Raw genomic sequence first — 57,671 nt, 5'->3', positions numbered from 1 at the left:
GCGAGATGGAACCGCTGAAGCACAGGTCGAGGTCCTCATGGCCGTGGTGCGCGCCGTGCGGTCGCTTCGGGCCGACCTGGGTCTGGCGCCGGCCGCGGCCGTCGCTCCTTTGCTCGAGGCCGGCGAGGACGCGCGCCCGCTACTCGAGGCGCACCGCGAGTACCTGTCCTGGTTGATGCGGGCCCCGGGCCTGAGGATCGTGGGGGATGAGGGCGGGAGTCCTGCCCGGGGCGCGGTGGGCACGGTGGCGGCCAGGGTGAGGGTTACCCTTGAGGTCGCCGAGTCCGACCGGATCAGGGCGCGGCACCGCCTGCAGGCCGACCTCGCATCCGTGCGGGCGGATCTCGACCGCATCACGCGCAAACTGGCCGATGCTTCGTTCGTGGCAAAGGCACCGGCCGAGGTGGTGGAGGAAGAGCGGCGGCGCGAGCGCGAGATCCGCGGTCGCCAGCAGGCCCTCGAAGGATACGTGAGGGATCTGGGCTAGGCGCTATTTCCGCTTGTTGCCGGAGGAGTTTGGAGGACCCTGCCGAAAAGCCGATCTGTGCGGGCAAACACATTCCTGGTCGGCCTGGTGATCGTCGTCCTCTTCGTCGGCTCGCTGATCGTCGGCTACTTCGTAGGGGAGAGGTACATCAAGCCGCGGTCGGGGGCACCTGGAACCGAACGCGCAGCCCCGGCTCCGCCGCCGGTCCATCTGCCCGGGCCTGCGCAGCCGCCGGCCCCGCCGTCAGTACCTGAGATCCCGCCCCCGCCTACTGTGCCGCCTGCGCCATCTGCACTGCCGCGGCAGCCCGGCATCGCTACACCGGGCCTTCCAGCGCCAACCCCGGCTGCCACGCCGCAAGCCGAGGAGGCGCCGCCGCCCGCGGCTGGCCCGGCTACCCCGAGGCCCGAGGCATCTCCGGTGCGCCCTTCTCCAGCGCGTCCTGCTGCAGGGGTAGAGGCCACGCCGGCTGCGGCCCTGTACAGGGTCCAGGTCGGCGCATTTGCCAGCCGCGCGAACGCTGAGGCGCGCGTCGAGGCGCTGCGCGCATCTGGTTTCAGTCCTTACATCGTCCAGGAGAGCGGCCTTTTCAAGGTCAGGGTGGGGGCGTTCCGCGACCGGACCCTGGCCGAGCAACTGGCCGAGCGGCTCCGCGCAGCAGGCTACGACGTAGCAATCATCCGCTAGCACCTTCACAGAATCCAGGAGGCGGTACGATGGCCTACAGCAACATCCTCGTAGATCAATTCGATGCCGTGGCGGTGATCACGTTGAACCGCCCCAAGGTGCTCAACGCGCTCAACCGGGAAACGATGGACGATCTGGCCGCTGCGCTGGATGCCATCGAAACAGACGATAATGTGCGATGCGTGGTCCTGACCGGAGGCGAGCGGGCGTTTGCCGCCGGCGCCGACGTGAACGAGTTCGCCTCGGCCACGCCTGCGGAGATGCTTGCCGGCTACAGGTTCGAGCAGTGGGAGCGAGTCCGCAAGTTCAGCAAACCCATCATCGCTGCAGTGCGCGGGTTCGCCCTCGGCGGTGGTTGCGAGCTGGCGATGGCCTGCGACATGATCATCGCAGGGGATGGGGCCCGGTTCGGCCAGCCCGAGATCAACATCGGGATCATCCCCGGCGCCGGCGGCACGCAGCGCCTGACGCGCGCCGCCGGAAAGGCACGGGCCATGGATCTGATACTGACCGGCCGTCCAATCTCCGCGACCGATGCCCAGGCCATCGGCCTGGTCACGCGCGTCGTGCCCGACGAGGCGGTCCTGGACGAGGCCAGGGCCCTGGCAGTTCAGATCGCCTCCAAGCCGCCGGTTGCGGTCCGCATGGCCAAGGACGCGATCCTGAAGGCGTTCGACACCACGCTCGAGGGCGGGCTCGACTACGAACGCAAGGCGTTCTACCTGCTGTTCGCCACAGAGGACAAGACCGAGGGCATCCGCGCGTTCCTGGAGAAACGAGCGCCAAACTGGAAGGGGCGCTGATTCGGAGGGATCCCCTGCAACTCCCTGCGCACGATACACTGGCTCTGTCGTTTGACGATGGCGCGCTCACGGTGACGCTGAACCGGCCGGGCTCATTGAACGCGATCAACGAGCAGATGGCTACCGATGTGAACGACGTCGTCGGGTTTGCTGGGCGAACGGCCGAGGTGAGGTGTGTTGTCCTGATCGGGGCGGGGAGGGGGTTCTGCTCAGGGCAGGACCTTCGCGATCGGGCCGGAACCGCGGGGATTTCCTACGGCGAACTCGTCCGGGCGCGACTGAACCCGATCATCCTCGGGCTGCGGACGCTGGAGAAGCCGGTGATTGCCGCGATCAACGGCGTCGCTGCCGGTGCCGGGTGCAGCCTGGCACTCGCAGCAGACCTGCGGATCGCGTCAGACCGTGCATCGTTCGCCCTGGGCTTCTCCCGGATCGGCTTGATCCCCGACGGGGGAGCCACATTCCTGCTGCCGCGTCTGGTGGGGACGGGCCGCTCCCTGGAGATAGCCTTCAGCGATGAGCCGATAGGGGCGGCAGAGGCCCTGCGGCTGGGCCTGGTGAACCGCGTGGTACCCCATGATGATCTGCCCGCGGCGACATCCCAACTCGCGCTGCGGCTTGCCCAGGGCCCAACACGCGCCTTTGGGCTTGCCAAGCACGCCATCAATGCCGGCCTGTGCGCATCACTCGAAACCGCACTCGAAAACGAAGCGCTTCTCCAGGAGACCGCCGGCCAAACCTCCGACCACAGAGAAGGCCTGGCTGCGTTTCTCGAGAAGCGGCAGCCGCGGTTCGAGGGGCGGTAAGGAAGAAACCTCGCACGAGCAGGGAGAGGTACCGGTTCATCACGCCCTCCTTCCTTGCGGGATTTGCTTACTTAACATAAGAGACATTATGCGAAGCACTCGAAAGGCCCCCCTCGAACCCGAACGCATGTTTGCATACAGCCCATGGTCTGCTATCATTCCCTTGGAGGCCTCCCGGCCTGGGAGGTCTTTCTAGGAGGCGACCATGGCATCCGGGCTCACGCGGCGACAGCAAGAGATCCTTGCCTTCGTGACGCGCTTCATAGAATCGCGCGGATACCCGCCCTCGGTACGCGAGATCGGCCAGGCGATGGGGTTGACCAGCAGCTCGACCGTGCACAGTCACCTGGAGGCGCTCGAGCGCAAGGGTTGCCTGCGCCGCGATCCCAGCAAGCCGCGTGCGCTTGAGCTGCTGCGTGGCGCCCCCGGAGCGGGCAGGCAGTATCTGGGCGTCGCGCTGCCGCTGATCGGACGCGTCGCCGCCGGCACCCCGATTCTCGCCGACCAGAACATCGAGGACTATGTGCCGGTGCCCTCCGGCTGGACAGACGGGGCCGAGGCGTTCGTGCTGCGGGTGCACGGTGATAGCATGATCGAGGCAGGCATCCTCGACCGCGACCTGCTGGTTGTGCGACGCCAGCAGACCGCCCGCAACGGCGACATTGTGGTGGCGCGACTCGAGGACGAGGTTACTGTCAAGCAGTTCTTCCGCGAGCGCGGGCGGGTCCGTCTGCAGCCTGCCAACGCGGCCATGGAGCCGACCTACGCCGACGAGATCGTTGTCGAGGGCAAGGCAGTAGCGGTGCTTCGCCGCCTGGACTGACCCCTTTGCCCGGGCCGGCGCGCCAGCGCCGGGGTCTTAAGCGCCCGCAGTTGCACCGCGAGCGGTCCAGGGACCTCGGCCTCAATCCAGACCCCCTCCTCCCCGTACCGCTGTGCCATCACCCTGCCCTGGTCATGGATCTGCGCCACGAGCCTGGCATCGCTGTAGGGCACGTGCAGGCGAAGCCGTACCCACGGCTCAGGCAGCCTGCGCCCGATTGCGTCAAGCAGTCCGGGAAGCCCTTCGCTTCGCGCCGCCGACACGGCCACGGCCTCCGGGTTTGCCGCGATCAACCGCCGCACCCGTTCTGGGGTCAACGCATCGGTCTTGTTAAGGACAAGGAGCGTGGGATGACTGCCTGCTCCCAGTGAGGCCAGCACTTCTGTCACGACGCGAACCTGCTCGGGCCAATCAGGATGGCTGGCGTCGGCCACGTGGAGCAGCAGGTCGGCGTGCACTACCTCTTCGAGCGTGGCGCGAAACGCCGCAATGAGCTGCGTGGGCAGCCGCCGGATGAACCCGACCGTGTCCGCCAGCACGATCGGCCGCCGGTCCGGCAGCACCAGGCGTCGTACCGTTGGGTCCAGCGTGGCAAACAACTTGTCCTCCACGAATACCCCGGCTCCGGTCAGGGCGTTGAGCAGCGTGGACTTGCCCGTGTTCGTGTAACCCACAAGCGCGACCTGGGGTAGAGCGGCATCCTGCCGGGGCCGCCGTTGCCGTCCCCGGTGCCGCTGGACCGCGTTGATCTCGCGCTGCAGTTCAGTGATTCTGGAGCGGATACGCCTGCGGTCAACCTCCAGCTTCGTCTCGCCGGGCCCGCGCGTACCGATCCCGCCTCCCAGCCTTGAGAGCAGCACCCCGCGGCCGGTGAGGCGGGGCAGCAGGTAGTTGAGCTGGGCGAGTTCGACCTGCAGCCGGCCCTCCCGGCTCCTGGCGCGCTGAGCGAAGATGTCGAGCACGAGCGCGGTGCGGTCCAGAACCTTGACGCCGAGGTCGCTCTCCAGCACCCGCTGCTGCACAGGCGTAAGTTCGTCGTCAACCAGGACCAGATCGGCTGTGGACGCCTCGGTGGTACGCAGGACCTCGTCCACCTTGCCCTTTCCCAGGTAGCGAGCAGGGTCAGGCCGGGTGCGGCGCTGAATCACTGTGGCGACCGGGTCTGCCCCGGCCGTCCGGGCCAGGCTCGAGAGTTCGGCCAGCGATGGGCCCGCATCCCCGGAGCGGTCCAGGGCGACCATTACCGCGCGCTCCGGCCGGCCCATGGTGGTGGCTCGCGCGCCGGCCCGCCGCCGAGCGGCGTCGGCCATGCGCGTGAGCGGCTGGAGGTCCAGATCATCGAGCACTGCGAGCGCGTGCGGTCCTTCCACGGCCGTCCTGGTGCCGTCTCCCGCAGCCCTGGTCTGGGTCTGTTCCAACAACCAGAATCCCGTGGGGCGGCCGCGGCTGGTGCCCACGGTGATCACCAGGTCCAGGTCGAGCCGTTCGAGCACCCGGGAGTCGCCGTCGTCGGGCCGGCCGTCGGCGTGGGGATGTGCTTCGATGTATCGCAGCATGGAACCGCGTCCCCCCACCCGCCGTCCCATCTCGTCAGCAAGGGACTGCCAGCGCCGGCTCACTATCACGTGGGCGACCGTGCCGTTGCGGTCGAGGAGCACGCCCACCTCGCGCTTGAGCGCGTGGGCGAGGTGGGCGAGAATCTCGATCAGGTCTACGCCTGCAATGCGGTTCGCCGGCGCCTTCCGCCGCTCAAGGGTCTCCAGCATCCGGCGGTGGGTCGGCGCTACGGTGCGGGGTAGCCCCCAGATCGTGCCGATTACGGCACCCCCCTTCCCTGGCCGCGCCTACGCATAGGCCTTCCGGATGCGATCCAGCGCCTCGTCGAGCCGCGCGTCCGGGGTGGTGAGCGACAGGCGTACGTATCCCTCACCGTGGGTACCGTAGCCGATCCCGGGCGTGATGACCACGCCGGTGCGCTCCAGGACCTCGGCGGCAAACGCCACCGAAGAGGCGCCGCCCGGGGTGGGCATCCATACGTACAGCGTCGCCCTCGGCACCGGCGGGGACCACCCGACCGAGCGCAGGGCTGAGACAAGCCGATCCCGACGGGAGCGGTAGGTCGCGAGCGTGGGCGTGATAACATCCTGGGGACCGGTGAGCGCGGCCACCGCCGCGTGCTGTACCGCCCGGAAGACGCCGGAGTCCACATTGGTCTTGAGCGCGCCCAACGCGCCTACGGCCTCGGCGCATCCTGCGGCAAACCCAACCCGCCATCCGGTCATGTTGAACGCCTTGGAAAGCGAGTGAAGTTCTATCGCCACCTCCCGGGCGCCGTCCACCTCGAGGATGCTCGGGGGGCGGTAGCCGTCGTAGGCGATCTCGCAGTAGGAGTTGTCATGCGCGACCAGCAGATTGTGGCGTCGTGCGAACTCCACCGCGCGCGCGAAGAACTCCAGATCGGCGGTGGCACCGGTGGGGTTGTTGGGGTAGTTGAGAAAGACCAGCCGCGCGCGCCGCAGAACCTCCGTGGGAATGCGGTCGAAATCCGGCAGGAAGCCGCGGTCGGCCTCCAGCGGCATCGCCACCACTTCGCCCTCGGCCATTATCGTTGAGGACCGGTAGACCGGGTAACCTGGATCGGGCACGAGCGCGACCTCGGAGGGGTTCAACACGGCCCAGGGCAGGTGTGCCAGGCCTTCCTTTGAGCCGATGAGCGCCAGCACCTCTTGCTCAGGATCCACGCGCACGCCGAACCGGCTCAGAATCCAATCCGCGGCCGCCCGCAGGAACGCCTCGGTTCCCCGGTAGGGCGGATACCGGTGCGTGCGCGGGTCCTGGGCGCCTTCCTCAAGGGCACGTACGATGTGCGGCGGCGTCGGCAGGTCGGGATCCCCTACCCCAAGGTTGATCACATCCACCCCACGAGCTTCCAGCACGGCCTGCTTGCGGTCGAGGTCGGCAAACATGTAAGCGCCGATTCTGCGAAGTCGCTGTGACTGCATCACGCCTCCACTTGTCTGAACAGCATCGAGTTCATGATAGCATGCACGCGATCGATCGCGCTTCCCTGCGTCAGATCGGTTGCATCCACCCACCGGATCCGTGCATCGCGCCTGAACCAAGTAAGCTGCCGTTTCGCGTAGCGGCGCGTGTTGCGCTTCAGGCGCCGGACGGCCTCGACGGCGTCGTAGGCACCCGTCAACCATCCGGCCATCTCCTTGTATCCGAGCGCCTGCATTATCGGGGCGGTCAGAGGAATGCCTTGATGCAGCAGGCGCCGGGTTTCTTCCGCGAGCCCGGAGGCCAACTGTGCCTCGACGCGCGCGTCAATGCGCCGGTAGAGGTGCGCCCGCTCCATCGTGAGCCCCACCATCGTCACGGTACCGACTACACTCCCGATGCCCTGGTTCTGCTGCGCCGATATGGGGCGCCCGGTCCGCAGGACAACCTCCATCGCGCGGATCACCCGGCGCAGGTTGTGTGGGTGGATGCGGGCCGCCGCGCCCGGATCGAGGCCGGCAAGTCGCGCGTGCAGGTGTCCGGGCCCGTGGCTTCGCTCTTCTGCCTCAAGGGCGGCGCGCAGCGCAGGGTCCGGAGACACAGGCGGAAGGGCGAGATCGTCCACGACCGCGCGGATGTAGAGGCCTGTCCCTCCCACCAGCAGCGGCAGCCGGGCCCGCGCGCGTATGTCGGCCAGCGCCTGCCGGGCCAGCCGTTGGTAGTCGGCCAGGGTGAACGCCTCGTCTGGATCGGCCACGTCGAGCAGGTGGTGCCGCACGCGGCGGCGCTCGTCAGGGGTCGGCTTGGCCGTCCCGACATCCGCGCCGCGGTAGACCGAGCGGGAGTCGGCCGCGACGATCTCAGCGCCCATGCGCTCAGCCAGCGCGACGGCCACCGCGGTCTTGCCCACCGCGGTCGGGCCGCACAGCACGGCAAGGCGGTCGGCTGCGGCTATCCTCTCAGGAACCATCGTTCGATCTGTTCGCGGGAAACGGCGATGATCGTGGGGCGGCCGTGGAAGCACGTGAACGGATCCTCGGCCGCGTTCAGGTCGGCCAGCAACGCCGAGACCGAATCGGGACTCAGCCTGTCTCCGGCGCGTATCGCTGTGTGGCAGGCGGTCGCGATGGCAATCCGCTCCAGGGGGTCCTCCTCCCCATCCCCCTGAAGACTGCCTATCGCGCGCAGCAGGAGGTCCGCGCCCGGAACGCCTGGGACCGTCGCCGGCACCGCGCGCAAGATGGCGGTGCCAGCGCCAAACGGCTCAACCTCGAAGCCCATCTGCGCGAGGTGGTCGCCGTGGCCGATCAGCATCGCCATATGCGAGGGCACGAGCTCCACGGCCAGAGGAATCGCCAGGCCCTGGCTCGTGAGGCTTCCTCTGCGGCGGGACGCGATGAGACGCTCGTAGAGGACGCGCTCGTGCGCGGCATGCTGGTCAACGAGATAGAGACCATCCGGGCCCTCGGCCAGGATATACGTGTCGAGGAGCTGGCCGATCGGGCGGAGCACTGGCATGCGCTTGGCAGGCGGAGCCGCATAGGCCGCTCCGGCCTCGCGCGCAGCGGCCTCCCCGACTCCCCGTAGCAACGAAAGCATCTCTCCCTGGGCAGGCATCCCCAGGACCTTGGGGCCCGCCGAGCCCGCCGCCTGACGGATGAGCGGGCTCGACAGCAGCGCCTCCCTCACGCCGTGGGCCACGGCGCCGAACAGCCGGGATTCCTCCCGGAACCGCACCTCCATTTTGCGCGGGTGGACGTTGACATCGAGTGCGGCCGGATCCACCTCTACGAAGAGCGCAAAGACCGGGAATCGTCCCACGGGCATCAATTGCGCATAGCCCTGCTCCGCTGCTCTACGGAGGAGCGCGCTCTGGACAGGACGGTGGTTGACGAAGAGGTGCGCTCCGGAGCGGTTGGGCCGGCCGCGCTCCGGGCGCCCGAGCCAGCCGTGGAAGGCGCCGGCAGGCACCGTGCCCCACACTGGAATCAGGTCCTGGGCTGTCCCTGCCCCTAGCAGCTCAGCCATACGTTGACCCGGCTCTGTTCGGGGCCACCACCCGGCTTCGCGGCCGTCTGTGATCAACCGAAAGGCAACCTCGGGATGCGCCATCGCCGCGCGTTGCAGCGCCTCGGCAAGCAGTGCCTGCTCACGGGCCGGGGATCTCAGGAACTTCAGGCGTGCGGGAGTGTTGTAGAAGAGCGCGCTCACCTCCACGGTAGTCCCAGGGGGGGCACCGTGGGCACCCGAGGCCCGAGGCACGCCGCCGACCACGACAACCCGCACCGCGCTGAGAGCGTCCTGCGTCCGGGTCGTGAGCGTCACCCGGGCGACCGCAGCGATGCTGGGTAGGGCCTCACCCCTGAAACCGTAGCTCGTAACCCGCTCCAGATCTTCGACGCAGGCAATCTTGCTGGTGGCAAAGCGCTCGAAGGCCAGGCCGACCTGGTCGGGCGGGATGCCTTCGCCGTCGTCGGTCACCCGGATCAGACGGAGGCCCGCGCCCTCGGCCTCGACGGTGATCGCGCGGGCACCGGCATCCAGGCCGTTCTCCACCAGTTCCTTGACCACCGAGGCCGGGCGCTCGATCACCTCGCCGGCGGCGATGCGCTCGGCGACCGACCGTTCCAGCACATGGATCGGCGTCATTGCAGCCGCCTGTCCTTGCGTTCAGGGGCGCCGGCCCGCCTTACGCGCGCGCGTTCGCGCAGCTCCGCGAGAACCCGCAGAGCTTCCAGCGGGGTCATCGTCTCGATGGCCATGCCCAGCAGCTCCTCTTCAAGCGGTGACGCAAGTTCGAGCGCCAGTGGCAGTTGCCTGGGCCTGCGCGCCCGGGAGGGCACGGGTTCGGCATCGGCTTCGCCGGGCCGAGCCGCGGCTGCCTCGAGCTGCTGGAGGATACGGCCGGCCAGCGCGATCACCTCTCCTGGAATGCCCGCCAGCCGCGCCACGTGGATGCCGTACGACCGGTCCGCGCGGCCATCGGCCACGGTGTGCAGGAACACGATCTGCTCGCCCTGCTCCTGTACCTGCATGGCTATGTTGTGGACGCGGGGCAGCACCTCTGCCAGCTCGGTGAGTTCATGGAAGTGCGTCGCAAACAGCGTGCGCGCACCGATGTGGTTGTGCAGGTACTCGACCACCGCCCATGCCAGGCTCATCCCATCGTAGGTGCTGGTGCCGCGTCCGACCTCGTCCAGTAGAATCAGGCTGCGCTCGGTGGCGCCGTGCAGGATGCGCGAAACCTCCTGCATCTCTACCAGGAAGGTGCTCCGGCCCGAGGCGATCTCGTCCGTGGCCCCCACCCGCGTGAAGATGCGGTCGGTGATGCCCACGCACGCCCAGGCCGCCGGCACGAACGAGCCCATCTGCGCCATTACGGCTATCAGTGCTGCCTGGCGCAGCAGCGTGCTCTTGCCCGCCATGTTGGGGCCGGTGACGATCAGCAGAGCGCGGTCGCGCACGTCCAGCCGGAGTGAGTTGGGAACGAATCGCTCGCCTTCCAGGAGACGCTCCACCACCGGATGACGGCCGTCGCGTATCTCGAGGACCGGCTCGGCCGCGATCTCGGGCCTGACGTAGTCCCCCCTCTCCGCTGCCACGGCCAGGGACAGCAGCACGTCGGTTTCGGCCAGCGCCCGCGCCACCTCCTGCAGGGAAGACGCCCTCGCGGCCACCGCATCGCGAAGCGCCGAGAACAGCTCCAACTCCAGCGCGGCTATGCGCTCCTCGGCGCCCAGGATGGCGTCCTCGCGCTCCTTCATCTCGGGCATGATGTACCGCTCGGCGCCGGTCAGGGTCTGCTTGCGGACGTAGTCCGCGGGCACGAGGTGCTGGTTGGCGTTTGACACCTCGATGTAGTACCCAAAGACCTTGTTGAACCCCACACGCAGGGAGCGAATGCCGGTGCGCTCACGCTCGGAGGCCTCCAGGCCGGCTATCCAGGCCTTGCCGCCGGAGGCGGCCTCCCGAAGGCTGTCAAGCGCGGGGGCATAGCCCGGCCGGATCATCCCTCCGTCGCGCAGGCCAGCAGGTGGATCGTCCACCAGCGCGCGGGCTATGTGCGCGGCGATGTCACCGTGCGGATCCAGCGCCTCCGCGAGGCCGGCGAATCGCGCATCAGGCAACTGCGCAACCTGCTCGCGCAGACCCGGCAGCCGCTCGAGCCCCTCACGCAGGGCGCACAGGTCGCGGGCGGTTGCCGAACCATGGCCAATCCGTCCCACGAGACGGGCCAGGTCAGGCAGCGCGCGCAGCGTTCCGCGCACGGCTTCCCTGCGGATGCGGTCTTCCAGCGCGGCGCCCACGGCGCGGTGTCTCGCCGAGATCGCATCCACGTCGAGCAGCGGCCGAAGCAACCATTCCCTGAGCAGCCGCCCTCCCATCGCGGTCATGGTTTCATCCAGCACGCCCACCAGGGTATGGCGCGCGCTGCCGTCGCTGCGGTTGCGCAGCAGCTCGAGGTTCCGGCGCGTGATCTCATCCAGATCGAGGACCGACTCTGTCCTGTACACGCGCAGACCGCGCAGGTGCGCCAGAGGGCTCTGTTGCGTCTGCTGGAGGTACTGCACCAGAGCACCGGCCGCGGATGTGGCGAGGGCCAACGCCTCGCATCCGAAACCGTCCAGTGAGGTAACGCGGAAGTGATCGAGCAGCGCGCGCCGGGCCACACCCGGATCGAAGCGCCAGGCATCCAGGTGCGTCCAACGGCCCCCCGCGGTCTGCACTGCCCCGCCGTCCATGGCGGCAAGGCCGGCTCCTGTCTGGTTTGTGCCGGACGGAACCTCGGCCGCGGGGATCGCGATCTCGCGCGGGTCCAGGCGCGCGATCTCGTCGGCCAGCCGGCGGTCGGCGTCGGGACCCTCGATCTGGGTCGCCATGAAGTCCCCGGTCGAGAGGTCTGCCGCTGCCACGCCCCATGCGCCGGCCTCGCCTGAGACGGCCGCCAGGTAGCGATGCTCTCTGGACGGCAGCAACGCGGCATCCATCACGGTGCCCGGCGTGACCACCCGGGTCACCTCCCGGCGGACCAGCCCGCGCGCCTTGCTTGGGTCCTCGACCTGGTCACAGATCGCCACGCGGTATCCCCGGTCCACCAGCCGCGCCAGGTGGCCGGCGAGGGCATGGTGGGGCACGCCGCACATGGGCGCGCGCCGTCCCTTGCCTACCTCGCGGGAGGTCAGCACTATCTCGAGTTCCCGCGCCGCCACACGCGCGTCGTCGAAGAACAGCTCATAGAAGTCGCCCAACCGGAACATGAGCAGCGCGCCCGGATGCCGGGCCTTTAGCTCCTGGTACTGGCGCATCATGGGTGTCAGCGAGGAGTCGCGGGTCACCCCACAATGCTACCACAGCGGGCGTCATCCTGTTGATTCGCCCCGACCCCCCGCCTATCATGGGGCCAATACACCGCGCCGCGGTTTGAGAAGGAGATTGAACGTGGACACCCCCCCCACCATTGACCCCAAGCACCGCAGTAGTGAGATCACGGAAGGCGTCCAGCGCGCCCCGCACAGGGCGATGCTCCGGGCCACCGGGCTGGGCGACAACGACCTGCGCCGCCCGATTGCAGGCGTGGCCAGCACCTGGAACGAGGTCACCCCGTGCAACCTTAACCTCGACGTCCAGGCCCAGTGGGTGAAGGACGGGGTGCGTGCCTCCAACGGCACGCCTCAGGAGTTCTGCACGATCGCCGTCAGCGATGCCATCGCCATGGGCCACGAGGGAATGAAAGCCTCCCTGGTCAGCCGTGAGGTGATAGCCGACTCGATCGAGTTGATGGCGCGTGCCCAGTGTTTCGACGCGCTCGTGGCCATCGCCGGGTGCGACAAGAGCCTGCCCGGATCGGTCATGGCGCTAGCCCGACTCAACCTACCCGGGGTCTTTCTCTACGGCGGCACCATCATGCCGGGCGAGTTTGAAGGTAGAGACGTGACGATACAGGACGTCTACGAGGCAGTCGGGATGCACGCGCAGGGCCAGATGACCGCCGAGGCAGTGGACGCCCTGGAGCGCCGCGCCTGTCCAGGTGCCGGTAGCTGCGGCGGATTCTACACCGCCAACACCATGGCCGCCGCGATGGAGGCGATTGGTCTGTCGGTGCCCGGCGCGGCCTCGATCCCTGCGGTGGACCCCCGGCGTGAGCAGGCGTGCCGCGCCAGCGGGGAGGCCGCGATGAAGATGCTGCGAGACGGCATCCGGCCGCGTGACATCCTGACGCGGGAGGCGTTCGAGAACGCGATCCGCGTAGTGGTCGCCCTGGGTGGCAGCACCAACGCGGTGTTGCATCTCCTGGCAATAGCCCATGAGGCCGGCGTCGCCCTATCCCTGGAGGACTTCGACAACCTCAGCCGCGCAACGCCCCACATTGGCGACCTGCGCCCGGGCGGGCGATACGTCATGGCGGATCTCGATCGTGTCGGAGGCGTTCCCGTCGTGATGCGCGCGCTGCTCGACGCTGGCCTGCTGAGCGGAGCGGCGATGACCGTCACCGGGCGCACGGTGCGTGAGAACCTCTCCGGCGTGAAGGCGGAGGGCTGCCCGGTCGTCGTACCGGTGAGCCAGCCGCTGGAGCGCGAGGGTGGTCTGGCCGTGCTTCGGGGCAGCCTGGCGCCGGAGGGCGCCGTCATCAAAACCGCGGGCGTGACCAAGAAGACCCACCAGGGGCCGGCCCGTGTCTTCGAGCGCGAGGAGGATGCGTTCGCCGCAGTCATCAAAGGGCAGATCGGCGCCGGTGACGTGGTTGTGATCCGCCACGAGGGTCCGAAGGGCGGACCTGGGATGCGCGAGATGCTCGCGGTCACCTCGGCGCTCGTCGGCCGCGGCCTGGGCCAGGAGGTGGCGCTGATCACCGACGGCCGCTTCTCCGGCGCCACGCGCGGCGTGATGGTCGGACACGTTGCACCAGAAGCAGCCGCAGGCGGCCCGATTGCCCTGGTGCGTGAGGGCGACACGATTCTTGTTGACATCCCGAACCGGCGCCTGAACCTGGAGGTGCCCTCCGACGAGATCGAACGGCGCAGGCATGCATGGACGGCGCCGGTTCCCCGGTATGCGCGCGGGGCTCTGGCCAAGTACGCCCGGCTGGTGTCCTCGGCGGCGCGCGGTGCGGTCTGCGATACGTTCGATTAGAGAGGGAACATGATCAAGCCGCGCTGCGTAGAAGCAGAGAGAACGGAGAAGCCGAGTTATCTCGGAACCGGGAGGATGAATATGCGCACCGCGCGCGTGGGGGCTTTGATCCTAGCAGTAGCACTTCTCGTTGGGGCGACGGCCACCAGGGTCCAGGGGCAGGACATCTTCGGGATAATTAAGACGCTGGGGATCGGCTACGCCGTGCGTACCTTCGCCCCGCAGATCAACTCCTTCATCAACGACCTGCTGCAGAACCGGGGTGTCGCGGTCCGGGAGCAAACCAAGGTGGTCCCGATACTGAGCATCACGATAGGAGTGACTTCGCCGGGGGCCGCATACGTCGGGGCCGCGCAGGTATCAGGACCCGCGGCCGCGGTGGATCGCGTGCAGGCCGTGGCCGTGATCGAAGCGGACTTCCAGGCGGCGTTTCGGATAAAGGCGCTGGTGCCCGTGGACAATCTGAAACCCTGGGAATCACTACGCCGTGTGCCCGGCGTGGGAGTCTCGGCGATTGTGGATATCAGAATCTAGTGGGATTGATCCGGTTCTCCCACTCGGCCTTCCTGGGTTCCGCGCACCGGACGACGGCGCGCTTTGGCTCCCAGTCGTCGGGCGCTCCAAACAGCCGCTTGGGAAGCATCAGCAGCGTGCGTACAGGGATGCTTGTTGTCTCGAGGCCGTAGCGGTCGTCCAGGACCACCGAGCACACGCTCCAGGTGTTGTTCGTGGAGTTCCAGATGTGGATCTCATTGCCGTCGAGTCCCATGGCGACCCGCACGCCCCTGGCGTGGTCCACCGCTCGAACGATGACGGCACCGGTGGCCACGGACACCGCGACCACCATGAGAAGGAGAAGACTCTGCGTCGTGCGTGAGGATGGGAACACGCGCCTGCCTCGCTCGGTTGTGGCGGAGGGCCCTGGGAATCGAACCCAGCCTGGACCTTCCGGCCCAGCGACCGGTTTTGAAGACCGGGGCCCGCACCGGCGGACGCTGCCCTCCGCACGATGGCCGGGCCGTAGGTGCATTGTACGTCCACGCGGCGTGACCGGCAAGGCGTGGGAGTCCGTAATCTGGAATCCGGTGACCGATGGAGGGACCAGGCGGCCTCTGTCGTAGTATCGAGTAGGTGAGCGCCATGCAGACGCGATGGATCCTGGCCATGGCTGGCGCGCTGGTTCTGGCAGCGTCCGGCACCTCCCTTCTTGGTGGCCCTGCTGACTGCGCCATCGTGGACGGCACCGGCATCGGTGGCGTGCGGCTCGGCATGACGGCGCGTGCCGCTCTGGCGATCACGGGTGCACCTCTGCGCGAGCAGGCCGTGGGATCGCGGGTGACCTACGCCCTGCGCGACCCGTGGGCGCAGATGATCGCCGACTACGGATTCGTGGAGAGGATCGCGACTAGATCGGCAGCGTGCCGCACCGCGCGCGGGGTCGGCCCCGGCTCCCCTGGTGCCGCGGTGCGCACCGCCTACGCTGACGCGGCCGCCAGCATCACCACTACGCTTCCAGAAGGAGACCTCCTATCCTACCCCTTTGCTGGCGTGGCGTTCCTTCTGCGCCGCGACAGGGTCGAATCAGTGGAGGTCTTCAGGGCCGAAGTAGGCCTGCGCGCCACCCCGGCGGCGCCCAGGCAGGCAGCCCCAGGGGCCCCCAGTCCCACACGCACCGCGGCTCCCGGGGGCTGGAGCGTTCGGGCATCATCTGCCCGCGTGGAAGATACCACGCTAGTCGTCACCGGCACAGTTGAGAACCGCGGCCGGCCAATGGTGGTCTACGCGGAGGTGCGGGCGTTTGACGAGGCCGGCCGCCGCGTGGCAGAGGGATCGGCCCCGCTGTATCCCAACCCGGTCCCCAGCGGAGGGACCTCTGGCTTCGAGGTGCGCCTTCAGGTGACCGATGTGGTCCGCCGGTATACGGTCACCATCAGGCCGACCGGACAGATCACCGGTGCCCTGGCCGAGCACGCCGGTGAGATCAAAGGCCTGGCGCAGTTCGCGCAGATCATCGGGAAGCAGTTGGAGGCGTCGGTGCAGTGGGTGGGCGGCACGCAGGGGTTCGTGGTGGTCGTGAGCAACCGCAGCTCGGTGGCCGTGGCCGGCGCCAGGGTCGTGGTTCAGATCGAGGGCACATGCCGCCTGGCGCTGCCGGCTCCCAGGTTCGTCCAGGACAGCCGCACAGGGAGTGCTGCTGTCGGCGCAATCCCTCCGGGCGGATCGGCCCGGGCCGCAGTTGATCTATCCCCGGGCATATGCCAGGAGTTCACCTCCTGGTCGGCCACCACGCGCATAGCAGACGTCCGCGTGACCGACTAACCGGACGGCCACAGCGGCCGCTCGGCCAGGGGGCCCAGGATACGCCGGTCGCCCACGCGCCGAGTCGCTCTAGCGGAATCCAGGTACTCCAGAAGCGCCAGGGCGGTCCTGCGATTCGTCTGTAACCGGTCCCGCAGCGACGCCACGGTCACGTCGGTTCCCACCCGGGCCATCTCGACGACCGCCTGTCGAACACGCTCGGCGGTTGCCGCGGCCAGCCGGAGGTCGGGTGCGACCTGCACAACCAGGCCCTCGTCGGCAAGCATCTGGAAGGCCCGATCCACCGCGTCAGGAGGGCCCAGGAGCCCAATCTCCTCGGCCGGGCTGGGTATGACACCCCGGCGCTCCAGAAGCATCAGGAGGGCCTCCCGCACGCGCCTGTCGCCCTCTCGAACCTGGGGCACGTGAGAGGCCAGCGCCACTAGGCCGCGGGCCTCGGCCAACCCTCCGCTGCCCAGCAGATCCGAGACCACAGCGTCAAACAGGCGGTCCGAGGCGCCTGCCTGAACCTTGCTCTTGAGCTCCTCCCGCGGCATACCGCGGCGCCACGGCACGGCCCGGTGGTGCCTCCCGAGCGTTTCCTCTATGATCCTGCGGGCTTCGCCTACGACCGATGCCGCGTAGAGCCGGTCGCCCACGGTCTGTACCAGGCCGTCTGCCAGCGCCTTCGCGAGTGCCTCTCGGGCGGCACCCTCGGGCACGCCGGACGCCGCTGCGACCTCGGAGGATGGCATCCCGCCACGGCCGCGCGCCGCAACAGCCGCGGCGACCAGTGCACCAACCCCGCCCTGCTCCACGGCTTCCATTTCTGCCGCATCCCCTGCCCGCCTGCGGCGCTGGGGCGGCGCCGGGTTCAGGACGATGCCGCCGCCTATTGTAATGGTGGGCGAGTAGCGCCGCACTACGAACCTGTCGCCGTGGACGGCAACCACGGGCCTGTCCATCCGGAGTTGGGCCAGCCCCTCCTCCCCAGGCCCCAGCGCAGTACGGCCGATCAGCGCCACGCGGGCAATCGTCTCGCCGGCGCCGATGTGAACGTGCAGCCGGGCGGCGTGCCGGAGCGTGGGCGCGCGCGGTAGCATCCTCAGCCTGACGTCCAGCCGGTCGGTGACCCGAAACGCGCCGGGTGTTGCCAGAACGTCCCCGCGGCAGACCTCGCTCTTCTCGATCCCGGCCAGGTTGACGGCGGCGCGGCTCCCTGCCGTGGCCTCCTGAACCGGCTCGCCGTGAACCTGGACTCCGCGCACCCTGGTCTCGCGGCCCGAGGGAAGCAGCACGAGCGTGTCCCCGTACCGGACGCGCCCGCTCCAGACCGTGCCCGTCACCACGGTCCCAAACCCTTGCATGGTAAACGAGCGGTCCACAGGCATGCGCACCGGTCCGTCGGCCGATCTTGCCGGCACCCCCTCTACCATCCGTTCGAGCACAGCCACAAGGCCTGCCAGCCCATCGCCGGTCTTCGCCGAGACGCGGACGACCGGCGCCCCGTCCAGGACCGTGCCAGCAACTAGCCCTGCCAGGTCCTCCTCGACCGCAGATACCCATTCAGGATCAGGGGCCAGGTCCATCTTGTTGATGACCACGACGCCGCCCCGGGGGCAGAGAAACCGCAGAATATCCACGTGCTCCCGCGTCTGGGGCATCGCACCTTCATCTGCGGCTACCACGAGCATGACCAGGTCAATACCACCTGCGCCGGCCAGCATGTTGTGGACCAACGCCTCGTGGCCTGGGGCATCCACGATACCCACGCGTCGGCCCCCGGGCATGTCCAGGTGCGCGAAGCCCAGGTCGAGGGTCATTCCACGCCGCTGTTCCTCTGCCAGCCGATCGGGGTCCGTGCCGGTCAGCGCCCGCACCAGCGCGCTCTTGCCGTGGTCTATGTGCCCGGCGGTGCCGATTGTGACGGGATGCATCAGCGGGCGGGGGCCGCGGCCCTGACCAGGGCCGGCAGCCGCCGGTCCTCCCCGGGCAGCACTGCCAGCACGTCCAGGAGCAGGGCTCCCTCGCGGAGGACCCCGACTACCGAGGTGGATCCCATCCGCAGGCGCGACGCCCACTCCTCAGGCCGCGTTGATGACGGGCGAATCCGAACTGCCCAGGAGGGAATATCGGCGCCGGGAAGCGTTCCCCCTCCTGCCTCCCCGCAGGTATCCACGACATCCACGGAAGCCACCTCGCCGATTCCCTTCTTGATGGCCCTGGCCAGACGCAACGCCAGCCTGCGCCTGGCTTCCGGGGTGCGGGCGAGCAGGGCGAGTATGGGGATCTCACGCCAGGCCCGATCCGGCTCCAGGTACGCGCGCAGGGTCGCTGCCAGCGCGGCCAGGTCCATCTTGTCTAGGCGCGCGGCCCTGGCCAGCGGGTGGCTGCGGCAGCGATCCACGGCGGCGTGCCGTCCCACGAGCAGCCCGGCCTGCGGCCCGCCCAGGAGCTTGTCGCCGCTGAAGATGACCAGATCCGGGCCTTCGGCAACCGAGGCCTGCACCGTCGGCTCCGCCGGAAGCCCGACGCGGGCCGTCTCGACCAGGCAGCCGCTGCCGAGGTCATGAACGACCGGTACGCCGCGGCGTCGCCCCAGTTCGACAAGCTCGGGCAGCGTCGCGTCGTGCACGAAGCCGCTCTGCGCGAAGTTGCTTCGATGGACCTTCAGCAGCATCGCCGCGTCCGGGCCCAGGGCCGCGGCATAGTCGGAGAGGTAAGTCCGGTTGGTCGTGCCCACCTCCACCAGACGGGCGCCGCTGGAATGCATCACGTCGGGCAGCCGGAATCCACCGCCGATCTCCACGAGCTCGCCGCGCCCGACCAGCACCTGACGCCCCGCGGCCAGGGCCGCCAGCGCAAGGACCACTGCCGAGGCGGCGTTGTTCACCGCAAAACCTGCCTCTGCCCCGGTCAAAGCGATCAGCAGGGGTTCCACGTGAACGGCCCTGTTGCTGCGCTCGCCGCTCTCCAGGTCTATCTCCAGGGAGCTGTAGCCGGATGAAACCGCTTCCACCGCGGCCTGCGCCGCCCTCGAGAGCGGCGCGCGTCCGAGGTTGGTATGCAGGATGATCCCGCTGGCGTTGATGACGCGCCGAAGACCATCCCCGAACTGCCGCCGCAACAGGGCGGCGGCGCGATCCACGATGGCCCCTGGATCCACGACTGCCTCTGGATCCACGCCCCTCTCGCCCTCCTGGAGCGCGCGCCGCGCCTCAGCCACCGCCTGCTGGGAGGCGAGCGTGGCCACCCTCCTGGGGAACTCCTCCAGCAGCCCGCGCCTGCGCAGTTCTGCCACGACCCGATCCACTGAGGGCAGCAGGCGCAGCGGCGGGCTGGCCTCGGTCACGGCGGATCAGCGCAGCAGCGTGCCCAACGCCGCGGCCAGGGCGACCACAACCGCTGCCACCACGACCAGGCGCAGCAGGTCCGCGCGCAGCCGTGGCATGAGGATCTCGCCGGTATCCGGGACGGCAGGGCCCCCGCCGGCTGCCGCCCGAAGGCGGGTGCTGCAACGCACGCACAGGGTACGCCCTGGGGGGTTGTCCGTACCGCACTTGGGGCACCGCATAGGAATGCTCCTCTCGTCTCTACCAGATCAGTCTTAACGAATCACCCTGCGAGCAGTTGCAGCGTCGGCGGCTCGGCCTGAGGGTGCCTGCCCGCCGCGGCCTCTCGGATCGGCGCGACTATGGATTCCGGGACATACTGGCTGCCCACGGGCACGCGCGTGGCCATGACGCCGCCGTGGAAGTCCGTGCCTCCGGTCATCAGGAGGCCCAGCCCCTTGGTCATACCCCTGTAGTGCTCCACCTGAGATGGGCTGTGGTCCGGGTAGTAGACCTCGAGACCGTCCAGACCGGCCCTGGCCAGATCGCGAATCATCTCATCATCTGTTCCCCAACCGGGGTGCGCGAGCACGGCCAGACCGCCGGCAGCGCGGATGATCTCGATGGCCTGGACCGGCGTCAGCTTGAGCCGCTCGGCGTAGGCAGGCCCTCCGCGACCGATGAAGCGATCGAAGGCATCGGCGGTGTCGCGCACGTGGCCGGCTTCCACGAGTGCCCGGGCCACGTGTAGCCGGCCGATCGCGCCCCCGGCCGCCATCGTGGCGATCCGCCCGTACGCAACCGGCACCCCGAGCGCTGCCAGCCTTCCAACCATGCGCGCCGCGCGATCCGCGCGGCCTTCTCGCAGCCGGGCGAGCAGCACCTGAAACCAGTTTCGCCGGTGATCCACGAAGTACCCCAGCACGTGGACCTCGCCTGCCTCGATGTCGCAGGAGAGCTCCACGGCCGGCCAGACCTCCACGCCTGTCTTCTTCCCCGCGGAGAGGGCATCGTCCACCCCGGCGGTCGAATCGTGATCGCAGATGGCGAGGAGTCCCACGCCCCGGGATCCGGCATCCATGACCAGAGAGGCCGGGTCCATGAGCCCATCCGATGCCAGCGTGTGGGTGTGGAGGTCAATCCGCACGCGGCTCGTCCCCGCTGAGGACCTGGATGCGTTCGATGGATGTGGCACGCCCGTCGCCCTCCACGGTCACCATTACCGCGTTGAGCATGACCGGGCCGGTGGCCACCTCAAAGCGCACCGGGAGCTGCGTCATGAACCGTTCCAGTACTGCCGTGCGGGCCATGCCGATGATCCCGTCGCGCGGCCCTGTCATTCCGACATCGGTGATGTAGGCGGTGCCCTCAGGCAGAACGCGCTCATCGGCGGTCTGCACGTGCGTGTGCGTCCCGATTACCGCGCTCACGTAGCCGTCCAGGTGCCATCCCATGGCCACCTTCTCTGACGTGGCCTCGGCATGGAAATCCACCACGACCGTGGGGAGCTCCGCGCGCAACCTGCGGGCGAGGTCACGCGCGGTGCGGAACGGATCGTCCAACTCCTGCATGAACACGCGGCCTTGCAGGTTGATCACGCCGATCCTGACGCCGCCCGCGGTCGTGATGGCCGCCGCGCCCCTTCCTGGCACGCCAGGGGGGTAGTTGGCTGGCCGCAGAATGCGGGGGTCCGCATCGAGCAGTTCGTAGGCCTCCCGGTTGTTCCAGACGTGGTTGCCGGCCGTGATAACGTCCACGCCGGCGGCAAACATCTCCTCCGCCACGCGCGCGGTCAACCCCCTGCCGCCTGCGGCGTTCTCCCCGTTGGCGATCACCGCGTCGAGACCCCGGGATCGCCGTAGCGTCGGCAGGTGCTCGGCAACGAGCCGCCTGCCTGGCTTCCCGGTGATGTCACCCACGAACAGGATCCTCACCCGGTCACCGCGCGTACTCCACGACCCGGGTCTCGCGGAGAACCGTGACCTTGATCTGGCCCGGGTACTTGAGTTGCTCCTCTATCTTGCGGGCCAGGTCGCGGGCCAGGATTGTGGCCGCGGTGTCGTCAATCTCCGCCGGCTTCACGATGACACGGATCTCCCGCCCGGCCTGAATCGCGTATGCCTTCTCCACGCCTCCGAACGAGGTGGCCAGCTCCTCGAGCGCCTGAAGGCGCTTGATGTACAGTTCGACCGTCTCCTTACGGGCCCCGGGCCTGCTCGCCGAAATCGCGTCGGCGGCAGCCACGATCACCGCCTCCAAGCATGAGGCTTCCTCCTCGCCGTGGTGATAGGCGATCGCGTTCAGGACCTCGGGGGGCTCGTGGTATCGCCTGCAAAGGTCGGCGCCAAGGGTCACGTGGGTTCCCTCGGCCTCATGGGTCAGGGCCTTGCCGATATCGTGCAGGAGCCCGGCCCGGCGGGCCAACTGGGGATCGGCGCCCAGGTGCGTGGCCAGCAGTCCAGAGAGCAGCGACACCTCCACTGAGTGGCGCAGCAGGTTCTGGCCGTAGGAGTGCCGGTACTTGAGCCGTCCGAGAACCTGGACCTCCTCCGGGTGCAGGCCGTGAACGTTTGCCTCAAACGACGCCTGCTCACCGTCCGTGCGCACGCGCTCCTCAACCTCAGCACGGGCCTTCTCGATTACCTCTTCAATCCTTCCCGGGTGGATTCGGCCGTCCGTCATGAGCTTCTCGAGCGCGACCTTCGCGACCTCACGGCGCACGGGGTCAAACGATGAGATCGTAACGGCCTCGGGGGTATCGTCAATTATCAGATCTACCCCGGTCAGGCTTTCCAGGGTCCGGATGTTCCGGCCCTCCCGGCCGATGATGCGGCCCTTCATGTCCTCGTTGGGGAGGGGGACGACCGATACGGTGACCTCGGCCGTGTGCTCGGCCGCGCACCGCTGAATCGCCAGGGCAAGGATCTCCCGGGCCCGCCGGTCGCCTTCATCCCGGGCCTCGTTCTCTATGCGACGTATGATCTGGATAGCCTCGTTCCGAGTGCTGGCTTCGACCGCGGAAAGAATCTGCGCCCGTGCCTCCTCAGAGGTCAGGCCTGCGATTCGCTCTAGTTCAACCTGCTGCGCGTGCTTCAGCCGGGTGGCTTCTTCGTGCAACTGGGCAACGCGTTGTTCGCTCTCTGCCTGATGGCGCTCGCGCTTCTCAAGGCCCTCGGTCTTCCGTTCTAGGTTCTCCTCTCGCTGTACCACACGCCGCTCTTGCCGCTGGAGGTCCGCGCGCTGCTCCCGGATCTCTTTCTCCGCTTCACGCTTGAGGCGGAACGCCTCGTCCTTGGCTTCGACGATGGTCTCCCGCTGTCTGGCTTCTGCCTCCTTCCTTGCTTCCTCAAGGATCTGTCGGGCGGCCACTTCGGCCGATCTTATTCGCGCCTCGGCGATGGTCCTGCGTAGGAGGTACCCGAGGAGGAGTGAGAGCAGGGCCACGACCACGGTAACAACGTACGGGCCCATGGCTTCGATGACGGTCACCTCCTTCGGTTGTGTTGGGTCGGTTCGGCATCACCCTCCGGTCTGGAAGGATACTTGCTGCACCTTCACTAGATTGTACCGAGCGACTGAAAACAGTGTCAAGAATCGGTCTGCGATGCCGGGGGCAGCGCGTCCCCGGCCTCCTCCGGGAGGGGGACGCCACCCAGGCCTCCCAGGCGGTCGCCGAAGCGGTCCATCGCCCGGCGCAGCAGCTCGTAGTTGCCCTGGGAGTGACGGAGCTGGGTGCCGAGCCTGCCGAGCAGATCGCGAATGCGCTCCATGTCCACGGCCAGGTGGGTCAGGCCCTCCCGGATCATCGCGGCCTGCTTCTCAACCTGGAGGCCCTTCAGGCCGTAGGCAATCGCCATCAGGTAGGCGTAGAAGGTCGTGGGCGAGACGGGAATGACCTTCTTGCTCAGGGCCAGCGAGTACAGCGCGCCGGCCTCGTCGCCGCGCATCACCGCTTCGTAGTAGACGTTCTCCGCCGGCACGTACATCAGGGCGAAGTCGTATGTGCCCTCCTGTGGCTGTATGTACTTCTCGGCGATTGACTTGACGTGCACCTGAACCTGGCGGTCAAACTCACGCCTGGCCCTCGTCTTCTCCTCGTCCGAGTCCGCCCGCATGATCAAGTGGAATGCCTCGAGGGGAAACTTCGAGTCCACCGGCACCAGGCTGCCGCCCAACCTGATCACGGCGTCCACCACCGTGCCGTCAGCGAAGCGGTACTGGGTCTCGAAGACCCCCTGCGGCAGCCCGTTCCGCAGCAGGTTCTCGAGCAGCAGCTCCCCCACCCCGCCGCGCATCTTCGGCGGCTGCAGGATCTGTTGAAGCGAAGCCAGGTCCTTTCCAAGGTCGAAGATCCGTCCGGCGGCTTCCTCGACCCCCTTCAGCCGCTCGTGCACCGTCGTCACCATGCCGGTGGTCTCGGTGAACCGCTGGCCTACCATCTGGAGGTTGGCATCGAGGCGCTGGCCCAGGCTCTCGTTGGCGCGCTGCACCATCAGCGTACTCTCCGCCAGCCGCTCGCTCACGGTCCGGCCCACCTCGTCAAGCCGCTGCGTCACCTGCCCGCGCAGGGCGTCGAGTTGTTGCTGCAGCAGAAGCATCCCTCCTGCCGGGGCCTCACGCCGCCTCTGGAGGGCCAGGGACGCGAGCACAGCGAGGACGGCCGCCGCGACTGCCGTCACCACCAGACTCACGATTTCCATGCGAGCCCGCCTCCCTCACCTGCCTGGGCGCAGGCTAGTCCTCCTCTGCCGTGTACGGGCATATCGAGGCAAAGGCGCAGTACCGGCACGCCCGGTAGTAGTCCGGGGTTGCGGCGAACTCCTGGCCGCGGATGCCGGCTGCCGACCGTTCGATCGCCTCGGTCGCCGCATCGAGCTTCGCCTGGGTGGGAGCGGCGGTTCCCACGAGCACATGCCTGGGTCCCAGGAAGTGGAGCTCCAACCGGTCAGGGGTGCGGCCATAGTGATGCCGGTAGGCGAGCGCGTAGATGTCGAGCTGCAGGCTCTCCTTCGCCCTGCGGTCGGCGTCCTTTTGGGCCCGCACGTCGGTGGTCTTGAAATCAATGATGACCACCTCGTCACTACCGCCGGAATCCGGTGCGGCGCGCAGGTCAACACGGTCCCAGCGGCCCCGCACCCGGGTGCTGCCTGCCTGAACCGCGAACTTGGCTTCCACCATGGTAGGAACCGTGCCGGACGCCTGCTGGAACGCCAAGAAGGTTCGCAGGACCTCGCGTCCCTCGGCCAGTCTCTGGTCCTCGTGCTCCCGGCTGATGAACCCCTCGGCAGCCCAGGCACGCTCGAATGCCTGGATCAGGTGCTCGGGCGCGACCGACTGTCCCCGCGCGCGCCGCCGGTTGTACTCCATGGCCCCGGCGTGAACGGCCGCGCCGTACACGACCCGGTGGTCACGCAACAGCGGAACGCGCAGCACGTGCGTGTACTTGTACTTCAGAGGGCAGATCTGGTAGTCGTCCACCTGGCGGAACGACAGGTGGACCGGTGCTTCGGACGGAAGGATGCCTGGCAACGACGGGGGCGCGTCGACAGGAGGGGCGTGCCTCTGGATGGCCTCGATCGCCGAGGCCCTGAAAGCCACCTGGTCCACCGTCGGCTCATCCAGGGCCTCCAGGATGAACCGGCTGAGCTTGCGCGGCCGGGAGTTCCCGTAGTCCCGTCCGCTCGTGAGCACCAGCCGTTGCTTCGCCCGCGTCATGCCCACATAGAACAACCGCCGTTCCTCTTGAAGATGGCCGTCCCCCGAGGGCAGGACTTCCTTGTCCCTCACCAGCTCATCGGGGATCTGCAAGGGCTCGGAGCGGCCGCGCGACGGAAACCGATCGGCAACGCAGTTGACCAGGAACACGACCGGGAACTCCAATCCCTTGGCCTTGTGCACGGTCAGGACCTGCACGCCGTCGAACTCCGTATCGGGTTCCGGGGACGGAGGATCGTCGCCGGCCGAGATCAGGTCCTCCATGCGCCGCACGAACTCGGGCACGCGATCGTACACGGCAACCTCACCGTGGCGTGCCACGATGTCGAAGAGACGCGCCAGGTTCGCCACCTTCACCTCGTCGCCGGGCTGCTCGGAGGTGGCCAGGCGGCGGATGTAGCCCGTGCGCGTGACCAGGTACTCGTACAGCACGCGCCCTGTTGGGTGGTGGCGCATCAGCGCGCGCATCTCGTCTAAGTCCTCGAGGAGGCGGGCAATGGAGACCCTGCTCTCAGGGGACAGCTCGGCGCTTAGCTCGGGGACCGTATGCAGGTTCCGGAAGGTGTGCTCCAGCGACCTGTGGCGCCGGTTCGCCTGGTTGAGTGCCAGCGCCATCTCGGTGCCGTTGACCAGGTAGAGCCCTGACGTTCCCAGGTAGTACATGCTCAGGTTGTCGGCAGGGTTGGCCAGGACGCGCAGGAACGCCAGCGCCACCCTGATCTCCTCGCGGTCGTAGAGGCCGCGCGTTCCGGAGAACCACCAGGGGATCGCGCGGAGGTTCAGGGCCCGCATGAACGGATCGGCATCGCGGTTGGCCCGCACCAGAATCGCGCAGTCCTTCGCCCGCCCGCCCGCATGGATGTGCTCGGCGATGGCCTCTGCCACGGCCTCGGCCTCGCTGGTGAGGGTATCGTGGTGGAGGTGCCTGACAAGCGGGCCGTCCGGCTTGCGCGCGCTGAGCCGCTTGTCGAGCTGGTTGCGTACCTCGAGGCGATCGGGGTTGTTGTGCTGGATCAGGCGGTAGGCGGCGTCCAGCACCGTCTGGGGCGATCGGAAGTTGTCGGTGAGCACCACCTGCGCGGCGTCGGGATACGCGGCCGCAAACCCCAGGATGTTGCTGATCGCCGCGCCACGGAACTTGTAGATCGCCTGATCGTCGTCTCCAACCACCGTGAGGTTGCGGTGCGCCGCGGCCAGGAGTTTCACGAGCTCAAACTGCGCGTGGTTCGTGTCCTGGAACTCGTCCACCAGGATGTAGCGAAACCGTTCCTGATACCGCCGCAGAATCTCGGGGCGGTCGCGGAACAACCGGAGGGGGATCGAGATCAGGTCGCCGAAGTCCACCCGACCCGCCTCGCGCAGCAGGCGCTGGTATGCAGCGTAGGTCCTGGCAATCTCGAGGTGCGCTCCGGCATCCTCCCCTGGTGCGGACCCGTCGCCGCCTGCCTGGCTGTCCAGTACGAGGCGCTCAGCGAACGCCTCGTACGCTTCCGGGGATATGTCCTCGTCCTTCGCGCGGGCGATCAGGGTGAGCAGCGCGTCAACGTACCGCGTCGGATCGCCCAGAGGCCTGTATCTCTCCAGCGGCATCTCGAAGAGCCGGTCGCGGGCGAAGATGAACTGCTCGGGCCGTGACAGCACCCGGAAATCAGGCACCAGCCCGGCCTCAAGCGCCTGCTCGCGCAGCACCCTGTCGCCGAAGGCGTGGAACGTGCTGATCCACGCATCCACGTAGCCGTAGGGCACGAGCTGGTCCACGCGCGCCTCCATCTCCCCGGCCGCCTTGTCGGTGAACGTCAGCGCAAGGATCTCAGAGGGGCGCGCGCGCCGGCTGGCGATCAGCCACGCGATGCGCCGCGTGATAACCGTCGTCTTCCCAGTGCCCGCGCCGGCCACGATCAGCAGGGGGCCGTCGCCATGGGTCACCGCGGCAAGCTGGCTCGGTGTGAGACCCTCCAACGCCCGTCCGGCCGCATCGTCGCCTGCCTGCGAGTGGTCCCCGGACGCCAGGTCGAGGGAGAGCTGGCCCGGCTGCTGCTGTCCTGATTCAGTCCGAGGAGTCGTCATCGGGGCTGCCCTCGCCGGGCGGTCCTACCTTCCGAAGAGCGCGTGCGATTGTGCCGGACGAATAGCCGCGGCGCTGCAACCATCCCACCAGGCGCCTCCGTGCGACGTTTGGAGGAAGCCCCCTCAGGCGGCGCAGGCGATCCCCTGCCTGGCGCAGTGCCATGGCCTCCTCCTGTTCTGGAAGCAACTGAGCCGCCAGCGCCTCGGCAATGACCGCCGGCGCAACGCCGCGTATGGCCAGCTCCGTTCGTAACCTCCGCGCGCCGCTGGGCCGTAGGGCCAGGCGGTCGGCGATCCACGCGCGCGCGAACCGCGCATCGTCTATCCATCCTGACCGCGCGAGTTCGCCGATTGCGGCAAGTGCTTCATCCCGCGGCACTCCCCGCCGGCGCAGCGCGCTCTCCAGCTCCGCGCGGCTGCGCAGCCGCCGTTGCAGAAGGCCCAGGGCTACGGTCCTGGCCCTCTGGCGCTCCGCGGCGCTGACAAGACGGCCGACCACCTCCGGGGCAATGGCCTGGCCCTCGGCCAGGCCAAGCGCACCGACGGTCCGGGCGTCTACCTGGAACCGTCCGACGCCCTCGATCTCTACCCGGCACACCCCGGGCTCGCGCGCGGAAACCCGCAGGCGCGCCACCCGCGGGCTCATGCGTCCGGCCGCAGGGCTGCGCTCCGTCGGCTACCCTCGAGGCTTCGCCGGCACCAGGCGCGCCGCTGGCGCAGGGCGGGCGGCAGCCGGAGCGGGTCGGGCTTCCGGTTCGGCCGGCGAGGCCACCGCGGCCTCCCTTGTGCGAAGCAGTCCGCGGGACTCGCGCACGCGGCGGTCAATCTCGCCGGCTACCTCTGCGTTGCTGTCCAGGAACTCGCGCGCGTTGTCGCGCCCCTGTCCCAGACGCAGGTCGCCGTAAGTGAACCAGGCCCCCGAACGCTGGACCAGACCCGTCGCCGTGGCCACATCGAGGATGCTCGCGCTGCGCGAGATCCCGTGGCCGTAGTAGATATCAACCTCCGCATCGCGAAACGGAGGGGCGACCTTGTTCTTGACGACCTTGACGCGGGCCCGCATCCCCCGGACCTCGTCCCCGCTCTTGAGGTTCTCGATCTTGCGTATCTCCATGCGGACCGACGAGTAGAACTTGAGCGCCCTGCCCCCGGTAGTGGTCTCGGGGTTTCCGAACATCACCCCGATCTTCTCGCGGATTTGGTTTATGAAGACCACGATCGTGCGCGACCGGCTGATGGTGCCGACCAGTTTCCGGAGGGCCTGCGACATGAGGCGCGCCTGCAGCCCGACGTGGGCGTCGCCCATCTCGCCCTCCAGTTCCGCGCGCGGCACAAGGGCTGCCACGGAGTCCACGACGACGACGTCCACGGCGCCGCTGCGCACGAGGGTCTCGGCTATTTCCAAGGCCTGCTCACCGCTGTCGGGCTGGGAGAGGAGCAGGTTGTCTACGTCCATTCCCACTGCTTTTGCATACGTGGGATCGAGCGCGTGCTCCGCGTCAATGAACGCCGCGACGCCCCCTTCGCGCTGCGCCTCAGCGATGATGTGGTAGCCGAGCGTGGTCTTGCCAGACGCCTCAGGGCCGTAGATCTCGACCACGCGTCCCCTGGGAACGCCGCCGACGCCCAGCGCCAGATCGAGACCCAGGGCCCCGGTCGAGATGACCTCGACCTGGAGCCTTGCGCTGGCTTCGCCCAACTTCATGATGGAGCCCTTGCCGAACTGCTTCTCTATCTGGGAGAGGGCCAGGTCCAGAGCCCGTTGGCGCTCAGTCATCTCCTCCGACCTCCCCATAACACAGTAGCCAAAGAATACCAAACAAATGTTCGCGTGTCAATCCCGCAATCGCTCCCCGACCCGGCCGATATACCAGATTTGGGGCCTACGTACCCGTGGAGTTCAATCCGTGGCCCAGAAGGACCTTCTCCCGAGGCGTGTAGATCGGACCGTCAGGCGTCAGCCGGCTCTCCATGACGGTAACCGCCCTCACCCACTCCTGACCGACCGCGGAATCGCGGTGCGCCCGGACGGCCCGCACCAGATCCCCCCACTGGCGGTTGTCCTTTGCGCGGCCCAGGGTCAGATGGGGGCGGAATGGCTTTGGATCTGACGGCAGGCGTTCCCGGTCCAGCGCCGCCTTCACTTCCCCGGCCAGGCGCCCGAGGGCCTCAGCCCCCTCGGTGCATCCGACCCAGACCACCTGGGGCCGCTCCAAACTTGGAAAGGCACCCAGGCCGCCAATATACACCTGGAAGGGCACGATCCGGCCGGCCGCGTTGCGCGTCGCCACGACCGCGCGGGCCACCTGTGCGGCCGGGATCTCGCCCAGGAAGGACAAGGTGTAGTGCAGGTTTTCCGGCCTGACCCATCGGAGCGCAGCCCCGGCCGTACGCAGCCGTTCCTGTATCTCGGCCACCAGGCGCCGGGATTCGTCGCTCAACTCAACCGCAATGAAGGTCCTGTAGAGGGTCATCGCTCAAGCACCGAAAGCCGGATGAGGTTGAGCGCGGCCTGTGCGGCCAGGTGGCGTATTCCTGCTCTGCCGGCCTCGGCGCCGAAGCGAACCTCCTCGGTGCGCGTGCCGGCGTCCGTTGCAGTGGCGAGATACACCAGCCCGACCGGCTTGGCCGGCGTGCCGCCGTCGGGCCCGGCTATGCCCGTGACGGCCACGCCGACGCGGGCTCGCGCCCGCGCCCGGGCGCCCTCGGCCATCGCCCCGGCCACCTCGGCGCTGACAGCGCCGTGCGCGGCGATGGTCTCTGCCTCCACGCCGAGATCACGTACTTTCGCCTCGTTGCTGTAGGCCACAAACCCGGCCAGCATGAACGCCGAGCTGCCCGGGATCTCGGTCAGGCGCGAGGCCAGCACGCCTGCCGTGCACGACTCCGCGATCGCCAGGGTCAGTCCTCGCTCAATCAGGAGCCGGGCTACCGCGGCCTGCAGCGTCTCGTCGTCCACGCCGAAGACCGCATCCCCAAGTCTCTCCCTGAGCCCGGCTTCGGCCTGGTCTATCAGGGCGGATGCCGTGGCGGGCGGACCCTTGGCCGTGATCCGCAGGTGAACCTCCCCCAACTTGGCAAGCGGCGCCACCGTTGGGTTGGCGCCGTGCACGAGGTCCCGAACCCGTTCCTCGACCAGCGACTCACCCATGCCGGCGATGCGCAGCACGCGCGACCGGATGACCTGATCTCCAACGCGCTCAGCCAGCCAGGGCACCAGCCCATCGGCGACCAGCGCCTCCATCTCCGCCGGCACACCGGGAAACATGAAGACCACCTGCTGGCCGATAGGAACGAGCAGGCCCGGCGCGGTGCCTCTTCGGTTTGGAATGACCTGCGCCCCAGATGGTATCTGGGCCTGCCGAAAGACCGAGGCCACGGGCGTTCGGCCGCGCCTGGCGAAGAAGCCGGCGATACGGTCGGCGGTCTCCTCGTGGCGGACCATCGGCAGCCCTGCGGCGAGCGCCACTGCCTCGGCCGTAAGGTCGTCCTCGGTGGGCCCCAGGCCTCCTGTCGTGATCACAAGATCCGACCGTGTCAACGCGAGGCTCACGGCCGCGCGGACGCGCTCAAGGTTGTCGCCCACGGTCTGCTTCGCGAGCACGTCCACGCCATAAGATGCCAGGAGCCTCGCCAGATAGGTCGCGTTTGTGTCGGTGATCTGCCCGAGGAGCAGCTCGGTACCAACGGAGATCAACTCAGCGCGCATCGCGTCCTGACGACTCCCCGACGCCTCTCACGGAGGTGCGCCCGGCTGGAAGGTTCGATCCACAACCTCACCCGGCCGCCCGTAGGTTCCGAGTGCAGATCCGTTCACAACCAGGGTAACGGCGCCGGCGTTGCCCGCGCGGAGCGAGATCGGGGTTCGGCTCTGCCACCGCATCACGCCTCCGGCATTGATGAACCCTTCGAAGAGGGTCCCCCTCCCGGCCTGAACGAGCAGCCAGGATCGGCCCGTCGCCCGCACCTCGACCGTCACTTCCCGGTCCGCGGGCGTGGCGCCGGATGGTGGCTGCGCCTCTCGTGGCCCCACCTCCGGAGGGGAAACCGGGGATGGAGCCGGGGCCGCCGGCGTGGCTGCGCCATCCGGCGGGGCGGCCGACGGCACGGGCTGCGCGAACTCCCGCAGCTGCAGGGTCATGAGAACGACCGTTGCGAGAAAGACAAGGAGCGCCACGAGCACGAGGGAGATCGCGCGCCGCTTCAGCGGCGACGTCGCTGCCACCGTAACGATAGCCGATCCCATGCGCTGCCAGCCCTCCGGCCGTTCTGCTCCCTCCGCTGCCATGGCCGCGTTGAGACTCCGTACCAGGGGCTCGGGATCCACGCCCAGCTCGCCTGCCACGGTCCGCAGGAACCCGCGGGTGAACGCCACAGGAGGCAGCGCGCCCAGGCGCCCTTCCTCGAGCGCGACAAGGTAGCCGGTGCTGATCTTCGTGCGGGCGTGCAGCTCGGCCAGGGAGATGCCGCGGGCCGCGCGTGCTGACCGCAGGGTGGCGCCGATTTGGGCGGCGTCGTGCTGGTCCTGGAGCCGCGGCGACGTTGTCACGTTATCCTTGTTTTCCTTTTCCGTGCCGCGCGTCCCTGCCCGGGTGGGAGATCTCCACGGCCACCGCCGCGGCCAGCGATGCGTTGGCCTCCAGGACGGCAAGGTTGGCAGCCAACGCCTCACCTTCCGTGACCTCGGCGATCTCCCTCAGCAGATAGGGGGTCAGGGCTGCGCCGCCCACCGCCGCGGCCCTGGCCCGCTCCAGAGCCGTGGTGACAGCGCGGGACAGCCCCTGCCCATCCATCGCGACCTCCGGAGGAGGGGGCTGCACCACGAGCAGCGCCGACGGATCGCGCATCTCTGCCTTGGACTTCGCGATCGCGGCCACATCGCGGGCGGTCTCGACGCGGCATGACACCGCGATGCCTGTGGAGCGCGCCAGGAACGCGGGCAGCGTATCGGTGCGAAAGCCGACAACTGAGACACCCAGGGTGTCCAGGGCCTCCCAGGTCCAGTGGGGATCGCAGATCGCCTTGGGTCCCGCGCACACGACGACCAGCGGAAAGCGGCTCAGCGCAAGCAAGTCCGCCGAGATGTCCCGGCTGGCCTCGGCCCCGATGTGAACCCCACCGATCCCACCGGTGGCCATCACCCGGATGCCCGCGGCATGGGCGGCAACAAGGGTGCCGGCCACCGTTGTGCCGCCGGACTGCCGCAGCGCAACGGCCGCACCCAGGTCACGCGAGGAGATCTTCACGACGCCCGCATCGAACAGAAACCCTACGTCGGAAGGATCAACCCCGACCTCCACGCGGCCCTCTCGTACCGCGACCAGGGCAGGAACCGCTCCAGCGATCCGAACAGTCCCATCTAGGCGACGGGCCAGCGCGCGGCCCTGCGCCTGCGGCAGGCCGTGCGAGAGCACAGCGCTCTCAAGAGCCACCACCCCTCCGCCTGCGTCGAGGGCGGCGGTGATCTCCGGCGCGATGCGAATCCAGGAGGATGCGGGCGGGGTCATGTCCGCAGTAGGGCGGCGAGCGCCGCCGGGGTGTTTTCGGAAGATTGCACCACGCAGGCCGCCGCTGAAACGGCCAGACCCGCCGTCTGGGCCGGTGTCATGCCGGTCAGGTAGCCGTGCACCGCGGCCGCAGCGACCGCGTCGCCGGCTCCGGTAGGATCCACCATGGAAACGCGGACGGCCGGCTCGAACGCCATCCCATCAGGCGCCACCACGCCGACGCCCCCTTCACCCTGCGTGATAACTGCGCGACCGGCGCCGGCAGCCACCAGCGCAGCGCCCAGGACCTGCCAGTCTGGCTCCCCTACCACCCCTGCCAGGACGCCGGCCTCATCGCGGTTGCACACCACTGCCGCAGCGCCGCGGAGCGATGACCGTAGCCGCACCGCTTTGTCAGGCGAGGTGGCCAGAAGGACGCGCGGCACGCTGTCTGCCATCGCTACCAGGAATGCCTGGGCGTCCTGTGAGAGGTTGGCGTCGTTCACGAGAACCCCGGCCGCGGCAATTGCCCGACGCCAGGGCTCCAAGTCGGCCGGGCGCAGCGACTCCACCGGCCCGGCATCGGCGACGCTCCAGGAGGCGTCATTGCACTTCCCCACGGTAACGAACAGCCCTGTGGGCTGCGGGCGGACCAGGAGACCGCCCGTATCCACGCCCTGACAGGCCGTGGCATCCACCAGCCAGCGGCCCAGCGGATCGTCCCCCACCGCGGTCAACAGGGTCACCCTGTGGCCCAGGCGGGCCAGGTTCACGGCGACGTTGCGCGCGGCTCCGCCGGGCAGCAGCCGCGCCTTCCCTGGCACGGACCGGCCCGGCTCCAGCGTGCCCGAGGCGGTGGCGCGCACGTCCACCAGCGCACCGCCGACCAGTACGATGCCGCCTTGCATCATGCGTCTCGTTGGCCGGGCGGTCCCTGAGATGAACCCCGGGCACCGATTGAAAGCACCTGGTCCACCAGGTACTGCTTGCAGAAGTCGCCCGAGCTGATCCACCGCATGAATCCTTCGGCTCCAAGAATGGAGCGCCTTATCTCGGCCGCGGACATGCCGGCGGCGCGCAGCCCCACAACCCGCTGGCAGACCTCCTCCCAATAGGCAAGCTTGCCGCGCAGGGCTCCTCGGCCGTCGTCCATCACCGCGCCGAGGCCGCAGAACAGCCGGGTGACCGGGAGGGCGGCGACGCGGCGCAGCGATTCAAGACTATCGCCCAGCCGCTCGTCCCGTCGCAGGTACTTGACCCGCTCACCCAGGAACAGGTCGGCACTGAACAGCCAGCCCTCCCGCTCCTCGAACAGCACCACCTGGTCGGTGCTGTGTCCGGGCGCATGGAGGACGTGAAAGGAGTACCGGTCTGTGGCAACGCTGTCTCCCAGCGGAAGGGGATCGTATGGGGCCGGCCTCCCCCACACCACCCGCCGATAGAGCGGGAGGTGCGCATCCGGGTGCCGCAACCGCTCGATCCCCAGTGGATGGATGTGTGCCTGGACCCCGAAACGTGCGCCTATCGCCGCGTTCCCTCCGACGTGATCCTCGTGATGGTGCGTGTTGACCAGTTGCGTGAGGCCGCTTCCGTCCAGCGCCGCCGCGAGCTCACCGGCCGTATGCACGCAGCCCGTGTCAATCAGCAGGCCGTCCACGTGATAGGCGCACGTCCAGTAGAGGGGCCGCCTGGCCAGGGCCCGCGCCATGCGGATCTGGGTCACGGGTCCGTACCGGCGGATCAGTATCACGGCCTTACGCCTCCTCCTTGGTGTACGGGATGCCGTCCGCGGCCGGAGGCACAGCCCTCCGCATGAAGCCGGCCAGCACAAAGATGGTCGCGATGTGCGGCAGCACGGTGATGAACTGGTAGGGGATACGCGTGTGCACGACGCGCAGGCTGAGCGCGTCGAAGTACCCAAACAACGCCGAGGCCCCCAGGGCGCCCACCGGCCACCAGTTGCCGAAGATCATCGCGGCCAGCGCGATGAAACCACGGCCCTGCGTCATCCCTTCCAGGTAGCCCCGGCCCTGCTCGATCGACAGATACCCGCCGGCCAGTCCTGCCAGGGCGCCGCTTATGAGCACGCCCGCGTAGCGCATCACCGTCACGTTGATCCCAAGGGTATCCGCCGCCAGCGGGTGCTCGCCAACCGCCCGCAGGCGCAGCCCAAATACGGTGCGCAGCAGCACCCAGTGGCCGAGCCCCAGGAGGACCAGTGCAGACGGGATTACCGGCGAGATGCCGGTGGCAAGCGGAGCCAGGGCCGGCACGTCGCGCAGTACGGGCACGCTCCACGGCTCGAACCCGTTGATGCCGGGGGATTGCGTGGCCACGCCGAAGAAGAGGATGTTCAGGAACCGTGCCAGTCCAACCGCCAGCAGGTTCAACACCACGCCGCTGATGATCTGGTTCACGCGGAATGTCACAGCCACGACGGCGTGGACGAGCGAGAACAACACGCCGGCGGCCATCGCCGCCAGCATGCCGGCCACGGGCGCGATTGCGTGCGTGGCGCCGGCCTCGGACCCATGGACGGGGAGGATCGTGGCGACCAGGTGCGTCACCGAGGCGCCGAAGAACGTGCCCATTATCATGATGCCTTCCAGCCCGATGTTCACGACGCCGCCACGCTCGGAGTAGACTGCTCCCAGGGCGGTTAGGAGAATGGGCACCGTCAATCGCACCGCCGAGGCCAGCAGCGCCACGTTCAGGAGGGCGGCCAGCAGTTCCACGGCCTACCCCCCTTCCCCCACAGTTGCGTCGGACGGCCCGGCTACCGCGCGCTCGGCCTCGCGCTTGCGTTGCGCGCGGACGTAGCGGGTCACCAGCTCGTACCCAACCACGATCGCCAGGATGATCACCGCCTGCAGGATCGTGATCACCTCGCGCGGGACCCCTGAGAACACTTGGACTCCCTGCGCGCCCCGGTCCAGGAAGCCGAAGAGCAGCGCCGCTGGGACGACCCCCAACGGATCATTCCTGGCCAGCAGCGCCACCGAGATCCCCAGGAAGCCCAGTCCCTTTGGGAAGTCAATGTCGAAGTATCCAAAGAACCCGAGCACGTCGGACAGCCCCACCAGTCCTGCCACGGCGCCGCTGGCCAAGAACATGTAGAACTGCGTGCGAGCGATCCTGATGCCGGCGGCCTCGGCGGCATCAGGGTTCAGCGCCACGGCCCGGACCTCATACCCGAAGCGCGTGCGGGCCAGCAGATAGGCCGCAGCCAGGCACAGCACCAACCCCAGCGGCAGGAACCAGTTGAGCGCCGAGTGTTCCGGGATCCCTATCCCCACGAGCTGCAGCACCGGACGCAGCAGGGGAATGCGGGCGCTGTCCTCAAAGAGCGGGGTGCGAACGCGGGGCGTGCCCGCCTGCGTCGGGTCGCGGAAGACATCGGCGAGCAGGTACAGGACCAGAGCGGCGGCGATGTAGTTCATCATGATCGAGGTAATGACCTCGTGCGCCCCACGCCGGAGTTTGAGCACGATCGGAAGCAGCGCCCACAGCGCCCCGCCTGCGACGCCGGTCAGTACCGCCAGGGGCAGGTGGATGGCTGCGGGCAGTCCACGCACGCCAAACGCGACATACGCCGCCGCGAACGCGCCCACCGCGTACTGCCCCTCTACCCCGATGTTCCATAGATTCGCGCGAAATGAGAGCGCCACCGCCAGGCCGGCGAACGTCAGCGGGGTCGCTTTGAGAAGGATCGCCGCCACGCTGTCGGACCGGGTGAGGTTGAACCGCAGCATCAGGCCGTAGACTTCCAGGGGGTCCTTACCGATCGCCAGGATGATCCCGGAGGCGACGACCGCTCCGAACGCGATGGCCAGCAGGGGCGCCGCGGCCTGCAGCACGGCCAGCCGGACCCGCGTGCTCATGCCGGCACGCCCTCGGCGCGCTTGGCGCCGGTCATGTACAGTCCGATCTCACGCGGCGTGACGGTACCCCGGGGGAACTCGGCGACGATGGCCCCTGCGTGCATGACCGCCACACGGTCGGCCAGCGAGAGGACCTCCTCGAGCATCGCCGAGACCAGGACCACGGCCATCCCGGCAGAGCGGGCCGCCAGGATCTGACGCCGGACGAACTCGGTGGCGCCTATGTCCAGGCCCCGCGTTGGCTGAGCCGCGATCAGCACCGACGGCGCGAATCCGAATTCACGGGCGACGATTACCTTCTGCTGGTTGCCTCCTGAGAGCGCCAGCGTGGGCGTCCGGAGCGACGGCGTACGCACGTCGAACCGCTCCGCCCGTTCGCTCGCGAAGCTGCCGATGGCGCCGCGATCGAGCAGGAATCCACGTCCGAACTCCGGCCGGACGTGGTGCCCCAGGATCAGGTTCTCCCACACCTCCAGGGGGAGGACCAGACCGCGTCTGTGCCGGTCTTCGGGGATGTGGGCCACACCCATCAACCTGATCGCCCGGGGCCCGGCCTGGGTCAAGTCCTCTCCCATTATGCGCAGCCGCCCGGCCGCCGGTGCCCGCAGGCCCACCAGCGTCTCCACAAGCTCGCTCTGACCGTTTCCCTCAATACCGGCGATGCCCAGGATCTCCCCTGCCCTTACGGAGAACGACACCCCGCGCACCGCAGGCCTGCCGCGGGCTCCCGGCACGGCCAGGCCCTCGACCTCCAGGCGGACGGGACCGGGTTCTACCGGCGGCACCTCGAGTTCCATCAGAACGGGACGCCCCACCATCATCTCGGCTATCTGGGCCTTGGTCGCGCCCGCCGCCTCGAGGGTGCCGACAACGCGGCCGCCGCGCAGCACCGAGATACGATCGGCGATGTCTAGGACCTCCTCCAGGATGTGGCTGATGAACAGGATGGTCTTGCCCTCCGCGCGCAGACGCCGCAGGTTGGTGAAGAGGTCGTCAACCTCCTGGGGCGTGAGCACCGCCGTGGGCTCATCCAGGATGAGGATCTCGGCCCCCCGGTATAGCACCTTGATGATCTCCACGCGCTGCTGCTCTCCGACAGACAGCGTGCCGACCTCCGCATCCGGATCGAGCGTCAGGCCGTACTGGTCGGCGAGGGCGCGAATCTGCGCGCGCGCCGTGTTCAGGGACAACCGGCCCGCCCGCGCCGGTTCGGATCCTAGGATGACGTTCTCGGCCACGGAGAAGCGTGGGATGAGCATGAAGTGCTGGTGCACCATGCCGATGCCCGCGGCGATGGCTCGGCTAGGGCTGTCGAGCGTGACCCGATGGCCACGGATCGCTATCCATCCCCCGTCGGGCTCGTAGAGCCCGTAGAGGATCTTCATCAGTGTGGACTTGCCCGCGCCGTTCTCCCCAACGAGCGCATGGATCTCACCGGGCGCGACCGCCAGGGAGATGCGGTCGTTGGCCAGCACCCCTGGGAACCGCTTTGTGATCTCGGTGAGCTCGATTACGGCGGACATATGCGGAGCGGGGGCGGCGCCGCGCGCCGCCCCCGCAGCAGGCCTAGCGCTTGATCCCCTTCAGAAATGCCTCCAACTGCGTCTTGTCGGATGGAACCTTGATCTTTCCGGCAATGATGTCCTTCTTGAGAGCTTCCAGCCGCGGCACGATATCCTTCATCATCTCGCGGTTGTAGTCGTTCACGGCGTAGCCCACGCCGCCTTCCTTCAGCCCAAACGACTGGACGCCGGCCTTGTAGGTACCGCCCACGATCGCCTTGATCGTCGAGTAGACCGCCACATCCACGCGCTTCATCATGCTGGTGAGGATGCGCCCGCGCTGGTCGGGCTTGGCCGTCAGGGACTGATCGGCATCCACGCCGATCGCCCACTTCTTCTTGGCCACCGCGGCCTCGAAGACGCCGATTCCGGTGCCGCCCGATGCGTGGTAGATGATGTCCGCTCCGCGGTCGTACTGGGCGGTCGCGAGCTCCTTGCCCTTCACCGGATCGCGGAACGCCTCGCCGGTCGTCCCGGCGTAGTCAGAGAAAACCTGGACGCCGGGCTTGACGAACTTCGCACCGGCGATGAAACCGGCCTCGAACTTCTCGATCAGGGGGATCTTCATCCCGCCGACGAACCCGACCTTGCCCGTCTTGGACTTCAGCGCCGCCGCGGCGCCAACCAGGAAGGATCCTTCGTGCTCGTTGAAGAGCAGGCTGGCCACGTTGGGTTCCTTGTCAATGAACCCATCCACGATGCCGAACTTCACGCCCGGGAACGCCTTGGCCACGCGGGTGATGCTGTCGGTGAACAGGAATCCAATGCCGAAGATCAGGTCGTACTTCTCGCCGGCCAGGAGGCGCAGCAGCTCCTCTCGGTTTTCGCCGCCCGCGGTCGGCTCCAGGTCTTTCGTCTGGACCCTGGCCCCAAACTCCTTCTGGGCCCGCGCTAGACCCGCGTAGGCCATGTCATTGAAGGACAGGTCTCCCCGGCCTCCCACATCGTAGACCATTCCTATCAGCAGCTTCTTGGGGGCCTGCGCCTGCGCGGCCGGAGGACCGGCCGACCATACCAGTACCGCCAGCGCCACGAGTACCAGCGCCGCAGCGCGCACCGCGACCTGCTTCATCCCAACCACCCCTCTCTTCACCTGCTGTCTGGTTGTTCTTGTGGTACTTCTGGCCGGACCGATGGGAGTCCTTCGGGCGCCTCTGGGAGGCGCCGGCTACGATGTTGGCGGCGCCTTCTTGCGCAGAAGCCGGTCGAGATCATCGAGGCCGATCAGCACCTCGCGGGGGTTGCTTCCCTGCACCGGCCCCACGATCCCTCGGGTCTCCAACTCGTCCACGAGACGGGCCGCGGTCACGTAGCCTATGCGCATCTTCCTCTGGAGCAGGGACACCGAGCCGTACCCGGTCCGTACGACCAATCTGGCGGCCTCGACGAGCCGCTCACCGTCGGCCGATTCCTCGGTGGCCGCGGACTGCTGCGCCTCGACCAGCGCCGTGTCGTAGACCGGCGTGCCTTGCCCCCGCCACCATCCGACGAGCGTACGAATCTCGTCGTCCGCGATGTACGCGCCTTGGGCGCGGATCGCCCGGGAGACGCCCAGCGGCATGAAGAGCATGTCGCCGCGGCCCAGCAGCTTCTCCGCTCCTGGGCCGTCCAGGATCGTCCGGCTGTCCACCTGGCTGGAGACCGCGAATGCCAGACGCGATGGGATGTTGGCCTTGATCAGCCCGGTTATCACGTCCACGGAGGGCCGTTGCGTCGCCACCACCATGTGGATTCCGGTGGCCCGGGTCATCTGGGCAAGGCGGCAGATGATGTCCTCGAAGTCGGCCGGGGCGACCATCATGAGATCGGCCAGCTCGTCAACGATGATGACGATGTAGTACAACGGCTCGACGTCGGCGAGTTGGTTGTAGCTCTGGATGTTGCGCACGCCCGCCGCGGCGAACAGCTCGAAGCGCTGCTCCATTACCCTCAGCATGTCCTTGAGCACGCTGGCGGCCTGGCGGGGGTTCGTGACCACGGGCGTGAGCAGGTGAGGGATCTCGTTGTAGTCGGTGAGTTCCACTCGCTTGGGATCAATCATGACGAGCCGAACCTGGCGGGGGGTGCTGCGGAAAAGAAGGCTGGCAATCATCGCGTTCAGCGCCACCGACTTCCCGGACCCGGTCGCGCCGGCAATCAGCATGTGGGGCATCTCGGCCAGGTCGGCCACGATTGCGTGCCCTGCGATGTCCTTTCCGATCGCGACCACGAGCGGAGAGGTGGCCTTCTGGAACACCTCCGCCGCCAGGATCTCCCTGAGATGCACCAGACTTGCCTTCAGGTTGGGCAGCTCGATCCCGATGGCCGACTTCCCTGGTATCGGCGCCTCGATCCGCACGCTCTGGGCGGCCAGGTTCAGGGCGATGTCATTGGTGAGGCTGGTGATCCGCTGGACCTTCACCCCGGGCTCGGGCTGCACCTCAAAGCGCGTCACCACCGGCCCGACCTCCCAGTGCACCACATGCGCCTTGACCCCGAAGCTCTCCAGCGTCTGCTCGAGGGCCCTGGCGGTCTCGGCCGGGTCAACCCGGCCGCGCGCCCTGGCTCCCCCACCCTCCCCTATCATTGACATGGACGGAAGCTGGTAGTCCGCGGTGGCGAAATCGAGCCGTTCCTGCTGGCCCCGTTCCTGTGGCCTCGATGCCCTGGGTTGCGCCTTGGCGCGTACCAATGGTTCGGGTGCGTGTGGTTCGGGTGCGTGAGAAGGGACGCCTTCCGGTTCCTGGGAAGGCGGCACCTGGGGTGCCTCAGCCGTACGAACGGGCCCGCGCAGATCCGGTGCGACTGCGATCTCGGTCGGGGACTGCTCTGCCCGGCGTTCCCTGCGCAGGTAGGCCTGGATCGCAGACCAGAGAGTGTGAGCCCCTGCCTCGAGAAGACGAACCAGGCCCGCGGCAAGACGCGCGACCAGGCGCAGAAGCACGACCACGACGAGGATCCCGCCCCGCGCGGCGGCGCGGAGGCCTGCCCCTGCCGACGCGAGCGTTACGCCGGTCAGCAGGCAGAGGCTCGTCACCGTCAGTACACCGATGGCCACCCACATCCCGTTCCGTCCCAGACCCCGGGCAAGAACCCATGTGAGGCCGCCCCCGACCACGCCTCCGCCTCGCCCCTCCAGGCCCGCGCCCAGGAGATCTGCGCCGCCGGTCCAGGCGTGCAGCGCCAGCAGGGCCGTCGCCGACGCCATCAGGAAGCCCACGATCCTCCGGCTGAGGCGGGCGCGTTCGCCCGCGGCCATCAGGATCAGGCCGGCGACCAGAACGTAGGAAGGGAGGGCCGGGGCAGCCGTGCCCAACAGGAGGCGCTGCCAGCGGGCCAGCAACAGGGGGATACCGGTCGCGCCCGGCAGGTATGCTAGCCCGAGCACGATCGCAACCAGCACGAGCGCCCATCCGGCCGCCACCGGCCGGTTGTGCGAGGGCGGGCGGGACTGCCTTCGCCTGGCCATTCCGTCTACCTCGCCGTCAGCAGAACCAGCAGGCCGACCAGCCAGCAGTAGGCGCTGAACGCGATCAGCCGGTGGCGTCTGATGAGATCAACCAGCCACAGGATGGCCAGCCCGCCCGAGATGCCGGCTACGACCGCGCCCGCCAGCAGTTCTGGCGGCGCATACCCCATGCGTGTGGCCATCCCGGCGTCCTTCAACGCAAAGGCGCTGGCTCCTGCGATTGCCGGGATGGACATGAGAAAAGACATCCGGGCGCTCTCGGTGCGCTGCAGGCCGAGCGCCAGGCCGGCAACTATCGTGACCCCTGATCGCGAAATCCCCGGCACTATCGCCAGGGCCTGTGCCAGGCCAAGGACCACGCCATCCCTTGCCGTGACCTCACCGGCAGATCTCGTGCCGCGTTCGCGGCTCCAGAGCAGGATCAGGCCGGTTATCAGGAGTTGTACCGCGGTAGCGCGGACCGATTCGAACATACGCTCCAGCGGACCGGCAAGCGCGAGACCCAAGGCGGCTGTTACCGCGGTGGAGATCACGATCGCAACTGCCATCCGGGCCGCGGGATCCGGAGGGTGTACGCGCGGCTCTGCGGCCCCCCGCAGGAGCCCTGGAATGCTGCGGACGATCCGGAGGACGTCCGGCCAGAACAGCACGCAGGCAGCAAGGGTGGTGCCGATGTGCAGCGCGGCCTCCAGCACGAGCCCTGGCCTGGACATGCCCAGGTAGTGCTCGGCGAAAAGCAGGTGGGCGGTGCTGCTGATGGGGAGGAACTCGGTCAGCCCCTGGACGATTCCAAGAACCACAAGGTCGAGCACGGGCACACCGGCAGGGCTCACGCTTGGGCCGGCATCAGGCCCAACGCGCGCAGCACAACCTGAATCTGCTCCTCCTCCTTGGGCGTTGCATCCACCAGGGGCAGCCTGACCCGCCCGCAGTCGAGGCCGGCCAGCCGCAACGCGGCCTTCACCGGTACCGGGTTGGTGGTTATGAACAGCACCTTGAAGAGCGGCCACAGGCGGCGGTGCAGGCGCAACGCCTCTTCGACCTTGCCGGCGAGGAAGGACTGAATCATCGCCTGGATCTCAAGGCCGGCCAGGTTCCCGGCGACGCTCACAACCCCCACTGCCCCAACCGCCAGTTTAGGTAGAGTCAGGCTGTCGTCGCCACTGTAGATGCTGAACCGATCAGGCGTCCTCACGCGGATCTCCGACACTTGGTCGAGACTTCCGGCGGCTTCCTTGACGGCGACGATGCTTGGGATCTCGGCGAGACGGGCTATCGTTTCAGGCATGCAGTTCACACCGGTGCGGCCCGGGATGTTGTACAGCATCACCGGCAGCGGCGTGCTCTCGGCGACGGCCCGGAAGTGGGCGTAGAGCCCGTCTTGCGACGGTCGGTTGTAGTAGGGGTTCACCAGGAGCAGGCCGTCTGCGCCCGCGCGGTGCGCCTCCTTTGACAGGTGGATCGAGTGCGCGGTGTCGTACGTTCCGGTTCCTGCGATCACCTTGGCCCGGTCGCCGGCCGCTTCCTTCACCGCGGCGAAGAGCCGGATCTTCTCGTCATCGGAGAGCGTCGGAGACTCCCCGGTGGTGCCGGCAACCACCAGGCCGTCGTTCCCGCTCGAAATCAGGCGGCCGGTCAGCGCCGCGGCCCCGGCGTAGTCAACCCGGCCGTCGGCGTCGAACGGCGTTACCATTGCGGTTATCAGGTGGCCGAAGAACGGCATCGTCATCCCCCCTGGTGCCGCGCTGTCTCCCCGCGGCGAAACAGCATGCCTGCTGCCAGCATGTACTCGGCGATCTGCACCGCGTTGAGGGCGGCGCCCTTGCGCAGATTGTCGGAACAGACGATCAGGCTCAGCCCGTGCGGGTCGAAACGGTCGGCCCTCAGGCGGCCAACATACACCGGGTCTCTTCCAGCAGCCAGCAGGGGTGTCGGCACGAGGTCGGCCGAGGGGTCGTCCACGACCTCAACACCGCGTGCCCCTCTCAGGACGGCCCGGGCCGCGTCGGGAGCAAGAGGTCGGGCCAGGTCCAGGTGAACCGCGAGCGTGTGTCCCACCAACACGGGCACGCGCATCGCCGTCACGCTGATCAGGAGGTCGGTGGCCAGTATCTTCCGCGTCTCCGCAACGATCTTGTTCTCTTCCTCGGTCTCGCCGTCCGATTCCCATCTCCACTGCGGCCGGACGTTGAAGGCCACGGGCGACGCAGTCCCGGCGGCCGCGGTGATGCGATCCGCGTCACCGGTCTCCAGAGCATCGGTGGCCTCGAGCAACCCCTGGCTCTGCGCCAGGAGCGCCCGCATGTTGTCCGCGCCGCCACCGGAGACCGACTGATAGGTCGCCACGATGCAGCGACGGATTCCTGCGGCATCGTGTATCGGCTTCAGCGCCATGACCAGGGCCGCAGCGACGCAGTTCGGGTTGGCGATCACACCCTGGTGCCCGCGCAGCGCGCCGGCGTTGACCTCCGGGACAACGAGGGGCACCCTGGGATCCATTCGCCACGTGGATGAGTTGTCCACCGCGACCCCACCGGCTTCGGCCACCGCCCACGCCAGGCGCCGGCTGGCGTCGTCGCCTCCGGCAAACAGCACTAGATCCGACTCCAGCACGCCGTCGCCGGTCTCCTCGACCGGGACCGCCCTGCCGCGAAAGACCACGGTCCGGCCGGCGGACCGGGCAGTGGCAAACAGCCGCAGCGAGGCGGTGGGGAATCCCCGCTCCTCTAGAATCCGGACCATCGCGCCGCCCACAACGCCGGTGGCGCCGATCACCGCAACACGAAGTCCGCCGACCATCACTGCCCCTCCGGTTGACTAGCGCAATCCTAGCAGGTGCTCCAGTCCGTAGACCAGGCCGCTCAGCTCGGGCACGCGGCGGACCGCCAGCAGCAGCCCGGGCATGAACGACTCCTCGCTCGTGGAGTCGTGCCGGATCGTGAGGACCTGGCCAGGGCCACCGAAGATGACCTCCTGGTGCGCGACCAGGCCGGGCAGACGTACGCTGTGCACGCGGACCCCTTCGACTACGCCGCCCCGCGCGCCGGTAACGAGTTCCTCCCCGGATGGGGCAGCGGCCGGCAACGCGGTGGCCGGGGATTCGGCCCGGACCGATGCGATGGCGCGCGCGGTCTTCTCCGCGGTGCCCGAGGGCGCGTCGCGCTTGCGGTCGTGGTGTAGTTCGATGATTTCCACCTGTTGAAGGTGGGGCGCGGCAAGCCGGGCAAACTCTATCATCAGGACCGCGCCGATCGCGAAGTTGGGAGCGATCACGGCACCGATCTTGCTCTGGGCCGCCAGTTCGCCCAGGAGCTCGATGTCGCTCGCAGGGATCCCGGTGCTTCCCACGACCGGCCGGATGCCGGCCTCGATTGCTGCGCGGGCGTGATCTGCGGCCACCCGCCCCGGTGCGAACTCCACCAGCACGTCCGGGCCCGCGGCGATGATGGCTTCCACGGAGTCGGTTACCGTGACACCCAGGTGCCTGGAGCCGGCCTGCTCTCCGGCATCTTGCCCGATTGCCTGGTCGCGCTCCAGGGCGCCAACCAGGACCATATCCGGCTCGCGAGCGATGGCGCGGATCGCGGTCCGGCCCATACGACCGGCAGCACCACTGACGGCAACACGGATCGTATCCATGACGGGAGGCGTTCGACGCCGCCAGCAGGAATTCCCTTTCAGGCGGCGCCCTAGTTTCTGAGACGGGGTTCCGGGCTCCTATTGCCGGGTTGCCAGGATGCCCACCGACCGGTCGAAGGCACGTTCCAGCGGCGCGCGCGGGGTGCCGTGCACCCCGAACGGCCCTATGGCGGCCATCGCCATCTGGTCGGGCGTGAAGATCTCGGCTGCCATGCGTTGCACCGCGGCCCCGTCCACCGCGTCTATGCGCCCCAGGATCTCGTCCAGGTCTATCTGCCGGCTGTGGTAGAGCTCTGAGCCCGCCAGCTTGTTCATCCGGCCGCTGGTGCTCTCGAGCGGGAGCATGACGCTGCCCTTGAGCGACTCCTTTGCGCGCTGCAGCTCGGCCTCGTCAAGAGGATCGGACAGCGCCGCGATCTCCTCCATGATGAGGCGCACGACCTCAGGGCCGTTCTTGGGACTCATGGCCGCGTATACGACCGAGAGCCCGCCCTCCCGGTACGAGGCCGGATACGACGCGATGCTGTACACGAGTCCGCGCTTCTCCCTGATCTCCTGGAAGAGGCGGCTGCTCATCCCTCCACCAAGCAGGTTGTCGAGCACTGCCAGCACGTACCTGTCCTCGTCGGCCGCCGAGCAGCCTCGCGTGGCGACGCAGAGATGCACCTGCTCAATCTCCTTCGATCGGATGGTTACCGCCGGCGTCAGCGAGGGACGGAGAGTCTCCTGCGTGACCGTTCGGCCGTCCCACTGCCCGAGGTGGCGCGCGATGAGCTCCGTGGCCGCCCGGTGTTCAACGTCCCCTGCAACAGCCACGAGGACGTTGTCGGGTCTGTAGCGCTCCTCGACGTACCGAACGAAGTCGGCGCGCTTCAGACGGGAAACGGTCCTGCGCGTCCCGATGACCGGCCTGCCGAGCGGGTGCCCGTTCCAGATCGTCTGAGCGATCAGGTCCTGCACCATCGCGTCCGGCGAATCCTCGTACATCTTGAGCTCTTCCGTGATGACCTGCCGCTCTCGCTCGATGGCGACGGGATCGAACGAGGAGTTGAGCAGCATGTCCGCCATCAACTCCACGATCGGTGGAAGGTGATCCGCCAGCACCTTCACATAGATGCAGGTGTGCTCCTTGTCGGTGAAGGCGTTCATCTGGCCGCCCAGCGCGTCCACCGCCTGGGCGATTGCCAGAGCAGACCGGCCGCGCGTGCCCTTGAAGAACAGGTGTTCTAGGAAGTGCGAAACGCCGTGGACCTCAGCGGCCTCGTACCGTGACCCGGCCCCGATCCACAGGCCAATCGCCGCGGTGCGAACCTGCGGCATGGCCTCGGTCAATACCCGAATGCCGTTAGGCAGCACCGACCTATGCGTCGGATCCATCGAGGCCTGCCGCGGTTCGGTTACGGATGCGGCCTGCGGGGAGGCCTGCCGCTGCCATCGCGCCGTCGCGGCGGGCGCCCGCCGCGGGCGTCACCTGGACGCGGACGGGGTGATCGCGGCCTGTGCTCTACGTCGGCTGGCTGGGGCTCGTCGGCCTCCTCCTCCCATCCTTCCGGGGGAGGCTGCGTACCGCGGTGCGTAAGGTTGACGCGACCCAGACTGTCAATCTCCTTCACCTTCACCTGGAGCTCATCGCCCACCTTGACCACGTCCTCGACCTTGTTGACACGGCCGTAGGATAGTTCAGAGATGTGCACCAGGCCTTCCTTGCCGGGCAGCAGCTCGACGAACGCCCCGAAGTTCAACACCCGCGTAACGCGGCCCTGGTAGGTCTCTCCCACCTGCACCTCGCGGACGATGCCCTCGATCATGGCCATGGCGCGCCGGGCCGCGTCCTCGTTTACCGAGGCGATGAATACACGCCCATCCTGCTCGATGTCTATCTTGGCCCCTGTATCCGCGGTGATCTTGTTGATCACCTTGCCTCCAGGACCGATGATCTCGCGGATCTTCTCGGGGTTGATCTGCAGCGTGAGGATGCGCGGGGCATGAGCCGACAGCGTGACACGGGGGGCGGGCAGGGCGTTGGACATGGCGTCCAGGATCGTGAGCCGGGCTTCCCGTGCCTGCTCCAACGCCTCGGTCAGCACGCCCTGTCGGAGCCCGGATGTCTTGACGTCCATCTGGAGCGCGGTAACGCCCTCGCGCGTGCCTGCGACCTTGAAGTCCATGTCGCCCATGGCATCCTCGATGCCCTGGATGTCGGTGAGGATGGCATACTTGCCATCGGTCCCTGAGATTAGCCCCATGGCAATCCCGCCCACGGCGGCCCGGATGGGAACGCCCGCGTCCATCAGCGACAGGGTAGAAGCGCACACCGCAGCCATGGACGTGCTTCCGTTCGATTCCAGGACCTCGGAAACCACGCGGATCACGTAGGGGAACTGCTCCTGATCAGGGATCATTCGTTCCAGCGCCCGCTCGGCCAGGGCACCGTGCCCGACCTCGCGGCGGCCGGGGCTGCGCAGCGGACGGGCTTCACCCACGGAGAACGGTGGGAACGAGTAGTGGTGCATGTAGCGCTTCTCTTCGCGTATGCCTATGTCATCCAACCGCTGCCTGTCGTCACCCGTTCCCAGCGTAGCAATCGCGAGGACCTGGGTCTGCCCCCTCTGGAACAGCCCAGACCCGTGCGCGCGGGGCAGCAGGCCCACTACGCATGCCAGCGGCCGGATCTCCTTTGTTCCACGGCCGTCCGGCCGGACTCCATCCTCGAGAATCCTGCGCCTGACCGCTTCCTTTGCGACGGAGGAGATGATTTCGCCGATCGCTCCGGCGGCAGACGGTAACTGCTCGCCGATCTTCGCGGCCACCTCCGTCTCCACGGCACGCAGCGCGTCCTCTCGCGCCAGCTTCTCGGGGCTGGCCAGGGCCTGGAGCACAAGTGGCAGGGCCGCGCTGCGAACCGCGTCCTCCATCGCCGGATCGTGCTTCACCAGCGATGGGACGCGTGCGGGCTTGCCGGCTGCGGCCGCCAGCTCGCGCTGCGCGGCCACGATGCGGCGAATCTCGGAGTGCGCCCGCGCGATCGCCTCGATCAACCGTGATTCGGGTACTTCGTCGGCACCGGCCTCAACCATGATGATGGCGTCTTCGGTCCCGGCTACGACCAGGTCGAGACGGCTCTGCTCCTCCACCTGGCGAAGGGTAGGGTTCACCACGAGATCGCCCTCGATCAGGCCCATCCTTACCGCACCAATGGGCCCTCCGAACGGGATCCCGGACAGAACCAGCGCAGCGGACGCGCCGTTCACCGCGGCGATGCCCGGGTCGTTCTCCTGATCGGTGGAGAGCACGGTGGCAACGATCTGGACGTCATTGCGGAATCCCTTGGGAAACAGCGGACGGATCGGCCGGTCAATGAGGCGGGAGGTCAAGATCGCCCTCTCGCCCGGGCGCCCTTCCCGCTTGAAGAAGCCGCCAGGGATCTTCCCGGCGGCGTACATCTTTTCCTCGAAATCGCACGTCAGAGGGAAGAAGTCTATCCCTTCCCTCGGGGTGTCCGACATCGTCGCGGTCACAAGGACGACTGTCTCGCCGCACGTTACCGTAACGGCCCCGGAAGCCTGCTTTGCCAGCAGGCCGGTTTCAAACACCATCCGGCCAGTGCCGATCTCGGCCTCAGCGCGGCGGACCAACGCTGCAAGGTTCATGAGGATATCCCATCCTTCCCACACGGACTAGGGTAGTATCGTGCTGGTTCCCGTGAATCGTGCTGGGTCCCGGGCGCGCGTGGCAGCCCGGAGTCAGCGCCGCAGGTCCAGCGATTCCACAATTCGCCGGTAGGCGGCGATGTCGGCCCTCTCGAGATAAGCAAGCAGCCGCCGGCGCTGCCCCACCATCTTCAGCAGGCCCCGTCGTGAGTGGAAATCCTTTGCGTGATTCTTGAGGTGCCCGGCGAGGTGATTGATCCGTTCGGTGAGCAACGCGATCTGCACCTCGGGTGATCCTGTGTCCTCGTTGTGTCGCCGGTACTTACCGAGGATTCCCTGCTTGGCCTCACGCTTAAGCATCTTTGCTCTCCTCAATCCCGCACGGGCGGGATGTCAAGATGACGAACGCCCGCGGCCGGGAGGGCGTCGGAGCAACGCGCCTCCCCGCCGGGGTCAGAGCAATCGTAGCACACCGTCTCCAGGGGCGCAAACCCTTTCGCCCTCACCCGTCCGCACCGCTACCTGTACTCTCCAGGCATGCCCTAACGGCAATGAGATCCTCTGCCATCCGGACCTCTAGGGTCTCGCGGTCCGGGAATCGCCGCTCATCTCGAAGCCTGGAGACGAACGCCACATCAACCGTCTGCCCGTAGAGGTCCTGGTCCGCATCCAGCAGGTGCGCCTCCATCGTCTGCGGTCCGGCGCCGAACGTCGGCCGCACGCCGATGTTAACCGCGGCCATGTGAATCTGGCCGGTTACGGTGGCATAGGCGGCATAGACTCCCGGGCACGGCACCACCTTCTGCGGGCTGATCTGGAGGTTGGCCGTGGGCACTCCCAGGACCCGGCCGCGTCCGTCGCCTGCAACGACCTCTCCCCGGACCGTGTACCAGCGGCCCAGCCATTGGGCAGCGGTCCTGACGTCTCCGACCCGAAGACGCTCGCGGATCCCGCTGCTGCTGATGACCGCTCCGCCGTTGTGCACAGCCGGCACGACCGTCACACCAATCCCCCGAGCACCGGCCCACCCCTGGAGCATTGCGATGTTGCCCTCGCGACCGCGGCCGAAGGCATGGTTGGAGGACACAACCATCTCGCGAGCCCGGAGCCGGCCGGACAGCATCTCCAGCCAGCCAGCGGCCGAAACCTCGCGCAATCCCGCGTCGAACCGTACGATCAGCAGCGTGTCAATCCCCAGGGGGGCGAACAGATCGGTCCGTTCCTCGATCGTTGTCAGCAGGAAGGGCTGGTCCGGCGGCGCGACCACAGTCAGGGGGTGAGGATCAAACGTGGTGGCCACGGACCGCAGGCCTCCACGCGCGGCAGCCGACCGCAGCGCGGCAACCACCGCCCGGTGTCCCAGGTGGAGCCCGTCGAATGTCCCCAGGGCCACGGCGGCCGGCCCGGTATCCGAAGGCAGATCCTCCAGCCCGCGTACAACGTTCATCGCGCGCCTGTCCCTCTGAGAACGCGAGACGGAAGCAGACGCCCGGCCTCCACGCGGCCCACGGCCACCAGACCCCGCTCGTCACGGAGGCGGATCGGCAGGTCCGCTGGCAAACTTGCCCACCCGGGGATCTGGAACAACGGGATCGCCATACCATCCAATACCTGGCGGCGTTGAAGTGCTGTGAGATCCACCACGGGCAGGTGATTCAGGGCCTCATCAGGCGGCACCAGAAGGCGCGCCAGATCCTCGGCCCCGGAGAGCTCCTCCAGCGTGAGGCTGGAGTCGAGTGTGAAGCGACCGACGCGCGTGCGCAACACGAAGGAAGCGTGCCCGCCTACGCCCAGCCGCCTGCCCAGATCGCTGGCCAGAGCCCGAATGTAGGTTCCCTTGGAGCACTCCACCTGCACCAGCGCGGTAGCACGGGGCCCGGGGACGAACTCCAGCAGGCGAATCTCGAAAACCGTGACCTGGCGGGGAGCGACCTCCACGACCTCCCCGCGCCTGGCATGCTCGTAGAGTCTGCGCCCTGATCTGCGCACAGCCGAGACCATGGGTGGGACCTGCTGGATCGCGCCCACGAACTCCGTCAGCGCCTTCCCCAGCGTACTTGCGGTTAGGCCAGAAGCATCGCTCCCGCCCACCACTGCACCGTACGCGTCGCCGGAATCGGTCTCAACGCCGAAGGTGAACTCGGCGCGATAGCCCTTGGGCTGGTCCGACAGAAACTCGGCGATGCGCGTTGCCCGGCCCACGCAGAGCACGAGCACACCTGAGGCGCCGGGGTCGAGTGTTCCGGTGTGCCCGATCCTGCGCACCCCGGTGAGCCGCCGCAGCGCGTCAACCATGTCGTGCGAGGTCATCCCAGGCGGCTTGAGCACGTTGACCGCCCCGGAGATGTGGGCCGGGTCCGGCGTCAGGGGTCTACGCGTCATTCTCCACCGAATGGATCGCGCGTGACGCCGCCGAGCGTACGCGTGGTGCGGCTTCCTCGATGGTGCAACTCATCTGGGCTCCGGCTGCTCCGGCGTGTCCTCCGCCACCCAGTGCACGGGCCATGAGGTCGGCGCGCACACCGTCCCTGGCCCGAAGCGAAACCCGAACGGAGTTCCCCCGATCTTCCAGCACAACGGCCAGCCGAACGCCCGAGATCGTTCGAAGCACAGCGGCGATTCCCGCAACGTCATCCGACCTGGCACCGGCAGCGGCCAGCATCGCCGGTGTTACGATGGTCATGGCTATCGCGCCGCCCTCGTAGTGCTGGACAGCAGCCAGGGCGTGGCCCAGGAGCCGCACAGCGGGCGCGGGCTGTTGCTCGTAGACCGCGCGCACAATCTCCCCGAGGCTCGCTCCCAGTTCCATCAACTCCGCGGCCAGCCGAAGCGCGCGGGGCGTCGTGTTGGCGAACCGGAAGACGCCCGTATCCGTCACCAGGGCCGCCAGCAGGCAGGTGGCGATCTTACGATCAACGCTCACTCCCATGGATGCAATCAGATCCATGACCAGCTCGCCAACCGCCGAGGCCTTCGGATCCCAGTAAGTCAACTGGGCATCCAAGGGGGACTCGCTGTGATGGTCAATGGCGACCAGAGTCCCGGCGCGTTCCAGGACCGGCGCCAGACACCCGGCCCGATCCGGGCTACTGCACTCCAGCGCGACCGCGACAGGAATCCTCACGTCGTCGGGAACGCCCCTGACCACCCTGCTCGCACCGGGCAAAAACGCGAGGGAGTCGGGTACGCCGTCCTCGCACGCGACCGTCGCGTCCACGCCGATCTTCTCTAGCGCGCCGGCCAGCGCAAGGCCGGCGCCCAAGCAGTCACCGTCGGGGTCCAGGTGACAGACGATCAGCACCCGGCCGCTGGTCCTAAGCGTCCGGGCTATGGTCTCCCGAGGGTCCACGCGCTCCCTCCTGGTCAACTTCACGCAGCAGGGACGACACGCGGGCCCCGCGCTCGATGGACTCGTCGAGGCGGAAGAGGATCTCCGGCACGAACCGCATCGCCAGCCTGGCGCCCAGCTGGGAGCGGACGTACCCCGTTGCCCGATTCAACCCTGCCATCGTCCGCTGCTTGGCCTCCTGGTCACCGAGCACGCTCACGAATATCTTGGCGTGACGAAGGTCCCCGCTGACCACCACGTCGGTTATGGAAATGAACCCGATGCGCGGGTCCTTGAGGCCCTGCCGGATAATGTCGCTGGCCTCGGTTCGAATCACCTCGGCAAGCCGTTGGGCGCGGGTGCCAGCCATTGTCTCCTGCTCCATCACCGGATTTCGACCTGGAACTCCATCACGACCAGGTCCGCCTGGCGCTCGACGAAATCGGCCACCTTGGCCAGGACTGCGTGCGCGTGGCTCGTGGAGGTCGAAAGACAGGCGAACGCAACGGTCGCGCGTCGCCAGTTGTCCTGGTGGTCCACCTCGGCGGCGCAGACACGAAACCGGTTCTGCGCCCTTTCAATCAATCCCGTGACCAGACGGCGCTTGTCCTTCAGCCCTCTTGCGCCTGGCAGGCTCAGTTCAACGCGGACGACGCCGACGATGATCTGCCCATCCTCCAAGCCCTTCCCGCGGACTTCTACGCGGGTACTTCCTGCACCTCATACGCCTCAACCAGATCGCCTTCCTTGACGTCGTTGAAGCGTTCCAGACCGATGCCGCACTCGAACCCGTCGGACACCTCGCGAACGTCCTCCTTGAACCGGCGCAACGAGCCGATCCGCCCATCGTACACCACGACGCCGTCCCGGACGATCCGGGCCTTCGCGCCGCGCACGACGCGACCCCCTGTCACGTACGACCCGGCGACCACCCCCAGGCGAGAGATGGTGAACACCTGCCTCACCTCGGCCTGCCCCAGGACTACCTCTAGGACCTTCGGCGCGAGCAGGCCCTTCTGCACGGCCGCCAGGTCGTCAAGCGCCTCGTAGATCACACGGTACACGCGCAGGTCCACGCGCTCTTCCTCGGCGATCCGCCGCACCTGGGCTTCGGGCCTCACGTTGAACCCTACAACAACGGCCCGGCTGGCCGAGGCCAGCATGATGTCCGATTCGGTCACGTTGCCGACCGCCGCGTGCAGGACGGTAACCTTCACCTCAGGCCCGGATAGCTTGGGAACGGCCGCCTGAAGTGCCTCGACCGACCCGTGCGCGTCGCCCTTGATGATGACGCGCAACTCCTTAGGCCCCTCCCCTGGCGGTGCGACCACCCCGGGATGCGCCGCGGCCTGCTCGGATGCGCGACGGCGATCCCGACGCTCCTCCGCCGTTGCCCGCGCGATCCGCTCGTCGCGCATCGCTTCCAGGAGGTCGCCGGCCTGGGGGACTTCCACGAGCCCCAGGACCTCTACGGGCGTCGAGGGCGTCGCTTGATCCATCCGGGCGCCCCGCGCATCCATCATGGCTCGGACGCGGCCGTGGGTCTCCCCGGCAACAACGGCGTCTCCAACCCGCAGGCGTCCTTCCTGTATGAGAACAGTCGCCACAGGTCCCCGGCCCCGGTCCAGGCGGGCCTCGATGATCGTCCCGCGCGCGGAGCAGTCCACGTCGGCGCGCAGATCCTGGAGTTCGCTCACAAGCAATATCATCTCGATCAGATGGTCCAGCCCGGTCTTCTGTCGGGCGGACACCGGCACCATGATCGTGTCTCCGCCCCACTCCTCCGGCACCAGACCCAGGTCGGCAAGCCCCTGCTTGACGCGGTCGGGATTGGCCTGGGGCAGGTCCATCTTGTTGATGGCCACCACTATGGGCACTCCTGCCGCCCTGGCATGGTTGACCGCCTCGACGGTCTGGGGCATGACGCCGTCGTCGGCCGCCACAACCAGCACCGCCACATCGGTCACCTGCGCGCCGCGCGCGCGCAAGGATGTGAAGGCAGCGTGCCCCGGCGTGTCAATGAACACCACTTCCCGGCCGCCGGACTGTACCACAGAAGCCCCGATGTGCTGCGTGATTCCTCCGAACTCCGCCTCCGCGACTCGGGTCTGGCGGATCGCATCGAGAAGCGTCGTCTTCCCATGGTCAACGTGCCCCATGACCGTGACCACGGGCGGTCTGGCGACGGCACCCTCACCTGCGGCCACGACCATCCGATTGATCTTCTGCACCGCCTGCTGCGCTGCCGGCACCGGCCGCGGCCGGTGCACAACGGTGCCTAGCGACTCGGCGACCTGGGTGGCCATGTCCGCCGGGATCTGTTGGTTGATCCCGGCCAGAACGCCCTGGTCGAGCATACGCCGCACGATCTCACCAGGTGCAACGTTCAGCCGCGACGCGAGTTCGCCCACGCTGATCGGACCTGTCAACTCGATCTCCGCCGTGACCGGGAGAACCGCCTCCACCGCGGTGATCTCGACCGGACGCGCCCGCACGCGTCGCCTGCGACGGGGCAGGCGGAACACGGGCCGGCGAGGCTGAATCGCGGGCTTGCCGGGCGGTTTGCCAGGACCCGCGGGCGGGCGGCGCCTGTCACCCGTGTCCGGAACCCTCGGCGGGAGGACTATCGGCGGAGGAGGCGCACCGCGACCGGCCGGCTCGCGTGGCGCCTCCTTGACGATTTCTCGCTTGGGCGGCCTGACCGGCTCGATCTTGACCTCCCTCGGCCGCGGAGGCGACGGGACAACCTTAGGCGGCGCAGGAGGCGCCTCGACGACGCCCGCGGCCGCATGCGGAACTGGTGCGGGCGTCACCGCTGCGGCAGGGGCTGCGGCGGCAATCACGACATCTGCCGGAGCAGCGGGGGCCACTGGGCTAACGGGGATTGCGGCGGCTGCGGGAGCTGCGGGGGCCGCGGCAGCCGGACGGAGTTCAGGCACTGCCTGGGGCTGCGGCACCGCTGGCGCCTCGGGAGGCGCGACCGGCTCTACCACCGGCTGCGGGGGAGGCACAATCTTCCGCATGCCCAGTATCCGCTCCCCGGTTGGGGTCTTGGTCTCGGGCCGGATCACGACAGGCGGTGGCGGCGCTGCGGCGGCGGGAGAGGCGGCCTGCTTCTTCCCCTTGGAGGGCCGCGTGGCAGCAATGTGCACCCGGACGCGCTGTTCGGCCACCACGCTCAGGCTGCTGCTGTGGCTCTTGACCGGCACCTTTAGCATCGCCAGCACATCCACTAGCTCTTTGGTGCTCAGCCCCAGTTCCTTTGCCAGTTCGTACACCCGCATCCAGCGGCCTCCTCTAACCCCGACCCGGGAGCTGCGCGCCGCGGTCAGCCGCCGCGCGCAGCTCCTCGACGATCGCCTCAGGGACTGCTATCTCGAGCGCATGCTGCAGCCGGCGCTCCCGCACCGCTGTCTCGGCACAGGCGGTATTCGGACAGATGTACGCCCCGCGCCCAGACACCTTTCCCGTCAAGTCCACGCGCACCTCCCCCGCAGGCGTGCGCACTACCCGTACCAGTTCACGCTTCGGTCGCACCTGCCGGCAGGCAACGCATTGGCGCTGTGGCACGTGCCTGGCCGGTGACATCTGTCCTGCCCGCCCGCTATGCCGGTGGCTCGTCCGCGGCGACAGGGGCGGCGGCTGTCTCGGCCAGGACCGGCTCTTCCTCAGGGAGATCCACGAAGATCTTCTGCGCCTCGATCTCCCTGATCTGCGTCTCGTTCTTGATGTCAATGCGCCAGCCGGTCAGCTTGGCCGCCAGCCGCGCGTTCTGGCCCTCGCGTCCGATGGCAAGCGACAACTGGTGGTCCTGAACGATCACAAGCGCCGTCTTGGTCGGCTCGGAGATCTCAACCCGCACCACCCTGGCAGGGCTGAGCGCGGCCGCGGCGAACTGCGCGAGGTCTGGGCTCCAGGCGACGATGTCTATCTTCTCGCCGCGGAGCTCGTCCACGATCGCCTGCACGCGCGATCCCTTCGGCCCGACGCAGGCACCCACCGCGTCCACGTTGCGATCCCGGGACGCGACCGCGATCTTGCTGCGCGTGCCGGCCTCGCGAGCGATCGCCTTCATCTCCACGATTCCCTCGTAGACCTCCGGCACCTCTATCTCAAACAGCCGCTTGAGCAGTCCTGGGTGGGTGCGCGAGACCACGATCTGCGGACCCCTTGTGCCCTGTCGCACCTCGACCACGTAGGCCTTCACCCGCTCACCCTGCCTGTATCCCTCACGCGGGATCTGCTCCGGGGGCGGCAGCACGGCCTCGATGCGGCCGAGGTCCAGGAAGACGTTCTTCCGCTCTATTCGTTGCACGATGCCGGTGACGATGTCGCCCTCACGGTCGCGGAACTCCTTGTAGACCATCTCCCGTTCTGCTTCACGGAGCCGCTGGACGACAACCTGCTTGGCGGTCTGCGCCGCGATGCGCCCGAAGTCCTTGGGCGTGACCTCGACCTCAACCATCTCGCCCACCTGGGCCGTGGGGTCCCACTCACGCACCTGTGCAAGCGCGATCTGCAGCGTCGGGTCGTCAACATCCTCCACCACGGTGCGCACCTGGTAGGCCCGCATCTCACCGGTCGCGCGGTCCATCTCGATGCGCATGCTCTGGGCGGTGGCACCGAAGTTCTTCTTGTATGCGGACAGCAGGGCCGCCTCGATCGCGTCTATGATGACGTCCTTGCCGATGCCCTTCTCTTCCTCGATCTGATCGAGCGCCCGCAGCAGCTCCAAGTTCATGACCTACCGCGCCCCCCCTTGGCAAGATCTTGACGAAGATCCTCCATCCCCACGACCAACCGCGCCGAGGCGACCTGCTCCAGCGGCAGCCGCACCGACTGGCTCTCCACATCCACAACAACGCTGCCGGCGTCAACCCCGGCCAGCCGTCCCTTCCACCGACGGCGCCCATCCACGGGTTCGCGCGTCTCGAGCTCGATCTTGCGCCCCGCGAACCGGCGGAAGTCGCCCTCTCCGTGCAGCGGCCTGTCCAGCCCCGGCGACGCAACTTCTAGAACATACGCGTGCGGGATCGGGTCGTGCAGATCCAGCGCGCGCCCCAGTTCCTCGGAAATCCTGGCGCACGCATCCACGGTCACGGGTTCCTCCCCCTCCACGCTGACCCTGATTAGCGGGCGCCGCCCTTCCCCGACGATCTCCACGCCGGCCAGGACGTACCCCCACCGGCCCGCAACCGAAGCGGCTAGGCGCTCGACTTCGTCCTTCCATGGTGCGTGTCGCACGTACCCGTCTCCTCACCCCGCCGCATGAAAAACGAGCGGGCAACCTCACCCACTCGCAACGACATGCCTGCCGGCGGAGAGCCGGACGCGTTCTGCAGCGGTCTTCGCCGCAATGCTACCACAACGCCTAACGGCCAGGCAAGGCCTTGGAGCGCAGGGCAGCCGTTTCGGAATTTGGAGCCGGAGAGGCCAGCGCCCTGTCGCACGTCGGGGCCGTTCAGGCGGTGTTGTGGCGGCGGCTGCCTGTCGGGGCATTTTCGGGGGACTGTGCCAGTGCGCCGGGA

Annotated in this window: 50 protein-coding genes (1 of these 50 running past the window's edge); 8 read left to right on the top strand and 42 right to left on the bottom strand. The window is 68.1% G+C overall.

Going from position 1 to position 57,671, the window contains the following annotated elements:
* The 5 genes from FJX73_02810 to lexA all read left to right on the top strand — a co-directional run.
* Positions 1–487, top strand: partial view of a valine--tRNA ligase gene (locus tag FJX73_02810; GenBank protein ID MBM3469708.1) — the end only. 2,165 nt of this gene lie to the left of the window's left edge; only the last 487 of its 2,652 coding nucleotides appear in the window; its start codon lies off the left edge, out of view; it ends in the stop codon at positions 485–487.
* Positions 488–526: 39 nt separating this feature from the next.
* Positions 527–1,174 (top strand): hypothetical protein, encoded by a 648-nt coding sequence (locus FJX73_02805; protein ID MBM3469707.1) that lies wholly within the window; start codon positions 527–529, stop codon positions 1,172–1,174.
* A gap of 29 nt (positions 1,175–1,203) precedes the next feature.
* Positions 1,204–1,977, top strand: a complete 774-nt coding sequence (locus tag FJX73_02800; protein ID MBM3469706.1) for an enoyl-CoA hydratase — start codon at positions 1,204–1,206, stop codon at positions 1,975–1,977.
* A 38-nt stretch (positions 1,978–2,015) separates the two neighbouring features.
* Entirely contained in the window at positions 2,016–2,783 is a 768-nt protein-coding gene (locus FJX73_02795; protein ID MBM3469705.1) for a 2-(1,2-epoxy-1,2-dihydrophenyl)acetyl-CoA isomerase, read from the top strand.
* 205 nt (positions 2,784–2,988) lie between these two features.
* Positions 2,989–3,606 (top strand): transcriptional repressor LexA, encoded by a 618-nt coding sequence (lexA, locus tag FJX73_02790; GenBank protein ID MBM3469704.1) that lies wholly within the window; start codon positions 2,989–2,991, stop codon positions 3,604–3,606.
* On the opposite strand, the gene hflX is transcribed toward lexA, so the two are convergent.
* The 5 genes from hflX to mutS form a co-directional block, all read right to left on the bottom strand.
* Complete coding sequence (gene hflX / locus FJX73_02785; protein MBM3469703.1) at positions 3,546–5,372, bottom strand: GTPase HflX; 1,827 nt, start codon at positions 5,370–5,372, stop codon at positions 3,546–3,548. The genes lexA and hflX overlap by 61 nt on opposite strands.
* A gap of 78 nt (positions 5,373–5,450) precedes the next feature.
* The gene (locus FJX73_02780; protein ID MBM3469702.1) at positions 5,451–6,608 is read right to left on the bottom strand and encodes an aminotransferase class I/II-fold pyridoxal phosphate-dependent enzyme; all 1,158 of its coding nucleotides are present in this window, start codon (positions 6,606–6,608) and stop codon (positions 5,451–5,453) included.
* Positions 6,608–7,576, bottom strand: a complete 969-nt coding sequence (gene miaA / locus FJX73_02775) for a tRNA (adenosine(37)-N6)-dimethylallyltransferase MiaA (protein ID MBM3469701.1) — start codon at positions 7,574–7,576, stop codon at positions 6,608–6,610. The genes FJX73_02780 and miaA overlap by 1 nt, the downstream gene beginning before the upstream one ends.
* On the bottom strand, positions 7,558–9,255 hold the full coding sequence (mutL, locus tag FJX73_02770; GenBank protein MBM3469700.1) for a DNA mismatch repair endonuclease MutL: 1,698 nt from the start codon (positions 9,253–9,255) through the stop codon (positions 7,558–7,560). Before mutL ends, miaA begins: the two co-directional genes overlap by 19 nt.
* Positions 9,252–11,915 (bottom strand): DNA mismatch repair protein MutS, encoded by a 2,664-nt coding sequence (gene mutS, locus FJX73_02765; GenBank protein ID MBM3469699.1) that lies wholly within the window; start codon positions 11,913–11,915, stop codon positions 9,252–9,254. Before mutS ends, mutL begins: the two co-directional genes overlap by 4 nt.
* Between mutS and ilvD the strand changes: the two genes are divergently transcribed.
* Both ilvD and FJX73_02755 read left to right on the top strand, forming a co-directional pair.
* Entirely contained in the window at positions 11,914–13,737 is a 1,824-nt protein-coding gene (gene ilvD / locus FJX73_02760; protein ID MBM3469698.1) for a dihydroxy-acid dehydratase, read from the top strand. The two genes, mutS and ilvD, sit on opposite strands and share 2 nt — an antisense overlap.
* 81 nt (positions 13,738–13,818) lie before the next feature.
* On the top strand, positions 13,819–14,271 hold the full coding sequence (locus tag FJX73_02755) for a hypothetical protein (protein ID MBM3469697.1): 453 nt from the start codon (positions 13,819–13,821) through the stop codon (positions 14,269–14,271).
* Here FJX73_02755 and FJX73_02750 read toward each other — a convergent pair.
* The gene (locus FJX73_02750; GenBank protein MBM3469696.1) at positions 14,261–14,626 is read right to left on the bottom strand and encodes a hypothetical protein; all 366 of its coding nucleotides are present in this window, start codon (positions 14,624–14,626) and stop codon (positions 14,261–14,263) included. The genes FJX73_02755 and FJX73_02750 overlap by 11 nt on opposite strands.
* A gap of 251 nt (positions 14,627–14,877) precedes the next feature.
* Between FJX73_02750 and FJX73_02745 the strand changes: the two genes are divergently transcribed.
* Positions 14,878–16,056, top strand: coding sequence for a hypothetical protein (locus FJX73_02745; GenBank protein MBM3469695.1), 1,179 nt, complete (start codon positions 14,878–14,880; stop codon positions 16,054–16,056).
* On the opposite strand, the gene selB is transcribed toward FJX73_02745, so the two are convergent.
* From selB to FJX73_02565, 36 genes are all read right to left on the bottom strand, one after another.
* Positions 16,053–17,972, bottom strand: a complete 1,920-nt coding sequence (selB, locus tag FJX73_02740; GenBank protein MBM3469694.1) for a selenocysteine-specific translation elongation factor — start codon at positions 17,970–17,972, stop codon at positions 16,053–16,055. The two genes, FJX73_02745 and selB, sit on opposite strands and share 4 nt — an antisense overlap.
* Positions 17,972–19,387: an L-seryl-tRNA(Sec) selenium transferase gene (locus FJX73_02735; protein MBM3469693.1), complete on the bottom strand. Its 1,416-nt coding sequence runs from the start codon at positions 19,385–19,387 to the stop codon at positions 17,972–17,974. The genes selB and FJX73_02735 overlap by 1 nt, the downstream gene beginning before the upstream one ends.
* Positions 19,388–19,650: 263 nt before the next feature.
* A complete protein-coding gene (locus FJX73_02730; GenBank protein ID MBM3469692.1) occupies positions 19,651–20,514 on the bottom strand; it encodes a PHP domain-containing protein in 864 nt (287 codons plus the stop codon).
* Entirely contained in the window at positions 20,504–21,301 is a 798-nt protein-coding gene (locus tag FJX73_02725; GenBank protein MBM3469691.1) for a TIGR00282 family metallophosphoesterase, read from the bottom strand. The genes FJX73_02730 and FJX73_02725 overlap by 11 nt, the downstream gene beginning before the upstream one ends.
* A gap of 4 nt (positions 21,302–21,305) precedes the next feature.
* Positions 21,306–22,838 (bottom strand): ribonuclease Y, encoded by a 1,533-nt coding sequence (rny, locus tag FJX73_02720; protein ID MBM3469690.1) that lies wholly within the window; start codon positions 22,836–22,838, stop codon positions 21,306–21,308.
* 116 nt (positions 22,839–22,954) lie between these two features.
* Positions 22,955–24,067: a DNA recombination protein RmuC gene (gene rmuC, locus FJX73_02715; protein ID MBM3469689.1), complete on the bottom strand. Its 1,113-nt coding sequence runs from the start codon at positions 24,065–24,067 to the stop codon at positions 22,955–22,957.
* 34 nt (positions 24,068–24,101) lie between these two features.
* Positions 24,102–27,149, bottom strand: a complete 3,048-nt coding sequence (locus FJX73_02710; GenBank protein MBM3469688.1) for an ATP-dependent helicase — start codon at positions 27,147–27,149, stop codon at positions 24,102–24,104.
* Positions 27,130–27,795 carry a regulatory protein RecX gene (locus tag FJX73_02705; protein ID MBM3469687.1) on the bottom strand — a complete coding sequence of 222 codons (666 nt, stop codon included), beginning with the start codon at positions 27,793–27,795 and terminating at the stop codon, positions 27,130–27,132. The genes FJX73_02710 and FJX73_02705 overlap by 20 nt, the downstream gene beginning before the upstream one ends.
* A 30-nt stretch (positions 27,796–27,825) precedes the next feature.
* Positions 27,826–28,926 (bottom strand): recombinase RecA, encoded by a 1,101-nt coding sequence (gene recA / locus FJX73_02700; GenBank protein MBM3469686.1) that lies wholly within the window; start codon positions 28,924–28,926, stop codon positions 27,826–27,828.
* Between the two features lie 106 nt (positions 28,927–29,032).
* Positions 29,033–29,623: an RNA 2',3'-cyclic phosphodiesterase gene (gene thpR / locus FJX73_02695; GenBank protein MBM3469685.1), complete on the bottom strand. Its 591-nt coding sequence runs from the start codon at positions 29,621–29,623 to the stop codon at positions 29,033–29,035.
* Positions 29,620–30,858 carry a competence/damage-inducible protein A gene (locus FJX73_02690; protein ID MBM3469684.1) on the bottom strand — a complete coding sequence of 413 codons (1,239 nt, stop codon included), beginning with the start codon at positions 30,856–30,858 and terminating at the stop codon, positions 29,620–29,622. The genes thpR and FJX73_02690 overlap by 4 nt, the downstream gene beginning before the upstream one ends.
* A 27-nt stretch (positions 30,859–30,885) precedes the next feature.
* Entirely contained in the window at positions 30,886–31,821 is a 936-nt protein-coding gene (locus tag FJX73_02685) for a DUF4115 domain-containing protein (protein ID MBM3469683.1), read from the bottom strand.
* A complete protein-coding gene (locus tag FJX73_02680; protein ID MBM3469682.1) occupies positions 31,700–32,656 on the bottom strand; it encodes a pseudouridine-5'-phosphate glycosidase in 957 nt (318 codons plus the stop codon). The genes FJX73_02685 and FJX73_02680 overlap by 122 nt, the downstream gene beginning before the upstream one ends.
* Complete coding sequence (locus FJX73_02675; protein ID MBM3469681.1) at positions 32,653–33,546, bottom strand: hypothetical protein; 894 nt, start codon at positions 33,544–33,546, stop codon at positions 32,653–32,655. The genes FJX73_02680 and FJX73_02675 overlap by 4 nt, the downstream gene beginning before the upstream one ends.
* Positions 33,543–34,385, bottom strand: a complete 843-nt coding sequence (locus FJX73_02670; GenBank protein ID MBM3469680.1) for an MBL fold metallo-hydrolase — start codon at positions 34,383–34,385, stop codon at positions 33,543–33,545. The genes FJX73_02675 and FJX73_02670 overlap by 4 nt, the downstream gene beginning before the upstream one ends.
* Positions 34,386–34,389: 4 nt before the next feature.
* Positions 34,390–35,364 (bottom strand): ABC transporter permease, encoded by a 975-nt coding sequence (locus FJX73_02665; GenBank protein MBM3469679.1) that lies wholly within the window; start codon positions 35,362–35,364, stop codon positions 34,390–34,392.
* 9 nt (positions 35,365–35,373) lie between these two features.
* Entirely contained in the window at positions 35,374–36,516 is a 1,143-nt protein-coding gene (locus FJX73_02660; GenBank protein ID MBM3469678.1) for an ABC transporter permease, read from the bottom strand.
* A complete protein-coding gene (locus FJX73_02655) occupies positions 36,513–38,039 on the bottom strand; it encodes an ABC transporter ATP-binding protein (GenBank protein MBM3469677.1) in 1,527 nt (508 codons plus the stop codon). The genes FJX73_02660 and FJX73_02655 overlap by 4 nt, the downstream gene beginning before the upstream one ends.
* Before the next feature lie 43 nt (positions 38,040–38,082).
* Positions 38,083–39,150 carry a BMP family ABC transporter substrate-binding protein gene (locus FJX73_02650; GenBank protein MBM3469676.1) on the bottom strand — a complete coding sequence of 356 codons (1,068 nt, stop codon included), beginning with the start codon at positions 39,148–39,150 and terminating at the stop codon, positions 38,083–38,085.
* 96 nt (positions 39,151–39,246) lie between these two features.
* Positions 39,247–41,121 (bottom strand): DNA translocase FtsK, encoded by a 1,875-nt coding sequence (locus FJX73_02645; protein ID MBM3469675.1) that lies wholly within the window; start codon positions 41,119–41,121, stop codon positions 39,247–39,249.
* Between the two features lie 410 nt (positions 41,122–41,531).
* Positions 41,532–42,536 (bottom strand): undecaprenyl-diphosphate phosphatase, encoded by a 1,005-nt coding sequence (locus FJX73_02640; protein MBM3469674.1) that lies wholly within the window; start codon positions 42,534–42,536, stop codon positions 41,532–41,534.
* On the bottom strand, positions 42,356–43,255 hold the full coding sequence (gene dapA / locus FJX73_02635) for a 4-hydroxy-tetrahydrodipicolinate synthase (protein MBM3469673.1): 900 nt from the start codon (positions 43,253–43,255) through the stop codon (positions 42,356–42,358). The genes FJX73_02640 and dapA overlap by 181 nt, the downstream gene beginning before the upstream one ends.
* Positions 43,252–44,325: an aspartate-semialdehyde dehydrogenase gene (locus FJX73_02630; GenBank protein ID MBM3469672.1), complete on the bottom strand. Its 1,074-nt coding sequence runs from the start codon at positions 44,323–44,325 to the stop codon at positions 43,252–43,254. Before FJX73_02630 ends, dapA begins: the two co-directional genes overlap by 4 nt.
* Before the next feature lie 18 nt (positions 44,326–44,343).
* Complete coding sequence (locus FJX73_02625; protein MBM3469671.1) at positions 44,344–45,165, bottom strand: 4-hydroxy-tetrahydrodipicolinate reductase; 822 nt, start codon at positions 45,163–45,165, stop codon at positions 44,344–44,346.
* Positions 45,166–45,243: 78 nt separating this feature from the next.
* Positions 45,244–46,542, bottom strand: coding sequence for an insulinase family protein (locus FJX73_02620; protein ID MBM3469670.1), 1,299 nt, complete (start codon positions 46,540–46,542; stop codon positions 45,244–45,246).
* A gap of 20 nt (positions 46,543–46,562) precedes the next feature.
* Positions 46,563–48,815, bottom strand: a complete 2,253-nt coding sequence (locus FJX73_02615) for a polyribonucleotide nucleotidyltransferase (GenBank protein MBM3469669.1) — start codon at positions 48,813–48,815, stop codon at positions 46,563–46,565.
* Between the two features lie 93 nt (positions 48,816–48,908).
* A complete protein-coding gene (gene rpsO / locus FJX73_02610) occupies positions 48,909–49,175 on the bottom strand; it encodes a 30S ribosomal protein S15 (GenBank protein MBM3469668.1) in 267 nt (88 codons plus the stop codon).
* Positions 49,176–49,317: 142 nt separating this feature from the next.
* Positions 49,318–50,262 (bottom strand): bifunctional riboflavin kinase/FAD synthetase, encoded by a 945-nt coding sequence (locus FJX73_02605; protein ID MBM3469667.1) that lies wholly within the window; start codon positions 50,260–50,262, stop codon positions 49,318–49,320.
* Entirely contained in the window at positions 50,259–51,197 is a 939-nt protein-coding gene (truB, locus tag FJX73_02600) for a tRNA pseudouridine(55) synthase TruB (protein ID MBM3469666.1), read from the bottom strand. The genes FJX73_02605 and truB overlap by 4 nt, the downstream gene beginning before the upstream one ends.
* Positions 51,187–52,188: a hypothetical protein gene (locus FJX73_02595; GenBank protein ID MBM3469665.1), complete on the bottom strand. Its 1,002-nt coding sequence runs from the start codon at positions 52,186–52,188 to the stop codon at positions 51,187–51,189. The genes truB and FJX73_02595 overlap by 11 nt, the downstream gene beginning before the upstream one ends.
* Positions 52,130–52,513 (bottom strand): 30S ribosome-binding factor RbfA, encoded by a 384-nt coding sequence (rbfA, locus tag FJX73_02590; GenBank protein MBM3469664.1) that lies wholly within the window; start codon positions 52,511–52,513, stop codon positions 52,130–52,132. Before rbfA ends, FJX73_02595 begins: the two co-directional genes overlap by 59 nt.
* Positions 52,514–52,527: 14 nt before the next feature.
* Positions 52,528–52,824, bottom strand: coding sequence for a DUF503 domain-containing protein (locus tag FJX73_02585; GenBank protein ID MBM3469663.1), 297 nt, complete (start codon positions 52,822–52,824; stop codon positions 52,528–52,530).
* A 17-nt stretch (positions 52,825–52,841) separates the two neighbouring features.
* Complete coding sequence (gene infB, locus FJX73_02580; protein MBM3469662.1) at positions 52,842–55,427, bottom strand: translation initiation factor IF-2; 2,586 nt, start codon at positions 55,425–55,427, stop codon at positions 52,842–52,844.
* A gap of 13 nt (positions 55,428–55,440) precedes the next feature.
* Positions 55,441–55,731, bottom strand: a complete 291-nt coding sequence (locus FJX73_02575) for a YlxR family protein (GenBank protein ID MBM3469661.1) — start codon at positions 55,729–55,731, stop codon at positions 55,441–55,443.
* Positions 55,732–55,747: 16 nt separating this feature from the next.
* Positions 55,748–56,884 carry a transcription termination/antitermination protein NusA gene (nusA, locus tag FJX73_02570; protein MBM3469660.1) on the bottom strand — a complete coding sequence of 379 codons (1,137 nt, stop codon included), beginning with the start codon at positions 56,882–56,884 and terminating at the stop codon, positions 55,748–55,750.
* Positions 56,881–57,387, bottom strand: a complete 507-nt coding sequence (locus tag FJX73_02565; protein MBM3469659.1) for a ribosome maturation factor RimP — start codon at positions 57,385–57,387, stop codon at positions 56,881–56,883. Before FJX73_02565 ends, nusA begins: the two co-directional genes overlap by 4 nt.
* Positions 57,388–57,671 lie beyond the last annotated feature (284 nt).

The organism is Armatimonadota bacterium, from assembly GCA_016869025.1.
Lineage (GTDB): Bacteria > Sysuimicrobiota > Sysuimicrobiia > Sysuimicrobiales > Humicultoraceae > VGFA01.
This window is presented reverse-complemented; position numbering and strand designations above follow the sequence as displayed.

Coding starts and splice junctions, on each gene's coding strand:
- FJX73_02710 (MBM3469688.1), bottom strand. CDS start 27,149: ATGACGACTCCTCGGACTGAATCAGGACAGCAGCAGCCGGGCCAGCTC.
- dapA (MBM3469673.1), bottom strand. CDS start 43,255: ATGACGATGCCGTTCTTCGGCCACCTGATAACCGCAATGGTAACGCCG.
- truB (MBM3469666.1), bottom strand. CDS start 51,197: ATGACGCGTAGACCCCTGACGCCGGACCCGGCCCACATCTCCGGGGCG.
- hflX (MBM3469703.1), bottom strand. CDS start 5,372: ATGCTGGAGACCCTTGAGCGGCGGAAGGCGCCGGCGAACCGCATTGCA.
- mutL (MBM3469700.1), bottom strand. CDS start 9,255: ATGACGCCGATCCATGTGCTGGAACGGTCGGTCGCCGAGCGCATCGCC.
- FJX73_02780 (MBM3469702.1), bottom strand. CDS start 6,608: ATGCAGTCACAGCGACTTCGCAGAATCGGCGCTTACATGTTTGCCGAC.
- FJX73_02800 (MBM3469706.1), top strand. CDS start 1,204: ATGGCCTACAGCAACATCCTCGTAGATCAATTCGATGCCGTGGCGGTG.
- nusA (MBM3469660.1), bottom strand. CDS start 56,884: ATGAACTTGGAGCTGCTGCGGGCGCTCGATCAGATCGAGGAAGAGAAG.
- ilvD (MBM3469698.1), top strand. CDS start 11,914: ATGGGTGTCAGCGAGGAGTCGCGGGTCACCCCACAATGCTACCACAGC.
- FJX73_02645 (MBM3469675.1), bottom strand. CDS start 41,121: ATGTGGGTGGCCATCGGTGTACTGACGGTGACGAGCCTCTGCCTGCTG.
- selB (MBM3469694.1), bottom strand. CDS start 17,972: ATGCATCCCGTCACAATCGGCACCGCCGGGCACATAGACCACGGCAAG.
- FJX73_02605 (MBM3469667.1), bottom strand. CDS start 50,262: ATGAACGTTGTACGCGGGCTGGAGGATCTGCCTTCGGATACCGGGCCG.
- recA (MBM3469686.1), bottom strand. CDS start 28,926: ATGACTGAGCGCCAACGGGCTCTGGACCTGGCCCTCTCCCAGATAGAG.
- FJX73_02630 (MBM3469672.1), bottom strand. CDS start 44,325: ATGGTCGGCGGACTTCGTGTTGCGGTGATCGGCGCCACCGGCGTTGTG.
- FJX73_02745 (MBM3469695.1), top strand. CDS start 14,878: ATGCAGACGCGATGGATCCTGGCCATGGCTGGCGCGCTGGTTCTGGCA.
- FJX73_02705 (MBM3469687.1), bottom strand. CDS start 27,795: ATGAGCCCGCGGGTGGCGCGCCTGCGGGTTTCCGCGCGCGAGCCCGGG.
- rbfA (MBM3469664.1), bottom strand. CDS start 52,513: ATGGCTGGCACCCGCGCCCAACGGCTTGCCGAGGTGATTCGAACCGAG.
- FJX73_02655 (MBM3469677.1), bottom strand. CDS start 38,039: ATGTCCGCCGTAATCGAGCTCACCGAGATCACAAAGCGGTTCCCAGGG.
- FJX73_02675 (MBM3469681.1), bottom strand. CDS start 33,546: ATGATGCAAGGCGGCATCGTACTGGTCGGCGGTGCGCTGGTGGACGTG.
- rmuC (MBM3469689.1), bottom strand. CDS start 24,067: ATGGAAATCGTGAGTCTGGTGGTGACGGCAGTCGCGGCGGCCGTCCTC.
- FJX73_02680 (MBM3469682.1), bottom strand. CDS start 32,656: ATGACCCCGCCCGCATCCTCCTGGATTCGCATCGCGCCGGAGATCACC.
- rny (MBM3469690.1), bottom strand. CDS start 22,838: ATGGGCCCGTACGTTGTTACCGTGGTCGTGGCCCTGCTCTCACTCCTC.
- FJX73_02690 (MBM3469684.1), bottom strand. CDS start 30,858: ATGCGCGCTGAGTTGATCTCCGTTGGTACCGAGCTGCTCCTCGGGCAG.
- miaA (MBM3469701.1), bottom strand. CDS start 7,576: ATGGTTCCTGAGAGGATAGCCGCAGCCGACCGCCTTGCCGTGCTGTGC.
- lexA (MBM3469704.1), top strand. CDS start 2,989: ATGGCATCCGGGCTCACGCGGCGACAGCAAGAGATCCTTGCCTTCGTG.
- rpsO (MBM3469668.1), bottom strand. CDS start 49,175: ATGCTTAAGCGTGAGGCCAAGCAGGGAATCCTCGGTAAGTACCGGCGA.
- thpR (MBM3469685.1), bottom strand. CDS start 29,623: ATGACCCTCTACAGGACCTTCATTGCGGTTGAGTTGAGCGACGAATCC.
- mutS (MBM3469699.1), bottom strand. CDS start 11,915: ATGATGCGCCAGTACCAGGAGCTAAAGGCCCGGCATCCGGGCGCGCTG.
- FJX73_02660 (MBM3469678.1), bottom strand. CDS start 36,516: ATGAGCACGCGGGTCCGGCTGGCCGTGCTGCAGGCCGCGGCGCCCCTG.
- FJX73_02620 (MBM3469670.1), bottom strand. CDS start 46,542: ATGGATCCGACGCATAGGTCGGTGCTGCCTAACGGCATTCGGGTATTG.
- FJX73_02575 (MBM3469661.1), bottom strand. CDS start 55,731: ATGTCACCGGCCAGGCACGTGCCACAGCGCCAATGCGTTGCCTGCCGG.
- infB (MBM3469662.1), bottom strand. CDS start 55,427: ATGCGGGTGTACGAACTGGCAAAGGAACTGGGGCTGAGCACCAAAGAG.
- FJX73_02755 (MBM3469697.1), top strand. CDS start 13,819: ATGCGCACCGCGCGCGTGGGGGCTTTGATCCTAGCAGTAGCACTTCTC.
- FJX73_02625 (MBM3469671.1), bottom strand. CDS start 45,165: ATGGATACGATCCGTGTTGCCGTCAGTGGTGCTGCCGGTCGTATGGGC.
- FJX73_02615 (MBM3469669.1), bottom strand. CDS start 48,815: ATGAACCTTGCAGCGTTGGTCCGCCGCGCTGAGGCCGAGATCGGCACT.
- FJX73_02650 (MBM3469676.1), bottom strand. CDS start 39,150: ATGAAGCAGGTCGCGGTGCGCGCTGCGGCGCTGGTACTCGTGGCGCTG.